This is a genomic window from Kitasatospora sp. NPDC086801, assembly GCF_044745805.1.
Classification (GTDB): Bacteria; Actinomycetota; Actinomycetes; order Streptomycetales; family Streptomycetaceae; genus Kitasatospora.
The window spans coordinates 1-47,794 of record NZ_JBIVAX010000054.1; the positions used below are offsets into that span (position 1 = coordinate 1).

Sequence of the window (47,794 nt, forward strand, 5' to 3'; positions counted from 1 at the left end):
CTGGAGACGTCGTCATCAAGCCCGTTCCCAGGCCAGTCACTACAGACGCCAAGCCGCGACCCAAGCATGATCGTGATCTACAGCTGGAGTACTAATTCGGATCCTGTATGACAGAGTGCCGGTATCATCTACGGCCCGGTCCGCCCGCGGCCGTCCCAGTCCCACGACTTCCTCGGCTCCAGGGTGCTGTTCAGGCCCCAGGAGAGCGGGTGTTCATCTCCCGTCGAGCCCGTTCCGGATCTTGGTCGACAGGAAGCCGGTTCCGTCGTCGTCGCCGTCGAGCGGGTAGACCATCACTCCGGCCATGCCCCTGTCCTTCGCGTACTTCGCCTTGTTGTGGACGACGGGCCCGTCGTCCACCGTCCAGAAGACCTTCTTGTTCTCGCTGTACAGCCAGGCGGAACCGCTCTCCAGGTCCTCGAAGCGCGTATAGGAGGATCCTTCGAGGTACGCGGCCCTGAGGTCCTTGAAGCTGACGATCCCCTTCTCATACATTTTGATATCCGGCTGCGAACCCACCTCGACCGGCCGCTCGGCGCTCTTGAACAGGCCGTCCTTGCTGCCGTTCTCGACCCCTGCCCAGCCCCGGGCGTAGTAGGGGATGCCGAGGTTGAGCTTGTGCAGGTTCCTGCCCTTGTCACCGGCCCAGGCGTCGACGGCGTCCTCCACGCACAGCGGGGGTTGCACGGGGTCGCTCTTGACCGCGTGGAGCGGGGACTGATGCCCTGTGATGTACGGGCTGGCGAAGGGCCCGCGGTAGTCGTACCCCTGGAGGTTGCCGAAGTCCAGGACGTCCATGATCGCCTGGACGTCCCAGCCGGCCTTGATGATCTCCGGGTCGGCCGGGAGGAAGGCGGTCAGCAGGAACCTCCCACCGACCGGCTTGTACTCGTGGACGTCGAGCTCGTCGAGCTGTTTGCGGAACTCCTTCAGCAGCTCCACGAGGTTCGCCCGGTCGTGGTCCTTGTCGTACGTGTTTCCGGTGAGCCCCTTGTCGCAGCCGGGCCACTCCCAGTCGATGTCGATGCCGTCGAAGATCCCGCGGGCCGCGCCGGTTCCGCCGTACTCCTGCTTCAGTCGGATGTCGGAGGCGTCCTGGTAGTTCTGCACCCAGATCTTCTCGGGAAGGTTTCCCTTGATGAACAGGTCGATGCACGAGGACACCAGTGCCTTCCTGCTCTCCGGCGTCTTCGCGGCAACCGAGAAGTTCCGGCTGAAGCTCCAACCGCCGAGCGAGACCAGGACCTTCAGGTCCTTGTGCTTGGCCTTGAGCTTCTTGAGCTGGTTGAAGTTGCCCATGAGCTGCTTCGCACCCCAGCCCGGGTCGTCGTTCCCGATGGGCTTCTGCTCCCCCGCGTTCTGGAACGGGGTGAGGTAGTCGGCGCCGGCGTCCGCGACGTTCACCGCGTCATCCGCTTTCCGCACCTCGTAGTCGGGGGCGTGTCTGACCTCTTCGAAGCAGCTGTAACCCCGATAGCCCTCCGGATAGGTATCCGACTCCTTGACGTCGCCGGAGGTGATGTTCTCGAACGCGTAGTTGAGGATGGTCAGCTTCGCCGCCGTCCCGTTGTCGTCGATGGTCTTCAGAAAGAACTTCTTTCCGTAGATACCCCATTGGGTGAAATAGCCGACGAATTCCACTGGTGACTCCCGGGTGTGTGCTGGGCCATGCCGAACGGGCGGAGGGTGGGTGTGCGTGGGGCAGCCGTCCGGAGGGAATGCCGTCCTGCATGGCTCGCAGATGCGCGTCGGCGCCGAGGCCGCGCGGGCGAAGGTCTCTCACGGGGGCTGGGACCTCCTTCATTGAGGCATCACGGGTAGCAGGCCGCATCCCAGCGCCGTCGGACCCTGCACTACTCGGGTGTATGCCGGCCGGCCGGCACCTCGCGGTGGAGCGGCTGTCACCGGATCCGAGCTATCGGGAGCACGATCAGCCCCGGGGGCACGGGATGCTCCGGGCCGCTGGGCGGACCCGGGTGCCGGGGGCGGGCGTCAGCCGCCGGCGCGCCGCGACGGCGGCCAGGGCGAGGGTTGCTTCGGTAGGGGCGAAGTCGCCCCCGATGCACGTGCGGGCTCCGACGGCGAAGGGCGCCAGGGCACCGCGGGGCGACCGGCGCACCCTGCCCGCCGTCCGCCACCGGTCGGGGCCGGCCCCAGGTCGGCGAGCAGCCAGTCGAGCGCCGACTCCTCGTGCAGGGCCGCGTTCACCGCCGTCATGGCGGCGGCCAGACCGGCATCCCAGCTCGCCTCCACCGGACCACCGGCGAGCGGGACGGGTGGGCTGCCCTGCGACCGGGCGTGGGCGGCGAGTTGTTCGTAGTCATGGGCCGCCATCCGCCACGGAAGGGCCGCGCAGCGCCGGACGACGCGATTGGCGAGGGCGATGCCCGGCCAGTCGAAGTCGCCGTGGTAGAGCAGCGGCAGGCCGGCGGCCGCAAGCCGGTCGAGCAGTTCCAGCACGACGGTGGAGGCGCTGCCGGAGGTGCAGACCAGGGTGGCCGCGCAGCGGGCTTCGGCCGCCGCCTCGACCACCCGGGGGTTCTCGCAGATGTACACCGGGGTGCTCGACGGAAGTTCGAGGTCCAGGGAGCGAAGTTCACGGAGCGTCAGATGCGTCTCCGCGTGGTGGTCGGCCCGTTCCCGGAGCGCCCGCTGGCGCCACCCCTGGCCCACCGGGCGCAGACCGTAGGTGAGCACGGTGCTCGACACCTCGTCAGGGACGACGGCGGCGGCCCGCCACAGGGCGCGGCGACCGGGTGCGTCCTCCGGCGGCTCGCTGCCCATGGCCCGCGCGAGGCCCCGGAGGACCAGTCGGGACAGCGCCGTATCGTCGTCCAGCCCGTGCGCGGTGCCGGTCACCCGGGTCGCCAGCTCCGCCCGCCCGTACGGCCCCGCCTCCTCGTCCCGGTCCGGCCGGAGCAGGTCCGGCCGGAGCAGGCCGAGGACCTGGATCGCCTGGCGGAGCAGGACCGTCGCGTCCTCCGGGGAGAGCCTGCCGACGGCGCCGCCGCGGCGCAGGTCGTCGAGCCAGTCACCCACCCAGTCCTGACCGGCGAGCGGGGAGGCGGCGACGGCCGCTTCGGCCGCCCCCCAGAGCGCGGCGCGCTCCTGCCGTCCGGTGTCCCGGGCCGCGCGCCGGTCGGTCAGCGGCGGCCCCAGCTGTTCGACGGCCGTGATCAACCCGCAGCCCGCCGCCGTGGATCGCAGCCGGGTGTCCAGGTCCGCGAGCCGGATCGTGGCGGCGCCCGTGGTGATCCGGCGGCCGAGCAGCAGCGACAGCGCCTCGCGCTCCGCCGCGCCGAGGCCGTCCAGCCGGAGGCTGCCGGCCAGCTGGAGTCCGTTGCGTTCCAGCCGGGTGCGGACCGCCGTCCACAGTCGGCCCAGCGCCGGCTGTGCCAGGAATCCCCGGGTCTGCGGGGGCAGAGTCACACGCTCACCAGCCGGCGGTTGCGCCCGTTCCAGGTGTAGTGCAGGGTGGCGACGCCGCGGACGTGCGGATCGCGCAGGCACTCGTAGATCTGGAGCGCCGGCACGTCGGGCCAGTTGCCCATCAGGCGCTCGCTGGTGAGGACGAAGTCGAGGTCGAGATCGACGAGGATCCGGCCGAGTCGGGCGTGGGTGGGCTCGTCGACCTTGGCGAAGGCGTCGTCCAGCAGGATCAGCCGGGGCGCGTGCGGGGCGCTCTCGGCCAGCGTGGTGAACTGCGCGGCGGCCGCGGCGAAGAGCGCGAGATAGGACAGGACGCGCTGCTCGCCCTGGCTGAGCCCGGTGCGCCCGGTGAACTTCCGCCGGCGCGTGGCCGAGGAGGCCTCGTCCAGCACCCACGGCTGGAAGGTGAACCAGGTCCGGTAGTCGAGCGCGGTGCGCAGATGGGCGGCGTAGCCGACGGCCGGGTCCGCGCGGCGCGCGTCCTCGATGCGGCGTTGCAGGACCTCCCGCAGTTGCTCCGACTGCTCGCGGGTCCGCAGACCGGACGGACTGCGGAGCAGGTCGACGGCGGCCCGCACATCGGCGTCGACGCTGTCGGCCAGCCGCCAGTCGAGCTCGATGCCGAGGCCGTGCGAGGTGCGCACGGAGTCCAGGGTGGCGTTGAGCGCGTCGACCAGCGCTCCCGCCGCGAGCAGCTGCGAGGCGAGGTGGTCGCCCAGCTCCCCGGTGAGGAAGCGCTGGAAGACCTCCCGCTCGCGTTCGGTCAACCGGGCTCGCGCGTCGGCGGCCCGGTTGGCGATGCGCTCGCCGACCAGCGCCACGTCGTGCGGCCCGGTGTCGTCGACGAGGCGGCAGATCTTGATGCCGTCGGGCTCCTCCAGCGTGGCGTCGTACCCTCCGGCGAGCTGGTCCCGCAGTTCGTTGAACCGGTTGAGCAACGTGGTGTCGGAGACGTCGCGGTGCTCGGGGTCGAGGCTGCGGCGCGCCGCGTCGACCAGGTCCTGGAGAGCTCGCAGCCTGGTCCTGGCGTCCTCGTGGGCCGGGTCCGGGATCGAGAGCTCGTCGACGTGCTCGCCGAGGACGGCTCCGCGCACGATGTCGGGCGTCGCCAGGGCGGTGCGCAGGGAACGCCCGCAGCGGATCACCTCGTCCTGCTGCGCCACGAGTTCGGCGCGCCTGGTCCGCTCGTCCTGTTCGGCGCGCACCACCTCGTCGTGCAGGCGCTCGGCCTGGCGCCGTGCCTTGGGCAGTTCCCCGCCGATCTCGTCGAGGCGCCGCACCACGGCCTGTTCCTCGGCGAGGATCTCCTGCTCGGTGGCTCCGACGGCGCTCTCCAGCTTCCGGATGTCCCGGCGGGCCGCCGTCAACCGGGCCACCCACCGCAGGTACTCCACGTCGGCCTCCTCCCGGGTGGTGCGGGCCCGGTCGTAGCTCCGGCGCTCCTCGCGGTGGGCGGCCAGGGCATCGGCGGCGGAGCCGATGCGTCGCCTGATCCGCCGGATGCCGTCGGCCAGGCCGTCCGACGCGGAGCGCACCACGGACAGCGCGTTCGGATCGGTCGGCAGGGCGTGCGCGGTGGCGGCGGCCTCGGCGTGACGGCGGGCCTCGACGCAGGCGGCCCGGGCGTCCTGGGCGGCGCGGGCCGCGAGCACGGCCGCTCGCTGGAGACCGTCCGCGATCCGTTGGGCTTCCTCCAGGTGCGCCCAGGCCCCGGTGAGAGCCTGACTGCTCGGCGGGCGCCGCAGCAGTTCGTCGATGCCGGTACGACGTCGCGTCAGCTCCGCGACGCGGGCGGCGGCCGCCGCCAGGTCGTGCTCGACCACGGCGATGCGCTCGCCGAGCTCGGCGATGCGCCGCCGGCGGGTCTCGGCCCGCACGGCGGCTCCCACGTACTCGGCCACGGGCTTCGCGTGGGCACCGCTCGCGATGCCGAGCCGCCACCGGCCGTCGGTGCTCACCGCGCCTCCCGGCGCGGCCGGGAGGTCGGCGCCTCCCGGCACGAGCGCGACCGCCGCCAGGATGCGGCCCACCTGATCGTCCGTCACACCGCTGCCGGGCACCGGAACCGGGCGCAGCGCGTCGGCGAGCGACGGGCCGCCGACCGGCCCGGCGGGGGTGAGCACGGTGTCCCGGGTCTGCGGGTCGAGCAGGACGCCGTCCGCGCGGACCCAGGCGTCGAGCAGTCCGGCCGCCTCCAACGCCGCTTCAAGGCCCGCCCGGTGGGCCTCGGGCAGGCCCGGCAGGAAGTCGACCAGCCGGTACAGCGGGGCGCCGCCGTCCGGGAGCCGGGGGGCGTCCCGCAGCGGCGGCCTCGGGGGCACGGGGTCGCTCCGCCGCTCCCAGCCGGCCCGCTCCTCCCGCAGCGCGTCGAGCGTGCGGGCGAGGCCGCCGGCCACCAGGGCCGCCTGTTCGCGCTGGTCCGCCAGCGCCTGCCGATGGGCCTCAAGTGCTTCGTAGGCGGCGGAACCCACCTCGTCCCCGACCGAGGCGGGCAGTGTCCGCTGCGCGAACGCGGCGTCCGTGGACGGGTCGCGGCGCACCGCCTCGCGCACGGCGTCGACCGGGCGACCGGTCCGGGCCTCCAGGAGCCCGGCCCACGCGTCGACCGCGGCCGCGTACGCCTCCCCCTGCGTGACGACCGCCGCCTGCCGGTCCGCCACCAGGGCGGCCGCGTCCTGGGCCTGCTCCGCCAGCCGCTCGTGCTCGGTGTCGGCCTCCCGGGCCGCCGTCCGCGCCTCCCGCACCGCCTCCAGCTGGGTGGCGAGTTCCGCCACCGCGCGGAGCCGGCTCTTGAGCACCGGCTCGGCGGCGGCGAGCTGGGCGTTCCAGGAGCGCAGAGCGGTGGCCAGGGCAGCGGTGTCGAAGGCCTCCACCCGCTCGTCGCGCAGGAGTTCGGTGCCACCGTCCGGATCGGCGCTCTCGTGCTCGGCCGCGGCGGCGAGCACCGAGACGGAGCCCGCCACCGGATCGCCGAGGTGTGCCGGTGCCAGGCCGGAGCGGTCGGCCAGCTCGCGGAGTTCACGGTGCGCGACGCCCAGCTCGCGGAGTTCACCGCCCGTGCGCTGGGCGCCGGCGGTGAGCGCGGCACCGGCCGCCAGCTGCGCGCCGTGCGCCAGCCGGAACGCCGAGTGGCTGGCTCCGGCCGTCGCGTGGACCGCCTCGACCGTGCGCCGCCGCTCGCCGAGTTCGGACAGGCTCCGGTAGCCCGCACTCGTCCGCAGGGTGACGAGATCCGCCTGGGCGCTGCCCTGCTCCTCGGCCAGCTGCTCGTGGCGCTCCCGGGCCTCGCCCTCCTCGCCCCGGAATTCGGCCAGCCGCCGGGTCGCCTCCCCGGCGGCCAGGCGCCGATCGGCGAGCTTGCGGAGTTCCGCGACGACCTCGCCCGAACGTCGGCGCAGGGCTCCGTGGAGGTAGCCGCGGTAGCTCCCCAGGAACCGGTGCAGCGCCTCGTTGGTCCGTTCCAGCCGCCCGAGGTCCGTACGGACGCTGTCGAGGTCGTCGAGGTTGCGCGCGACGTTGTCGATCACGTCGTCGTCCAGTGCGGGGAGGGTCTCGCCGAGCACGGTCACCAGGCCGCCGGATTCGATGCGGTCGCCGGTCGTCGGGCGGCGCAGCCGGTGCAGCAGGTGGATGAGGTTGCGGTAGCGCGGGGCGTCGGTCAGCCCGAACAGCTCACGGGCCACCCTGGTCCGGTGGTCGCGGGCGCTGTCCAGCACGGTGCCCGCACCGACGGCGGCGCGCAGCCGGTCGAGCGGCAACGGCTGGCCGGACTCGACCAGCTGGAGGTCCGCCCCGATCCGCATCGCGGTCGTGAAGAAGAACGGTGTGGCCGAGTTGGTGGACTTCGAGGCGCGCACGGCGGCGCCGACCGTCAGGTACCGCTCGGCCCCCTCCTCGTCGGTGCGGCGGAACTCGACCCACAGATAGCCCAGCCGGTTGGTCTGTTCGAAGCCGTCGAGCATCAGCCAGGCCAGGGTGGTGCGGCCGGTCCCCGTCGCGTCGAGGGCGCGGGCGTCGCCGTCGAGCAGGTAGGGCAGCAGCATCTCCAGCGCCTTGGACTTGCCCGCACCGTTCTTGCCGCGCAGCAGCAGACGGCCTTCGCCGAACGCGAACTCCTGCTGGTCGTACTGCCAGACGTTGAGAATCCCGGCACGGTTGAGCCGGAAGCGGTGCGGGGCCGCGTGCTGCGGGGCCGGGTGGGCCGCGTGCGGTGGGGCCGGGTGGGCCGGACGGCGGTTCACGAAGCGGGCTCTCCCTGTCGGTCGGGCTGCGGTGCCCGTTGAGCGGCGTGCTTGATCGAGACGGTCGTGGCGTAGCGGCCGGCCGCGGCGAGCAGGACCCACTCGCCCGCGACCGCCCTGCGGGCCGCCGCCACGTCGGTGACGGGCCGTCCCTCGGGGGCGGTGGTCTCGTACTGCGCCGGCACGCCGTGGCCGTCGGCGCGCAGCGACCCGGCCGGGGCCACCAGTCGCATGTGACCGAGGAGTTCGAGGGCATCGGCCCTCAGCAGGGCCGGACTGTCCAGGTAGCCGCGCTGCCAGTTGGCACGCCGCCCGTACTGTTCGACCAGTTCGCCGAGGATCTCGCCGACCAGGCCGGGCGGTATCGGCACGCCGATGGTGAGGCGGCCGCCGACCGCCGGATGGCCCGCCTCATCGGGCCGCAGCCGTCGCACCAGCCGGTCGACCAGCAGGAGCGCGGCCTGCGCGACCGTCCCGGTGCCCGGGAGCCGGACGTCGGTCAGCTCGTCGTCCGGGTCGATCATCGCGACGCCCTCGGCCCGGATCTCGGCTTCCAGACCGAGCAGTTCGACGAACGCCTCGGCCTCCCGCCGCTGCCTGGTCCGCAGCCAGTCGCGCTCCGCGTCGGTGAGCTCGTCGAGGTAGACGACCGGGGTCTCGACCAGTCGGCGGCGTACGTAGGTGCGCGGCCCACCGAAACCGGGATCGGCGGACCGCCGCACGAGGTCCGCGCCATCGACGCTCTGCGTCAGCGGCCCGGCGACCATCGAGCGGGCGATCTCCCGGTTGACGGTCAGCAGGGCCTCACCGCCGGCCTCCGCGGCGACCGAGCCGACGCTGCCCTCGGTCTCGGACAGCGCGCCCCAGTCGACGAGTTGGCGTAGCGCGGCCGCCAGGGTCCGCTTCTCCACCGGCCGACCGGAGTCCTCGACGACGAGACCGGCGTCGGCCGCCGCCGCCCGGACATCGGTGACCAGCTGGGAGAGCAGGACCTGCTCGGGTGCGGTCACCAGGACGGAGAGGGCCAGCGCCAGGTAGGCGTAGGTCCGCGGCGAGAACGGCGTACCGGTCGAACGCTCCAGTCGGTGACCGGAACCCGGCCCGAGGCCGGCCTTGAAGAGCCGCGCGAAGGAAGCCTCCACGAGGAGTCGGTACCCGAGCACCTGCTGGAACCGCTGGGCCAGCCAGTCCGCGTGCCGGCGCACCAGCGGGAAGACGTCGGCGTGCGGCCCGTCGGCGGTGACCAGCGGGTGGCGCAGCAGCAGGCGGGCAGCACTGCGCCGCTCGGCGGCGAGCGCGACGTCGTGGGCGGAGGGCAGCGCCACTACGCGCTCACCTCCACGCCGGCCGCCGCCTCGCACACGGTGACCGCGACCTCCACGTCGTCCACCGCCTCGCACACGGTGACCGCGACCTCCACGTCGTCCACCGCCTCGCACACGGTGACCGCGATCTCCACGTCGTCCACCGCCAGGTCACCGTCCACCGAGCGCAGCACGGTCCGCGTGCCCACCGCCCGGCGCAACGTCAGGCGCAGATCGAGTTCGGCGTCGACGGCCTGGGCGTCCTCCAGACCGAACCCGGGCGGCGCCGTCGGGTCCGCCCACCGCAGCCTGGAGTTCCCGAGCGCCGAGGTCAGCAGCTCCAGCAGCAGGCCCATCGCGGCGGCACTCAGCCGCAGCTGCCCGAACCGCCCGGACGCGCTGCGCAGTTCGTCGGCGGCCGCCTGGCGGGCGGCGGCCTGCCCACGGGCCTGTTCGAGCAGCCTGGCCTTCTGCTCGGAGTGGTCCTCGACAGCCGCGGACCGGCCCCGCTGCGCCCGGCTGCCGCGCTCGCGCAGCGCCACCGGGACCTCGACGGCCGGGCCGCTCCACCAACTCACGTACGCGGGCACCGTGCCGTCGGGATCCGGTGCCACGCCCAGGTGCCGCGCGCTGTAGAGCCCGAACGCCGCCACCGCCAGGTCGTGGGCCTCCTCGGGGTCGGCGGCGTCGAACCACGCCGCGAGCCGCAGCAGGTCCCGGCGGCGGGACATCTCCCCCGCCGCCGAGCGCAGCATCCGCTTGGCGTTGGCCAGCAGTGACTGCAGCGCGCGCAGGGTCGCGTCCCGGAGCTGATCCACCTGGCTGCCGCGTCCGTCGGTGTCCACGAACCACCCGCGCAGGCCCTCCCAGTCCGCCAGCTCGCGCCCGCGGCTGCGCTGCACCCGGGTCTCCGGCAGGCCACCGGTCGGCGCACCCAGCCCCGGGGCATGAGCACCGATCAGTTCCAGGAGCCCCGGCAGGTCGGGCCAGAGCTGGGCCAGGCCGGCCGCGATCCTCGGCGAGCGGAACGCCACCTCCTCGGTGATCGCCTCCACGTAGTCGAGCAGCAGTTCCTTGAAGCCCTGGTACTCGGCACCGTCCAGGTCGTACCGGGCGAGCACCTGGCCGAGGTAGGCGTAGAAGTCCCGCACCGACTCGGCGAACTCGGCGAACTGCACGAACAGCGTGCTGACCTTCTCCAACGCCTCCTGCGGATCGGCCCCGCCCGGCGTTCGGACGGCCGCCACGATGTCCCGCAGCCCACGGTCCACCAGCGTCAGCAGTTCGCTGCTGACCTCGCGCGCCGCGTCGGCACTCGCCAGCACCTCCTCGGCGTCGCGCTGCACCTGCTCGCCGGGCTTGGAGAGCTGGTACCGGGCCCGGGTGCGCTGGTACTCGGCGATGCTGGCGGCCCTCACCGTGTGACTGCTGCGCAGCAGGTTCCCCCACTTCACCAACTGCTCCAGCCGCGCCGTGAGGACCTCGGCGTCGAGCCGCCCCTGCCGCTCCCCGTCCCGCGCGAGCCTGGCCAGCACGTCCGGCACGGCGAGGTCCGCGAGCAGCGTCGAGCAGAACACCCGCATCACGGCCACGTATTCGAGGCGCTCGGGAGCAGTCAGGTAGGAGTACACGGCAAGGCGCTGCCAGGCGTCGCCCTCGGGCGGCTGCGGGTCGGCGGGGTCGTACGCGTGGTCAGGGACGGCGTGCTCCATGACACCGAGCGTACGAGACACCGCGGACGCCCCTGCCCGGATCCCCCGAATCTCCCGCGGTCCGACCGGCGTGAGCTCCGCGGCGCCCCAGACGGAGGGCGCGTCAGCCGAGCGGGTGGAGCACCCACTCGGCTGTCCCCGCCAGGCAGTCCACTCGGCCCCGGCTCCCGCCACGAGGCGCCGAACCTGCTGGCGGCCGTCACCGGCGGTGACTCGGGCGGTGACTCGGACGGCGACTCGGACGGCGACTCGGGTGAAAGCCGCAAGCGTTACATTGAGGATGAAAGGGACCGCAGATCCCGAACGGGGTGGCTGATGCACTCGATCACCGACTGGCTGGACGGTCTGTCCGGCCCGATCGTGTGCGCGGTCGTCGCCGCGCTCGTCTTCGCCGAGGACGCCCTCTTCTTCAGCTTCGTCATCCCCGGCGAGAGCGCCGCCGTCCTCGGCGGTTTCCTCGCGCACCAGGGCAGGGTGTCCATCGGCTGGCTGGTCCTCGCCGTGGTCGGCGCGGCCGTCCTGGGGGACTCCGTCGCCTACGAGATCGGCCGCCGCATCGGCCCGGCGGTCCTCGGCACCCGCCCGCTGCGACGCCACGAGGCGCAGGTCGGCAGAGCACGTGACCTGATCCGCCGACGGGGGCCGGCCGCCGTCTTCTTCGGCCGCTTCGTCGCCTTCTTCCGCCCCGTCGTGCCCACCCTGGCCGGCGCCTCCCACCTGCCGTACCGCCGTTTCCTCCTCTTCAACGCCCTCGGCGGCCTCGTCTGGGGCATCGGGTTCCCCCTCCTCGGCTACTTCGCCGGGGCCGCCTACACCAAGGTCGAGGGCACCGTCGGCCGCACCGTCGCCGCCCTGCTCGCCGTGGTGGTCGTCATCGCCCTCATCGTCCGGTGCGTGCGCCGACGCAGGTCCGCGGCCCGTACGCCGTCCCCCGGGGGCCGGGACGAGGAGCACTGACACCGGGACGGGCCCTGCGGAGAGCACGGCGCGCTGCCGGAGGAGCAACCGAATCCGTTCCGCTGCGGGCCGGAGGGTTTGCCCGGCCCGCGGAGCGGTACACGCGACTGATGGGTGTGGCCGGAGAAGCGACGGCTCCGCCACTCCCGGACGGCTCCGGCATCGACCGTCGAACGGCCGGGCCGCCCCTCCTGACAACCGTCCCCGTCACCACCCGGGAGGACCTCGTGATCGTCCTCGGCGTCATCCTGCTCATCATCGGTTTCGTCACCGGGATCTCGATCCTGTGGACCATCGGCATCATCCTCGCCATCATCGGCCTCGTCCTGTGGATCGCGGGCTCCGTCGGGCACGCCGTCGGCGGGCGTCGCCACTACTTCTGATCCACCCGTCCCACTTCCGATCCACCCGCTCCCGCCCACTGCTCCACCCGTCCACCGGCTCGTGCGGCTGTCGGCGCCGACACCACGCAGGTGCCGACGCTGACAGCCGCACGGTGCCGTCCTCCTCCCTCAGCGGCGGTGGCGGCCGCCGCGGCGACCGGAGGCCGCGGCCACGCCCGGGGCGGGGAGGAACAGGCGGGCGACCTCGCGGCCCAGGTTCACGCCGATGGCCACGGCCATCGCCGTGGCCGTGGCGCGCCCGACGCCGCCGAGCCCGATCTCGGGCTCGCCCCGGACGAAGGCGAGCAGCCCGAAGTACAGCAGCGAGCCGGGCAGCAGCGGCCCCAGGGCCGCGGTGACGTACGGCAGTGAGGAGCTTCCCCGGTACCGGGCCATGAGCTGGCCGGACAGGCCCACCAGCCCGGCGGCGAGGCCGGTGGCCATGATGGGCCCGCCACCGGCGTTGACCAGCACGCCGTACGTCGTCCAGCCGACCCCGCTGTTGAGCAGGACGGCCGGGAGCGTGCCCGGCTCGGTGTTGAGCAGCACCGCGAAGGCCAGGGTGAGCAGGAGCGCCGCCACCAGTTGGAGCGGCGGGTTCGACGCCGCGACGGGGACGGGCTGGGCCGCCAGGTCGGCGCCGTTGTTGACGCCGATGTAGAGCACGGTCATCACCCCGACCACCACGCCGGCCATCAGGTACAGCGTCTCCAGCAGGCGGGCGGCGGCGGTGAGGTAGAAGCCCGCGAGGCCGTCCTGCGCCGCCGCCACCATGGGCCATCCGGGCAGGAGCGTGTACAGCCCTCCGGTGATCACCACCGATCCGCGCAGGTGCAGCCCGTTGAAGGACAGCAGGATGCCGATCACCGCCGCCGGGGTCGCGGCCGTCGCGATCCGGTAGAACTCCGGGAGGTCGTGGCGTCCGACCAGCGCCGAGAGCCGGTCGCCCGCCAGCGCCGCGGCGACGGCGCTGACGAACACCAGCCAGGCCCGGGCGTCGGCCCGGCCGCCGACCAGCAGCGTCGCGGCGCCGGCCAGCAGGCCGGAGGACAGGACCAGGAGCCAGGAGGGGTAACGGCGGCAGTGCCGGCGCACGGCCCTCACCCGGCGGTGGGCGTCGTCGACGACGAGTCCGCCGATCGTGATCTCGGTGACCAGCCGGAAGAGCACGGCCAGCCGCGCGTAGTCCCCGGCCGGGTGGCGCACGGACCGCTCGACCGTCACCGGCGGCTCCGAAGGGCCCTGCTGGTACGAGATCGCCACCCGGGTGAAGGTGACCTGGGGATCGCAGGGCTGGGCCCGGTAGGCCTGCGCGACGGCGAGCATGGCGGCCTCGACGTCCTCCGCGGCCTCGCCACAGGCCAGCATCAACTCGCCCACCAGCAGCGCGAGGTCCAGGACCGCGGCCACCTCGGCCGGCCCCAGGTCGTCCGCGCCGGGTTCGCCGGTCACCAGCGGGCGGTCGGTCGTCGGGGTGCGCAGCAGCGGCAGCATCAGGTCCGGCCAGGCCACCGCGGCGTCGACATCGGTGGATCCGCTCTCCGCCCCGGCCGGCGCCGCCCGGCCGGGCGGTCTGCCTTCCTCGGGGGCGGGGTCGACCCCTGGGGCCTCCTCCGCACTCGCCTGCGGCGGGACCCTTCCGGTCCGGCTCGCCGGCCCGTCGGCCTCAGCCCGCACGCCGAACTGTTCGTGTTCCGGCATCGTCGCTCCTTGCAACACCCCCCCCATTTCGATGACCTTTCGCACTCAATCGACTACCCGCAGCCATCATTTCGTGAACGTCCCGCTCGGAGCGCGGAGGGCCGTGCACGCCCGGCGGCCGTGAGCCCGCCGAACGCCGGGATGCCGGGATGCCGGGGTGCCGGGATGCCGGGGTGCCGGGATGCCGGGATGCCGGGGTGCTGGGGTGCTGGGGTGCTCAGGCGAAGCCCGGGCAACCGCCGGGTGTCGGCTGTCGGCCGTCGGGTGCCGACCACCACCGTGCTATCCCGCGCTGCGCGGCGACAGCCGTCGTGTGATCCGGTCGAACAGCTCCGTCAGCGGCTCGCCGAGGTCCCGACCGAACTCGGTCAGCCCGTAGGTGACCTGGGGCGGCGTCGTCGGCTCGACCTTCCGCCAGACCAGGCCGTCCTGGACCAGCGCGCGCAGGGTCTGGGCGAGCATCTTCTCGCTGATGCCCCGGATGCTCTCGCGCAGCTCGTAGAACCGGAGGTCGTTGCTCCGCAAGGAGATCAACACCCAGACACCCCACCTGCTCGTCACGTGGTCGACCACATCGCGCGCGGGGCAGTCGGTGTGAAACACCTCATACCGCTCCCCCGCCTCGGCCCCCGTGTGCTGCACGCTTCCCGTCACGTGATGAGCTTACCTCCAGGTATGTCCTTACCAAACGTTAGCCCGGCTCCTACCGTGAAGGCCACAGAGCGCATCGAACGAGGAGCTGATCATGATCGTGGTGACCGGGGCTACCGGGAATGTGGGCCGGCCGTTGACGCTGGCGTTGGCCGAGGCGGGCCAGCAGGTGACGGCGGTGTCGCGGCACGCGGCGGCGGTGCCGGACGGCGTCCGCCACCTGGCGGCCGACCTGGCCGAGCCGGCCGGCCTTGAGCCCGCGCTGACCGGGGCGAAGGCGCTGTTCCTGCTGCTGTCCGGCGACCTGCACGCCGCCGGAGCCAGCCCGGCCGACATCATCGGCCTGGCCGCGGCCAGCGGGGTCCGCCGGGTCGTCCTGCTCTCCACCCAGGGCGTGGCGACCAGGCCCTTCGGCGCAACGCGGATCGCGATGCGAGCGCTGGAGGACGCGCTGCGGGGGTCCGGCCTGGAGTGGGCCGTCCTGCGGCCGGGCGGTTTCGCCTCCAACGCCCTGTGGTGGGCCGAGTCCGTCCGCACGCAGCGGGTCGTCGCCGCGCCCTTCGGCGACGTCGGGGTGCCAATCATCGACCCGGCGGACATCGCCGAGGTCGCGGCGGCCTGTCTGCTGGACGACCGGCACACCGGCGGCGTGTACGAGCTGACCGGCCCGGAGGTGATCACACCGCGCCAGCAGGCGCAGGCCATCGCCGCCGCGCTGGGCTCGCCGGTACGGTTCCACGACCTCACCCGCGACGAGGCCAAGGCCGCCATGGCCCAGGGCATGCCGGCGGAACTCGCCGAGGACACCCTGGACATCCTCGGCGCCCCGAGCCCGGCCGAGCTGCGCGTCAGCCCGGACGTCCAACGGGTCCTCGGCCGCGCCCCGCGCCCCTTCGCCGACTGGGCCGCGCGCAACATCGCCGCGTTCCGCTGAGTCCGCTCGGCGCCGCTCCAGCCCGCGGCGTCCTGACGGAGCTGCCCGGTGTCCACGGAACCGCCCCAGGCCGACCCGGCCGACACCGCACCCGCAGCGACCACACCCGTTGACTCCGCACCGACTGACCGGCGACGGCCACGACTGACGGCTGACGGCTGACGGCTGACTCCGGACGTTCCGGGTGTGGAACCGCCGTTCCCGGGCAGACGCCGTCCGGGGCGGACCGAGCCCCCACTTACCGAGAGGAGTGATCCGATGGGTACCAAGGACAAGCTGCGCAACGCGGCCGAGAAGGTCCACGGCAAGGCCAAGGAGGCCGCCGGACGGGCCACCGGCGACCGTGTCGTCGAGGCCGAGGGCCGGGGCAAGCAGGTCAAGAGCGACCTGAAGCAGGCCGGCGAGAAGATCAAGGACGTCGGAAAGGACTGAGCCGGCGCACGCCGGCCGCGTCCACGCGGCCGCCGACCCGCCCCGGTCACCCTGCCCGCCTCCGTGCCCACAGCCCACGACCCGCGGCCCCGTCGTCGAACGGCGGGGCCGCGGCGTTTCGCGTCATCCTCCTCGGCAGCCCGAACCACGTCGCGGACCGATCCCCCGACCGAACCGCCGACCGAACGCCCGACCGGGCCCTGAGCGCAGGCCGGTCCGGGCGGCCTCCTACGATCGTGTCGCAGTTCTTCGACGGACGCCGCTGCCCGCTCGGCCGTGCGCCCGCCGTCCGACACCCGGCACGACACACGACGACTCCACCGCACGGCGAGGGAGTCGTGCACCGAGGAGGAACGTCCATGCGAGCCCGGAAGATCGGCGCGGCCGCCGCGACAGCGGTGGCGCTCCTGGCTGCCCGCGACCTCGTCCAGAAGAGGCACGCACTGCTCCGGAACTTCCCGGTGGTCGGGCACGCCCGGTACCTGCTGGAGACGATCGGGCCGGAGCTGCGGCAGTACATCGTGACCTCCAACGAGGAGGAGCGCCCGTTCAGCCGTGACCAGCGCACGTGGATCTACGCGTCGGCGAAGGAGGAGAACAACTACTCCGGGTTCGGCACCGAAGTCGACGTCGAGCACGTCCAGGGGCACGCCTACCTGAAGCAGCGCACGTTCGCCGGCCCGCTGCCCGACCTGCACGACCCGCAGGCCCCGCTGCCCTCGGCCAAGGTGTTGGGCGGGCCGCGCGGACGCGCCAAGGCGTTCCGGCCGGCGAGCGTGGTGAACGTCTCGGCGATGAGCTTCGGATCGCTCTCCGGCGCTGCCATCACGGCGCTCAACAAGGGGGCGGCGCTGGCGGGCGCGATGCACAACACGGGCGAGGGCGGCCTCTCGCCGCACCACCGCAACGGCGGTGACCTCGTCCTCCAACTCGGGACGGCGTACTTCGGCTGCCGCAACGAGGACGGCAGCTTCAACCTCGACAAGCTGAAGGACGTCGTCGCCGGCGCCCCGGTCAAGGCGATAGAGATCAAGCTCTCCCAGGGCGCCAAGCCCGGGCTGGGCGGGATGCTGCCGGGCGCGAAGGTGACCCCGGAGATCGCCGGCATCCGTGGCATCCCGGTCGGCGAGGACTGCGCCTCCCCGTCGCGGCACAGCGCGTTCGTCGACGTCGACTCGATGCTGGACTTCGTCGAACTGCTCGCCACCGAGACCGGCGTGCCGGTCGGGATCAAGAGCGCGGTGGGGGACCTGGGCTTCTGGCAGGAGCTGGCCGCCCTGATGGCGCGCGGCGACCGCGGGGTCGACTTCGTGACGGTCGACGGCGGCGAGGGCGGCACCGGGGCGGCGCCGCGGATGTTCGCCGACTCGGTGTCACTGCCGTTCCGGATGGGCTTCTCCCGGGTCTACGGCACCTTCGCCGAACTGGGACTGACCGACGACCTGACGTTCATCGGCTCCGGCAAGCTCGGCCTGCCCGAGAACGCCGCAGTCGCCTTCGCCCTGGGCGCCGACATGATCAACGTCGCCCGTGAGGCGATGCTGTCGATCGGCTGCATCCAGGCGCAGAAGTGCCACACCGACAAGTGCCCCACCGGCATCGCCACCCAGAACCCGTGGCTGGCCCGCGGCGTCGACCCGGCCTCCAAGGCCGACCGGGCCGCCTCCTACCTGCGGACCCTGCGCAAGGAGCTGCTGAAGGTCTCGGCGGCCGTCGGCGTGGCCCACCCGGGACTCATCACCGCCGACGACGTCGAGATCCTCAACGGCGACTACGAGGCCCGCACCCTGGCCGGCGTCTACGGCTACAAGGACGGCTGGGGCGAGCTCGGCCCGCACCTCGCCGACGGGATCACGGCACTGCTCGCCACCGGCCCGACACCCCTCCCGGAGCCGACGGTCTGACGCGCCGAGGCGGACGGGGGACCCGCGCCGGAGCGGCGGCCGGTCGAGCCCCGGGGCCGGCCGCCGCCCGGCACGACGGATTCCCGCCAGGCTGCGGAGTGCCCGGTGCTGGACGGTAGCGGTCCGTGGATATGACATGTACGCTGCGTGTCGCTGGTAGAACACAGGCGGGCCTGGCCGCCACTCCGTGGGGGGAGTCACGTCCAGGCCCGGTCGCCGGCCAAGGGCCCGGTTGCGCTTCGTGGGGGAGCTTCAGCCGGGCCCGTCGGTGGGCTATCGAAGGTATGCCCGGTCGGTCGGTGTTTCAGTCATGACAAACGGTCAGTGCTTGCCCCGGCGGAGTCCGAAGCCGTCGAAGTCCCCGGGCACGGCGGGCGGGGCGGGCCGGCGGCACACGCGGATCCGGAGGCCGTCCCGCTCCCGGCGCGGGCGGGGGCCTCACAGCTCGCGGATCTCACGCCTGGTCAGTGCGTACCCGAACGCCACGATCAGGCACAGCCCGGTCGTGGCGAACACCCCCCGGCTCCCGAAGGCGTCCACCGCTGCGCCGGCCGCGATCACCGAGAGCGGGAAGACGGCCAGCGCACAGAAGGTGATGGCCGCCATGACCCGGGCCAGCAGTGCGGGCGGGGTGCTCTTCTGCACGCCGGTGACGATCAGGACGTTGGTCACCGTGCTGGCGCCGCCGGCCACGAAGAGCAGCAGCACGGCGCCGACGAGGCCGGTGAACGGCACCAGACCGATCGCCGCGCCCATCACCAGGCCGCAGCGCATCGCCGTGCGGCCCCGCGAGCGCAGCTCGGTGAGGCCGGACGCGAACAGGCCGCCGACCAGCGCACCGCCGGTGAACGCGGCCAGCAGCACGCCCAGTCCGACGGCGCCGGCGGCGAAGCCGTGGGTGGCCAGGGTCGGCAGGGCGACCCTGGTGGCGCCGCCCACCGTCAGGTTCGCGATCACCGTCACCGTCAGCACCGCGCGCAGCAAGGGCGACTCCCGCAGCAGGCCACGGAAGTTCCTCGGCACGGAGGCACGTTCGGAGATCGGGCCCGCCGGTGCGACGGCGCTGCCGCGACCGATCAGCAGCAGCGTCACCGCCGACACGGCGAAGGTCGCCGCGTCCAGGCCCAGTGCGGCGGCCGGGTTCAGCCAGGCGACCAGCGGGCCGGCCAGCGCTGGGCCGAGCAGGCCGGCGCCGAAGTTGACCGTACTGTTCAGTGCGTTGCCCGCGTGCAGGTCCTCGGCGGGCAGCAGGGTCGGGGTGATCGCCCAGGCGGCCGGCAGGAACACCCCTGCTCCGAGGCCGACCAGCAGCGCGAGCCCGCCGATCAGCCAGAAGTCCGCCGTCCCGCCGGCGGCGACCGCGCACAGCCCGGCGGTGGCGAGCAGTCGGCCGAGGTCGGCGGTCATCATCACCCGCCAGGCGCCGAACCGGTCGGCGAGCATCCCGCCGAGCGGGGTGGCGGCCAGCCGTCCCGCGCCGTAGGCGGCGACCACCAGGCTCAGCTGGCGGGCGCCTCCGGCGAGGGAGTAGACCAGCAGCGGCAGGGCGACCACCTGGAACGCGTTGCCGAACTCCGAGGTGGCCTGCCCGATCACCAGCAGCCGGTAGCCGCGCGAGCGCAGGGGCGCGACGCCGATCCGGGGGCGGAACCGCGCCGGCCTCGCGGTGCCGTCCGTTCCCGCGCGGCTAGCCATCGAGCGACACCGGCAGCGACTCCAGGCCGCGCAGCATGATGGTGTTGCGCCAGGGCAGGGCCTCCTCCGCTGCGGCCAGTTCGATCCGCGCGAAGCGCTCCAGCAGGCCGGTCAGTGCGACCTCGCTCTCCAGCTTGCCGAGGAAGGAGCCGAGGCACCGGTGCAGGCCCTGTCCGAAGGCGAGGTGGCCCGGATCGCCCCGGTCCAGGATCAGCCGGTCGGGATCGGTGAAGCGGGCCGGGTCGCGGTTGGCCGCGCCGAGCGAGAGCAGCACCAGCTCGTCCGCCGGGAGCTCCACGTCGTCGACCATCACGTCGGCGTTCGTGAACCGCAGCGTCGCCATGCTCACCGGGGACTCGTAGCGCAGGAACTCGTCGATCGCGACCGGCATCGCCGCCGGGTTGGCGCGCAACCAGGCGAGCTGGTCGGGGTGGTGGAGCAGCGCCAGGGTGGCGGTGCCGAGCAGGTTGACGGTGGTCTCGTGGCCGCCGATCAGCAGCAGGAAGACCATCGAGAACACTTCCTGCTCGGTGAGTTCACCGGCGTCGCAGGCCTGCACCAGGTCGGTCAGGATGTCCGTGCTCGGCGCCGCCCGCCGGGCCGTCATCAACTCCCCCAGGTAGTCGTTCAGTTCGGCGGTGGCCTGATCGAAGGTCATGTCGCCGCCCTGGGTGAGGATCGCCGTCGACCACGTGCGGAAGGCCTGCATGTCCTCCGGGGGGAAGCCCAGCAGCTCACAGATGACCATGATCGGCAGCGGGAAGGCGAAGTCCGTCACCAGGTCGGCGGTCTCCCGCCCGCGCAGCCCGTCCAGCAGGCCGCCGGCGATGCGCTCGACCAGCGGTCGCATCAGATCGACCCGTTTGCGCGTGAAGACGCCCTGGATCAGGCGGCGCAGCCGGGTGTGGTCCGGCGGGTCGCTGTTGAGCATGTGGACGACCTCCGAACCGAGCGTCAGGCCGCTGCCCCGCCCGTCCGCGATGGCCTGGCTGCGGCGGACGTCCTGCCCGAAGCGCGGGTCCATCAGCGCGGCCCGGACGTCCTGGTAGCGCGTCACCAGGTAGACCGGCAGGCCCTCGCCGAACTCCACGACGGAGACCGCGCCGGCCTCGCGGATCCGGGCGAGCGTGGGGTGGGGATCGCGGATGAAGGCGGACATCCGCGCGGCGGCGTCGTCGACCGCGGTGGTCATGGCTCTCTCCTCGGGCTCGAAACTCTCGCGGTTGCGCGGCTACACCGTCAGCGACGGGAAGGGCCAGCGACGTACCCGCATGGGCAGGAACCATGCGCGGCCGGCCTGCTCGGCGATCAGACCGGCCGCGGCGAAGTCCCGGCGGACGGCGTCCGGCAGCAGGCCGACCTCGACGCCCTCGGCCAGCGCTTCCACCTGTGCCAGGTGGCCCGGCTCGTCGATGGTGAACAGCTCCAGCGTCCCGAACCGGCGGTCGCGCACCTCGACGAAGCCGGGGCCGCGCCGGAAGACGCACTTGCTCGGGTAGTACGTGGCGCGCCAGTCGGCGACGACGTCCGGTGGGCCGCCGGTCAACTGCTCGGGCGGGTACAGGTGGTGGAACCGGCGCTGCGCTGCGCAGCCGTCCGTGCAGACCGCCTGCCAGCGCACGGCCAGCCCCTGCCCGGTCGCCTCGCGCAGCAGCATCAGTGCCCGCGCGGAGGCGGCCGGCGCGTCCGCGCAGAGCCGCACCGGCTCGGTCAGCCGCAGGCAGCGGACCCCGGCGCGGTGCAGTTCGGTGATCTCCGCCTGCGCCGGGCCGGGCAGGGTGCGGCGACCGAGCGCGAAGCCCGGCAGCTCCCTGGCGGCGGGGTCGTAGTCGAGCCAGAGCTCGACCTCCGGGCCGGCCGCGCGCCAGGCGGCGGCGGCGGTCCGTTCAGCCGATCGGGACGGCATCGAGCACCTCCCCGGTGCGAGGACGGACGGCGGCCGGGCCGTGCCGGTGCCGCATCCGCATCAGCACCTGGTTGTCGGACTCGACGGCGACCTGGAGGAAGCTGTCCCCGTCGTGGAACAGCAGGCCCAGCGAGGTGAAACGCTCCAGCACCGGCTCGACCGCCGCCGCGCCGCCGGGGACCTTGGCGGCCAGCGCGGCGGTCGAGCGGGGCTGGGCCAGCAGCCGGAAGACGGCGAGCTCCACCGGATCGGCCAGCTCGACCGCCCGCCAGTCGTACCCGGGACGGGTGTTGACGAGCACGATCCGCCCGCCCGCGTCGTGGTAGCTGAGCCGGCTGTCGGGGAACTGTGCGAGCCAGGTGTCCACCGCCGCGCTCAGCCGCTCCGCGAGTGCGTCGCCGATCCCGCGCGGCGGCGCGGCGAACACGTAGGCCAGTTCGGCCAGTTCGCTCTCCGGAAGGCGGTAGGTCGCGCGGTACTGGAAGGCCGGCCGGGTGATCGCGAAGCCCAGCTCGGGGCGGTCGAAGTACGGGCTGAACCGCTCGATCGCGATCCGTCCCGCGCCGGTCGGCGGGTCCAGGTGGTGCAGCACGGGCAGTTGGCGGATCACCGACTCGTAGTCGGCCGGCTGCTCCCCCGGGAAGCCGTAGAGGTAGTTCCACGTCACCGAGACCCCGGCGCTCTGCGCGTCCCGCAGCGCACGGACGTTCTGGCAGCCCGTCACCCCCTTGTCCATGATCCGCAGGACCCGGGTGCTCAGGCTCTCGATACCGGGCTGCACCTGGGCCGCGCCCGAGTCGCCGAGGAGCTGGAACTGGTGGCGGCGCAGGTTGGCCTTGATCTCGAAGTGCAGCCGCAGATCGACCGGGAGCTCGGCCAGCGACTTCAGGACGGTGTCGAAGTAGCCCATGTCCAGGATGTTGTCGACCACGTAGACGTCCAACAGCTGGTGGCGTTCGGCGAGCGCGAGCAGCTCGGCGAGGAAGTCCGCCGGCGGCTTGGAACGGAACTCCATCGAGGACCCGTTGAGCCCGCAGAAGGTGCAGTGGTGCTTCTCGCCCCACCAGCAGCCCCGGGAACCTTCGAGGACCAGCTTGGGATCGACCCAGCCGGCCGCGACGGAGGCGTCGAGCCGCTCGAAGAAGCCGTCGTAGCGGGGCGCCAGGATCGCGGCGGGCGGCAGCGGACGTCTCGTCATCTCGTTGGCCGTCGACTTCCCCGAGTCGTCCCGCCAGCACAGCCCGGGGACCGCGGAGAGGTCGCCGCCCTCCAGGAGTGCCGGGAAGGCGGCATCGCCCTCGCCGCGCACCACGTAGTCCAGGAACGGGAAGTTGCGGTGCAGCGCGGCACCCTGCGGACCGTCGCAGTTCGCACCGCCGAACACCGTGCGCACCTGCGGGCACCGCTGCTTGAGCAGCCGCGCGGCGGCGAGGCTCGCCGTGTTCTGCTGGAAGGTGGTGGTGAAGCCGACCAGGTCCGGTGGGTCGGCGGCGAGTTCCTCGACCAGTCGGGCGATGAACGCGGGGGCGAGCGCGCGGGTGGCCCGGGTCAGTGCGATCTCCTGCTCGCTCGCGCCGCTGGTGGCCAGGTACTCGAAGTAGCTCGCGAACTCGCCGTCGCCGTCGACGCCGTCGACGCCGTCCTCGATGCCGTCCTCGATGCCGGGGGCCGGGCCGTCGTCACCGTACAGCGCACCGGCGAACGCCCAGTCGCCCGCGCCCTGGAAGTAGGACTTCTCGGAGAAGTACTGGTAGTCGTCCGCGCCGAAACCCGCGATCCCGGCAGCCCAGTCCACGAAGTCCAGGTTGGCGTACCGCACGTCGACCTGGTGGCCGGCCCGTGCGGCGGCGGAGTGCAGGATCCCGAGCGCCAGCGACGGCACGTCGATCGCGCCCCAGGGCATGTGCAGCAGGACGATACGCATAGTGGCCACTTCTGTTGTTCGCAGGCGGTCGGTGAGGTGTCGCTCCGGGGCACCGCGGGCGCCCCGGAGCGACGAGGGATCACTTGCCCTTGGTCTCCAGCTTCGGCTTCGGCTGCCCCTTGAGGGCGGGCGCGACCGCTGTGGCCTTGGTCAGGTCGAGCGCGAAGGCCTGGACGATCACGGCGCCCCGGTCACGCTCCGGGGTGCTGATCGGGTCGTTCTGAATGCTGCGTCGCTTCATGGCTGTTCACCTCCTTCCATCGGATCGGCGGGTACCTCGGGGCGGTTGCCCCCAGGTGGCAGGGGGAACGGTGGCGGCCAGGCGTGCTCGGCGAACCGGACCATCGCGGCCAGCACCGATCGGTGGTCGGCGGTCCGGCGGCTGTAGTGGCCGCCGTCCACCCAGAGCAGCTCGTGCGGCACCGCCAGTCGGCGCAGGTCCGCGGCGTATCCGGCGACCTGGCCGGGCGGGCACCGCTCGTCGGTCCGCGAGGCGACCAGCAGGACGGGCGAGCGAACTCGGTGCACGTACGATCGCGGGTCGGCCGCGCGGTAGCGCTCGGGGACCTCGTCCGGGGTCCCGCCGAAGAGCTGCCGGTCGACCTCGCGCAGGGCGGGGGTGGTGGTGCGGTAGGTGGCGGGGTAGTCCGCGATCGGCTGAGCGGCCATGCCGAGCGACCACAGGTCCGGCTGCGCGCCCATCGCCAGCAGGGTCAGGTAGCCGCCCCACGAGAATCCGCACAGGCCGGTGCGCTCCGCGAGCGCCGTACCGTCGGCGACCAGCTCCGCGCGGACGGCGGCCAGGTCCTCGACCTGCGCCAGCCCGACCCGGTGGCCGTAGTCGTGCTGCCAGCGGGCGCCGTAGCCGGTGGAGCCGCGGTAGTTGGTGCGCACCACCGCGTAGCCGTGGCCCACCAGGGCGTTCACCCGCGGGTCGTAGGAGTCCCGGTCGTGGGTGGCGGGGCCGCCGTGGACCAGGAAGAGGGTCGGCCACGGGCCCTGGCCGGCCGGCGTGCTGACGAAGCTGTGGATCCGCCCGTACGGCCGGGGCGTCCAGCGCCGGCTGCGGGAGGTGTCGCCCCGGTCCGGATCGAGATGGTGCGCCGGCTCCGTGCCGGGGCGCAGGACCAGCGGGCGGGGCGGTGTCGACTCCCGGCTCCAGACGCAGTGCAGGGTGCCGTCCGGGGCGCAGGACAGGTCGTGGATCGTGCCGCCGGGTGTGCTGAGCTCGCGGGTAGGCGGAGCTTGTCCTGCCGGGCCCTGTCCTGCCGGGTCCTGTCCTGCCGGGTCCTGTTCTGCCGGGTCCTGTTCTGCCGGGCCTCGGCTCACCGGTCCTTGCTGCGTCACCCCCTGCTGCGCCGCCCGCTGTTGCGCCGCCCCCGGTCCCGTCGGCGGACCCAGGTCCGCGAGGAGGAGCCGGCTCCGCCCGGCCCGCTCGTGCTGGATCAGCACCCCGCGCGGCCCCTGGTACCAGCCGGCCGATATCTGCGAGTCGAACGACAGCCTGTGGTGTCTTCGCAGACCCGCGCTCGCCCGCCAGGTCGCGACGGTGTACCGCTCGTCCTCCTCGACCACCAGGAGCAGCTCCGGTTCGAGTCCCGCGAGCGGGTTGAACTCGATCGGCCAGAGCCGCCGTCGGCGGTCCCCGGCGAGCCGCAGCGGGCCGTCCGCCTGGACGTCCGTCGGCCACAGGACCACTGAGTCGTCCCCGTCGGGGCACCCGCCGAGGGCGAGCAGTCGACCGTCCGGCGACAGGTCGGCCAGGCTCAGGTACCCCGGCGCCGAACCGATCAGCCGCGCCCGGCCCGCGGGCGGTCCGACGTAGCAGTGCGAGGCGCCGTCGACGCCGACGGCCACCGCCGCGAGCGCTCCCGTCCGGTCGAAGGCAACGCCGTAGGCACGCCCGCGCGGCACGCCGTGCAGCGCCGCGCTGCCCGCTCCGCCCACGAACGGCTCGCGCCACCAGCGCCCCTCCTCGGCGCCGTCGGCGTCGAACCACCAGATGGCGTCGCCGTCCGGCTCGATCTCGCTCAGGTGGACGCCTCCCGGCCGGTCGGTGACCACCCGGCGCCGCCCGGTCTCCAGGTCCCAGGCCACCGCCTGCCAGCGCTCATCGACGAGCCGCGTCTCGACCGCGCGGTCGGCCGCCAGTGCGGCGAAACCGGGGGACTGGAACGTCTGCGTCACGGACCGGGCCCTTCCGGCTCGATGGTGGGAACAGGCTGCGCTGAACGTCCCGAGGCCGGCGAACCGATGTGAAGGTCCGGTGAACTGGCGTGAAGAAACGCTCACTTGTGGAGGATCGCGGCCACTCTAGGGGGGCCCCGCGGCCGCGAACAGACCTTTCGCACAGTTGGCCGAAAGACAGCTGAAATGAATACCGCCCGGCAGCGGCGTGGATGCGCCGAGAACGCGCGGCGGGAAGGCACAGAGGCGGCCGTCGGTCCCCGGTCGCACCGCGCGGGTGAAGCCGGTTCCCCACGCTGGACGCCGGCCCCCGGGTGATCGCCCACGACCGCCGCGGCTTCGGCCGGTCCTCCCCGCCGACCAGCAGCCGACCAGCAGGCGACCAGCAGCTGATCACGGCCCCGCCGGCCGACGGGGAGTCATCCTGCCGTGGCCGGTGACAGCGTGTGGCGTTCGAGGGTGCCGTAGACCGCCCGAGGACTCTCGGCCGGTTGTCAGTGCGCGGTTCTCCGCCCGGTGTCGGCGGCCCGGCCTGATCGAGGCGGCCGCTCCCTACGGTTGCGCCGAGGCCGTTTCGAGCCAGCGGGCGAACCGGTCGGCCTGGCCCGGCGGGTTGAGGCGGCGGATCCACTCCGTTTGGCGCGCGTGGTCCTCGTCGTCGGGGTCGGAGACGGCGAAGACCACGACGTGATCGGTGCCCGGGCCGAAGGTGCCGGCGGCGACGAGCGATTCGAGCGCCCCCACACACGCGTCGTACACGGTGTCCCGGAACCTCGTGAACTCCGCGCCGTCGTCGTCCGGCCCCGCCGCGTACAGTCGCCGGCAGATCGACGCGAACCGCTCGGCGGCGACGCCCTCCATCGCCCACTCCGCCGGAGTCCACTCGTAGTACGCCGCCTCGGCCGGGTCCTCCGCTCGCAGTCGAGCCAGGTGCGAGACGGTGTTGGCCGCGCAGCACACCGTCATCGCGCCGGCGTCGGAATACAACGCGAACCCGCAGTAGTCCGCAGCCGGACGGGCATCGAGCAGCCCGGCGAAGGCTGCCCGCGCCGCCCGCTCCACCTCTGCCCGAAGCCAGCCCTCACCGTCGGGCACGACGGCACCGGTCACCACAGTGCGATCCCATGGCCCCAGTATTCCCGGATCCACCCGGCCCAGGACACCCACGGAACCCGTACGCGGCCCGGCACGAGGCCCCGTTCACACATCGGCCCCGCCGTCGACGAGTTCACTGTGGTCACTTCTGGGGCGCATCCTGGTCCCGCAGGTCGGCGAGGCGCGGATCCTGAAGGATCTGCCGCATCTCCACGCGAGGGAGTTTCAGATGAACCGCCGCATGGATCTCGTCCTCGGCCCAGCAGAATGCCGCGCGGATCTCCGCCTCCCAGGCCACCGGATCCTGCTCCCGCTGCGCGGCGAGCTCCGCCACACGGGCGTCCTGGGCGGCGAGCGCTTCGTCGACGAGTTGCTCGCGCAGGCTCGGGCGCTCCCGCACGGTCTTCGCGGACCACCAGTAGGGCCGGTCCGCCTCGGGTCGCGCGTCCTCGTACACGGCAGCCAGCCCCAGCAGCTCGATCGGATTGTCCGCCCAGAAGGTGAACCCGTCCTTCTCGGCGAGCCAGGCGTCCGGTGCTTCCTCGTCCTCCTCGTCGGAGAGCTCCACCTTCAGGTGGTAGCCCTGACGGTGCAGGAGCTGAAGGCATGTCTCCCACACGTTGGCGTGACTTCCCAGTGAGGCCATGCGGTCACCCTAGTGCTCTGACCGCACACGCGTTCACCGGGCGAGGGCCGGTCGGAAGAGGCTGTCGCGCACCCGCAGCGGCCGATAGCCGGTGGGGCCGAAAGCCGGTGGGGCCGAGCCGAGCGAGCCCGCCTTCGATGTCGACCTCGATCACGCCGATCCAGGGAACCGGGGGGCTCTACCGGCGGACCGCCGAGATCAGTCCGCCGGGCCCCTCCTCGGGCTGCGGCGGGGTGCCGATCGGGCGGCCGTAGGCGGCGGCGCGCTCGCGCAGGGTGTGGCTTTCGGCCTCCCAGCCGTGCGCGGCCAGCCACCCCACCGGGTCGTCGGGCATCTCCGAGACCCACATGGACGCCGCCGATCCCGGCGCGGCGTCCGCGCCGAAGCGCTCGATCACGCCGCGCGAGCCCAAGGTCAGCCCCATCCGACTGCCTGCCGCCGACTGCCCGCCGATCCGGGCCAGCAGGAGCTCCACCGCGTCCTCGGGCAGATAGATCAGCAGTCCTTCGGCGATCCACGCGGTCGGCACGGCCGGGTCGTGCCCTGCGGCGGCCAGCGCGCCCGGCCAGTCCTCCCGCAGATCCACCGCGACGGTGGTCCGCTCGCAGCGTGCGACGGCCCGCTCCTGGCGCAGCACCGAAGCCTTGAAGTCCAGTGGCGCGGCGGTGTCGACCTCGAACAGCCGGGTGCCCTCGGGCCAGTCCATCCGGAAGGCCCGGCTGTCCATGCCGGCGCCGAGCAGCACGACCTGCCGGACCCCGGACGCGGAGGCCTGCTGCAACAGGTCGTCGAGGAACTTCGTCCGGATGACGATGGAGAACGACACGGCCAGCCGGCGGCGTCGCGCGGCCTCGTCATCGGGCAGCGGCGGCGAGGAGGGCCACAGGCCGCCGGCGGTGGCGAAGGCCTGTGCCAGTGGGTCGCGGAACAACGCGTTCTCCCGCTCGGTCTCCAGCGCCCGCACCCTGGCCACCCCCACCGCCGTGGCCCACACTCCCGACGGCTGCACCCGCTCCTGCTCATCAGTCATCGCGCCAGCCTAGACGGTCGATATCCCACGGCCTGATGAGGGGAGCCGGCTTCCACGGCCACTGCCCGAACCCATGGCGCACCGCCCTGGTGCACGGCCGGAGCGGAGGCGGTGCACCGTCGGCCAATTCCGTTGCCGGCGGCGGGCCTGACGTCCTGTCAGGTGTTCGAGCGGGCCGGACGCGCACCCCAGGCCCCGCCCGGTCACTCCCGGTCGCCGCCCGCACCAGGGCCGCGGCCAGCAGCTCCGTCTCCCGCCGCCGCCCGACCAGGGCCGGGCCCCGCCCGCCTTCCGCCACTCTCGCCCCGCCCCCCCCCCGGATCGGTCGACCGGCCTGCTCGCTCGCCCGGCTGCGCAAGGTTATCGCCCGTCGGATGAGCCCGGCACGGGCCCGGGCGAGGCCTCGGGGAGACGGGTTTCTCGCCCGGCGCTGGGTGACTGGGCGACTGGGCGACTGGGCGACAAATGTTGATTATTCAACTACAGTGGGCTTCGCAGCGCCCCACCGCCGATCACCCCGGCGCGGGACGACCACACCCGCAGGAGGAACCATGGACCAGTTCGTCAGCGACAACGCCGAGAAGTCGCGCTTCGAGATCCAGGACGGCGGAGAACTCGCCGGCTTCGCCGAGTACCACCGCTCCGGCGACGAGATCGCCTTCATCCACACCGAGATCGACCCGCGCTTCGAGGGCCGCGGCCTGGCCGGCCGGCTGGCACGCGCGGCACTGGACACGGCCCGCGAGCAGGCACTCTCCGTGCTGCCCTACTGCCCCTTCATCCGCGGCTGGATCACCAAGCACCCCGAGTACGCCGACCTGGTCCCCGCCTCCCACCGCGCCCGCTTCGGCCTCTGAGCCGCTGGTCCGGCGGGGCTCCTCCGCACCGTCCCGCCTCCGCCCCTGCCCCTGCCTCGGCCACGGCCCGGCCCGCGCTCGTCCGCGCGCACGACGGCAGGTGCCACAGCGAGGAAGCGGAGACGCCCCGGCCCCGGATCGCCGACGTCCCCGCCGATGTCCCCGCTGACCTCCCAGCCGAGGACGCGGCTTGCCGGACGTAGTGATGCCTCGCACACTCGTTGTTATGTCTACAACCAACTCAGGCAGTCGCTCCGAACCGCCGTCCCTGGGCAGGAGCGTGCTCCTGATCGGCGCGTCCCGGGGTCTGGGCCTCGCGCTGGCCCGGGAGTGGGCACGAGCCGGCTGGCAGGTCGTGGCCACCGTACGCGGCTCGGGCCGGACCGGTCTGCACGAGCTCGCCGACACCTACGCCGGACAGGTCGAGATCGAGACCGTCGACATCACCGAGCCCGAGCAGATCGCGGCGCTGAACGGCCGCCTGGCCCACCGGATGTTCGACCTGCTCTTCGTGAACGCCGGCGTCGCGGACCAGCCCGATGACACGGTGGCGCAGACCCCCACCGAGGAGTTCGTCCGGGTCATGGTCACCAACGCGCTGAGCCCGCTGCGCGTCATCGAGGCCCTCCAGGACCTCGTCGAACCCGCAGGCACGATCGCGGTGATGTCCTCGGGCCAGGGCAGCGTGGCCAACAACGAGAGCGGCGGCCACGAGGTGTACCGCGGCAGCAAGGCCGCGCTCAACACGTTCATGCGCAGTTACGCGGCGCGGCACAGCGGCGAACCCCGGCCCCTGGTCCTCATGGCCCCCGGCTGGGTGCGCACCGACCTGGGCGGCCCGGACGCCCTGCTCGGCATCGACGAGAGCATCCCGAACGTGGTCAGGACGCTCGACGCCCTCCGGAGCAGCCCGGGCCTGCACTACGTCGACTACCTCGGCCGAACGGTGCCGTGGTGAGCGCGGCACTCCGGAACACCGCGGCGCTCCGGAACTCCGCGGCGCTGACGGACCGCGAGCTCGACCCGACCGGCGAGCCCACGCCTGCCGCCCGCACCTGCCGCCCACGGCTGGCGACGGCCATGACCACGAGCCGGCCGGGCACGCACCGGACCTCCGCTCAGGAGGGTCAGGAGGGCAGGGACGCGAGCCAGTCGGTCAGGAGCCGGTTGACCTCGGCGGGGCGTTCCTGCTGGATCCAGTGTCCGCCGCCGTCGAGGACGTGGCAGGAGAGCAGGCCGGGCAGGGTGGCGGGGTAGGCCGCGATCGCGTCGGCCAGCCAGGTGGTGGAGGCGTCCAGGCTTCCGCCGATGAACAGGGAGGGCTGGGTGACGGGGGCACCGTCGAAGTCGGCGAGGTCCTCCCAGTCCCGGTCCATGTTCCGATAGCGGCCCAGCGCTCCGCTCATGCCGGTTCGCTCGAACTCTCCGGCGTAGACGTCGAGTTCCTCCGCGCCGAGCCAGGCGGGCCGCCGTCCGGTGGGGAACCGATCGCGAAGTGTCCCGCCGCGGCTGACGAAGTGCGGGTCGGGTGCGCCGGCTGCCGGCATGGTGTCGGCGGACAGCGCGGCGTAGAAGCCCGCGAGCCAGCCGCGCACGTCCGGTTCGATCTCGGTCTCGGCCCGGCCCGGTTCCTGGAAGTAGGAGACGTAGAACTCCTCGTCGCCGCCCAGCTGCGCAAAGGCCTCACCGGGCCTCGGCCCGCCCCGTGGGAGGTAGGGAACGCTCAGCAGCCCCACCGCGCGGAAGACGTCCGGCCGGATCAGGGCGGAGTTGGCGGCGATGGTCGAACCCCAGTCGTGGCCGACGATCACCGCGCACCGTTCACCCAGGGCGTGCACCACCGCGACGTTGTCCTCGACCAGGTCGAGCATCCGGTACGCGGTCACGTCCTCCGGCCTGGAGGAGCGCCCGTACCCGCGGACGTCGATGGCGACCGCGCGGTATCCGGCAGCGGCCAGGACCGGCAGCTGGTGACGCCAGGAGTACCAGGACTCCGGGAACCCGTGCAGCAGCAGGACCAGCGGCCCGGTGCCCTGCTCCACCAGGTGGATCCGGCCGGCGGGCGAGGGGACCAACCGGTGCATGGGGCCCGTGGTCCGCGACGGTGACATGTGGTCCTCCTGGGATCTCGATCCGGCGTACAAGTTCGGTTCGGCAAGCTGCTGTTCGGCGGCGCTATGCCGATGCGGTGCCGATTCAGGTGCCGACGCAGTGCCGATCATGCTGCGCGCGCACCGAGGAGGGCGAGGCCTGTTGCCATTTCAGCAAAGCGGCCCGCGCCCCGCCCGTGGCGATGCTCCGATCGGTCACCCCGATGGCCCGCACGGCTACGCCCTCGCGAGCAACGCGCTCAGCTGTCCGATCCAGGTGTTCCGTAGGCAATCCGCCCAGTGCCGGCCGGCTCAAGAGGCATGCCCTCCTGGGGACTTCCCGGCACCTCGGGGTCTACAGTCCGCCGCCACAGCCTCCCCCGCACCCGGCTCCACACCCGCCGCCCCCACACGCACCGCCCAGGCCGACACCGTCGTGGCCGCTCCCGGAGGCAGCGGTGGCGTGGCGGGCACGGGCGGCGGCGATCAGCACCTCGCGCACGGCCCGCACGCGTGCCTGTGACCCGGCGAGCGCCAGCCGAAGGTCGTGCTCCTGCGGGAGGACGTTCAGCCCGCCGAGCGCGACGCTTCCCCCTCTGTGCCGCCAGCGGGCCTGGGCACCGGCCTGCGCCAGCACCCGGTTGCCGAGCACCGTGGTGTGGCGGCGGGCGGGCCTGTTCCGACGGACGGGCAGCAGAGCGGCGCAGCACAGAGCCTCGAAGGCCAACGCCGTCGGCAGGCCGTTCCCGCCGGCCGCGACCAGCCAGCACACGGCGGCCACGCCAGCCGTCATCGCCAGACCCAGCGCCACCCGCAGCCGGGTGCGAGCCTTCACGGCGCGCCGGTACAGTCCCTCGTCCTGCAGCAGACCTCGGCCGGCGATCCGCTGCCGCAGGGCGGCGGCCGCCGAGCCCGTTTCCACCTCCGCCAGCACGTGCAGCAGATCACGGGTCTGGCCCCGCCCGACGGAGGCCACCACGGCGGCCTCGAAGTCGTTCTTCCGGCCCCGGCGAGTGGCGGTCACCTCACCCGAGCGGGAGGCGACGAGGTCGCCGCGTTCGTACATCAGCAGGAGCGCGGTCTCGCCCACGTGCCGGGCGAGGCAGGCCAGTTCGTACAGCCGCTCAACGTTCTCCGCTCCTTCCGCCTCCCGCTCCGCACGGTGCAGTTCCCGCAACGCCGCGCGGTAGCCGGGTCCGGCGGCCACGAGAAGGGCCACGCCGGGGCGCCGGGAGCGCCCTGCCCTCCCTCAACGGCCCCGAGCCGAGGGGTGCCGTTCCGCTCACTGGCCGGCAGGTCGGGGCAGCGTGTCGAGCCAGGAGCCGATCAGGCCCTGGACGGTCTCGGCGCACTCGACCTGCGGGTTGTGGCCGACGCCGTCGAGCACCGTCGCCGCCATCCGGGGGTAGTGGTCGAGCAGGGCGAGTTGGTCGCGCCAGCCCACCAGGGCGTCCTGCCGGGTGGTGACCAGCAGGTGCCGGCCCTGGTGCTCCGGCGCGCGGTGTTCGGGCCAGTGCGGCAGCAGGAAGTCGGCTTCGAGTTCGGCGGCGGCCGCCGGGTCGTGCGCGCGCCATCCCGGCCGGACGTACTGTTCGAAGAGCTTCCAGTTGCGCGTGGTGTGGCGGGCCATGACGAGGCCGAAGAGTTCGCGGTCGGCGGGCGGGAGCCGGTCGAGGAGCTCGTCGTCGCGCTCGGCCACGGTCACGGCGGGCAGGGTCCGGTCGGGGCCCCAGTGCACGACCGGTACGAGCAGCGCCGAGCCCAGGACCTGCGTCCCGAACCTCGCCGTCACCGACCGGGCCAGCTGTCCGCCGAACGACTGCCCGACCACGGCGAAGGGCTGCTCACCCAGTTCGGCGTGGATCCAGTCGAAGACGGCGTCGGCCAGGGTGGCCGCCGAGGTCGTCCCCGGCAGCCGGGGGCTGGTGCCGTGGCCGGGGAGGTCGAGGTAGAACCGCCGCCACCCGGGGCGGTCGGCGAAGGCGGGTTCGAGGGGGAGCAGGACCCGGTGGTCGACGGTGTAGCCGTGGATCATGACGAGCGGTGTGCCGTCGCCGAATTCGAGGTGCCGGATGGCGGAGTCGGTCATGACGGAAGGGTCCAACCATCACACCAATGGCAAGGTCAAGCCGAGAAGCCGCCCGCAGCGCATCTCGACGCCGACGCACACCTCAGGCACGGCTCTTGACCTCGGCGAGGTACTCCCGGATGGCATCGCGGTTGCGGGTCAGGCACTGGATCCGACGGGTCATCCGCTCCGTCTCGGACTCCAGGGTGCCGATCATCTCCGGTGTGGCGTCGGCGAAGTGGATCGTCCGCGGGCTGTCCAGGCAGGGCAGGATCTGCTTGATGATCCGCGTGGGCAGTCCGGCGTCCAGGAGCCCGCGGATCTGCAGGACCCGGTCGACGAGGTAGTCGTCGTAGGCGCGGTAGCCGTTCGCCTCCCGGTATGCGGTGATCAGGCCCTGCTGCTCGTAGTAGCGCAGCAGACGCGGAGGAGTGTCCGTCAGCTGGGCTAGTTCGCCGATACGCATGTGACCACCCTCACGCCCGGCCGGTGCCGTTCCGGACTGGACCTTGACATGGATGTCAAGGATAGACGATCTGGCCCATGCCCGAACTCCACTCCCCCAGCCCCACGAACCCGCCCGCCACCCGGCTGCCCCGGCCCTCGGACCCACCCGCCGCCCGGCTTCCCTGGCCCAGCCTGCTGGCCCTGAGCACCGCCGGATTCGTCACCATCATGACCGAGGCCCTGCCCGCCGGCGTGCTGCCCGCCATGAGTACGGACCTCGGCGTCAGCCAGTCCGGCGCCGGGCAGTCCGTCACGCTCTACGCGGCCGGTTCCATCGCGGCCGCCATACCGCTGACCGCCGCAACCGCCGACTGGCCGCGCAAGCGCCTGCTGCTGACAGCCGTCGGCGGCTTCGCCGCGGCCAACGCCGTCACCGCGATCTCGACGAACTACCCCCTCACCATGGCGGCGCGCTTCGCCGCGGGCCTGGTCGCAGGCCTGCTCTGGGCCCTGCTGGCCGGGTACGCCCGCAGCATCGTCGCGCCGGAGCAGCGCGGCAGGGCGATGGCCGTCGCCATGGGCGGCTCGACGGTCGCCCTGTCGGTGGGCGTGCCCGCCGGCACCCTGGTCGCCGCGCTGGTGGGCTGGCGCACCACCTTCGGACTGATGAGCGCCGTCGCCGTGGCACTCACCGCCTGGATGCTCGCCGCTCTCCCGGCCGTCCCGGGGCGGCCCGGCCACGCCCGCACCCCCGTCCGGCGGGTGCTGCGGATCCCGGGGGTGGCGGCCGTCCTCACCGTCACGGCGGCGTTCGTCCTCGCCCACAACCTGCTCTACACGTACATCGCCGCGCTGCTCGCACCCCTGGCGCTCGGCGGCCGAACCGACACCGTCCTGCTCGTCCTCGGTCTGTCCTCCCTGGTGAGCATCCTCGGCACCGGGGCGCTGATCGACCGCCACCTGCGCACCCTGACGATCGCCGCCTGCGCCCTCCTCTCCGCCGCGGCCCTGTCCGTCGCCGCTGCCCTGCTCACCGGCGTCTCCTGGCCCGTCTACGGCAGCGCCGCGGTCTGGGGCCTCGCCTTCGGTGGCGCCGCCACCCTCCTCCAGACGGCGGTGGCCGACGCGGCCGGCCCGACCGGGGACATCGCCCAGTCCCTGCTCGTCACCTGCTGGAACCTCGGCATCGCCGGCGCCGCGCTGGCCGGCGGCCTCCTCCTCGACCGCGGCGGCCCGAACACGTTGCCCTGGTCCGCCCTGGCCCTGCTCGCCGCCGCCCTGAGCGTCACCGCCGCCTCCCACCGCCACGGATTCCCCCGCCCCACCGACCGCTCCACCGACCGCCCCACCGACCGCCCCACCGGCTGGGCGCGTTGACACCTACGTCCGTTTCCACCACGTCCGGCGACTCCTGGTGCCGATCGGACCCCGTGCGGCGTTATACGTTCAACCTCTTCATCTGGCCCACCGCTGAGGAGTACGTCATGGCCGACCACACCCGCACCCACCTGCTCGCGGCCATCGAGCTCGCGGCCCGCGCCCGGGAACACGGCAACCATCCTTTCGGCGCGCTGCTGACCGATCCCGCCCACAACGTCCTGCTCACGGCCGAGAACACCGTGCTGACGGACCGCGACGTCACCGCCCACGCGGAGACCAATCTGATCCGCCAGGCCTCGCGCACGCTGTCCCCGGCCCAGCTCACCGAGGCCGTCCTGTACACGAGCACCGAACCGTGCGCGATGTGCGCCGGCGCGATCTACTGGAGCGGGATCCGACGGGTCGTCTACGCGCTCGCCGCGACCGAGCTGAACGTCCTTGCGGAGGCGGATCCGGAGGAACCCGTGCTCGACCTGCCGTGCCGCCAGGTCTTCGCGGCCGGAGGCAACACCGTGGAGGTCTCGGGACCGCACCTCTTCGAGGAGGCCTCCGCGGTGCACGCGGGGTACTGGGGATAGCCGGTTGGTCGGGAGCCGGCGGTCGGCGGTCGGCGCTTGGAGGTCGGCGGCCGGCGGTCGGCGGCCGCCGGCCGGACGTGCCATGGCGCGGCGGCCGGGGGATCCTGGAGACGGCGGGCCGGCCGGCGACCGCCGCTCCCCGGGCTCGGGCCGCCCCGCCGAGGCCGCCCGCCCGCTCACTCACCGCCCCCGCTCACTCACCGCCCCCGCTCACTCACCGCCCCCGCCCGCTCACCGGCCGCACACCGTCGGAGGTCACCATGAGCAACGCTTCCACTCCCGGTCCCGCCGGCCCTGTGGTGGTCGGCACCGACGGCTCGGAAGCCGCCCGCCGGGCCGTGCTCTTCGCTCTCCGCGAGGCACAGCTGCGCGGCGTCACCGTGCGGGCCGTCTGTGCCTTCGGCCCCGGCTCCGGCCACACCGGGCAGTCGGACCTGGGTACGCCTGCCTGGCCCAGGATCGGCGGGCTGACGACGCACCTGCACGACATCGTCGCGCGTGAGGTGACGGACTCCGTCGACGAGTTGCGGCAGCAGGTCGGCGAACCTCTGGTCGAGGTCGAGGTCCGCTGCGATCGAGGCCGGCCCGCGCAGGTCCTGCTGGAGGAGAGCCGGGACGCGAGCCTCCTCGTCGTGGGGACCCGCGGTGCCGGCGTCTGGGGCCGGCTCGCGCTCGGCTCGACCAGCACCGAGGTCATCCACCACGCCCACGTTCCCGTCGTCGTCGTACCGCCCGGCCCCGAGGCCCAGGCCACGTGAACCGGCAGCACGCCACCCGTGGACCGGCCCCGAGGAGAGCAGGCCTCGATGCAGCCGGGCGAGGCCGGGGCGACGGACGCCGGAGCGGTGAGGTCCTTCGTGCGTTCGCCGACCACCTGAGCGGCCCCCGCACGACCACCGCGCCCGGCCCGGGTGACACTGGGGCGGACACCGGGTGACACTGGGGAGGACAACAGACCTCCGTCCGACACGGGCAGCCGCCCTCGTGCCCGCTGAGCGCGACCCGTCCCGGGAGGACTTCTTGCGTCTCACCGATAGCCGTACCGGCCGAAGCTGCGACATCCACCCGGCCCACCGCGGCCTGCTGCGCGTCACCGTCCACGCCGGACACCCGGCGCGCCCGTTCGACCTCTCGGACCTGCGCGCCCTGCTCGTCGCCGACGTGCTGCGGCGCGTCGGCGAGTTCGGCGGAGACCTCCAGGTCAGCCTCACGTGGGTGCTCCCCGACCTGCCCGCTCCCCTGCCCGCTCCCCTGGCCGAGGCACCCGCCCGCGAGGCCTACCGGCTGGGCGTCCGCCCGCCCGACAGCACCGAGGACGACGGCTCCGCCGACCTGCGCATCCTGGCATCCGGCACGGACACCGACCGGTCCGCCGGGACCGTGCTCACCGTCGCCCCCGCCCGACCGCCGGTCCCCGGGACCGCCGAGACGCCGCTGGGCTTCCTCGACGCCCTCACCGCGGAACCGCTCGCCGTCCGGCTCGCACTACTGCGCCACCCCTATCGGGCGTCGGTGGACCTCGCCGACCCCCTGCTCACCGACGCCCAGCGGGCGCTCGACCGCTGGCGGCAACTGGTCGCCCAGTGGTCCGAGGAACCCTCCCTCCCCTCACTCACCGACCCCGTGCGCCGCGCCCGTGCCGCCTTCGGCGACGACCTGGACACCAGCACCGCTCTGGACGTGCTGGAGCACACTGCCGCCGGCACCGAGCCGGCCGGCGCCAGGTTCGAGACCTTCGTGCGCGTGGACCGCGTCCTCGGCCTCGAACTCTCCCGGGACGTCGGCCGGGCAGCAGCCTGACACCCGCACCCCTCACCGAGGCGACCACCGCCATCGGGCGAGAGCCCGCCGCCGCCGTCCACGAGTCCACGCGCCTACCCGCCCACGTGCCGCTGGATGCCGCCGCCCGAAGCGTTCCGCGAGCGGCCTGGCGAGCCTGGCCGCGAGACCGGTTCCATCTGAGGAGCCGATGACCAGCGCGAGGAAGCACCGATTGCGGGGGGGGGGGGGGGGGGGGCGCCCCCCCCAAACACCCCATTAAAACCCAAAAGGGGGCCGGGTAACCCCCCCCCCCCGGGGCCCCGTTACACACCCACCCCAAAAACCCCCCCCCCCCCCCCGCCCCCCCCCCCCCCCCCCCCCCCCCCCCCCCCCCCCCCCCCCCCCCCCCCCCCCCCCCCCCCCCCCCCCGCGCCCCCCCCCCCCCCCCCCCCCCAGCGCTCTCTCCCGATGACAACCCTTCAGTCGGCCGGGATACCCCCCTGCCCGGCGTCGCCGTTCAGCACCCACCCGATCAACCCGCCACCGCCACCGGACCGAACGAGTCAATGGCATGTCAATAGACCTAAAAGCCCTGGTAAAGTTCGTGGCCGCACCGCGGCGGGGAGACCGCGGCCGTCACCAGGGGGCACCACCGCCATCCTCGTTCCGCAGGACTGCCACGACGGCGGGTACCGCTCTTCTCACCCCCGGCCGCCCGGCGGCATCCGCCCGTGCCGGCGGAGGGGTAACGGCGCTCCACCGGAAAGCAGGAGACAGTTCATGGCTGACGAGATGGTTCGTCTGGCTCAGAAGTTCATCAACACGACCTACGGCAACGGGGCCACACTCGGCATATCCAGGCTGGAGGAGGACGGCCGGACCGGCTGGCCGACGATGTACGCGCTGACCCGCGCGCTCCAGTACGAGATGGGCATCACCGCACTCTCGAACTCCTTCGGCCCGACCACCCTCTCGACCCTCCAGGCCAAGCACCCGAAGATTGACGACTCGACCGTCCCGTCCGCGAACTTCTGCCGGATCATCCAGTCCGCCCTGTACTGCAAGGGCTACGACGGCGGCGAGATCGACGGGCAGTACAACGCCCGGGTCAAGGCCGCAGTCACCAGGCTCAAGTCCCACATGGGCCTGGACTCGGTGTTCCCGGGCAGTTCCCTCGAACCGAAGGTGGTCAAGGGCCTGCTCACCATGGACGCGTACGTCACCGTCAGCGGCGGTGCGGACGGCATCCGGGCCATCCAGCGATGGCTGAACGGCCGGTACGTCAACCGCAGGGACTTCTTCGTCATCCCCTGCGACGGGTACCACTCCCGGGACGTCGCGAAGTCCATGCTGCTCGCGATCCAGTACGAGCTGGGCATGGCCGACGGCACCGCGAACGGCGCCTTCGGCCCCGGCACCCAGGCGGGGCTGAGGACCCACACGGTCTCGCCCGGCGCCACGGGCACCTGGCCGACGCTGTTCACGGCGGCGATGATCCTCAACAGGCGGGACGTCCCCCTCGGCGACTTCACCGCCACGGTGAAGAGCGGTGTCGAGGCGTTCCAGTCCTTCATGAAGCTGCCGGTCACCGGTGCGGGCGACTTCCAGACCTGGGCCTCGCTGCTGGTCTCCTACGGCGACCAGACCCGCCGGGGCACGGCCTGCGACGGCGTCACGAAGATCACTCCGGCCCGCGCGCAGGCGCTCAAGGACGCCGGCTACCAGTACATCGGCCGGTACCTCTCCAACCCCTCGACCACCAGCCTGCCGGAGAAGCAGATCCAACCAGGCGAGCTGGCCACCATCAAGCAGTACGGGCTGCGCTGCTTCCCGATCTTCCAGACCTGGAGCCGGTCGGCGGACTACTTCAGCTACCCCCAAGGCAACAACGACGCCTTCCGCGCGATCGAGTGGGCGCGTTTCCACGGATTCAAGCCCGGCACGACCATCTACTTCGCCGTCGACTACGACGCCATGGACGGCGAGGTCACCGGCTTCGTCATCCCGCACTTCCGGGGCATCCACCACACGATCAGCGAGAACTCCCCCTACCGGGTGGGCATCTACGGGCCGCGCAACGTCTGCCAGCGGGTCGCGGACGCGGGCTTCGCGGAGACGAGCTTCGTCTCCGACATGTCGAGCGGCTTCTCCGGCAACCTCGGCTACCCGATGCCGAGCAACTGGGCGTTCGACCAGATCGCCACCCTCACCGTCGGCTCGGGCGCGGGCGCCATCGAGATCGACACCAACATCGCCTCCGGCCGGGACACCGGCCAGGGCGACTTCGACCCGGGCGTCGGCACCGTCGCCGGGCTCGACGTCGACCTGGACAAGACCGCCTACCGCGACTCCATGCTCCGCGACGTGCAGGGCCACCTCACCTCGATCGGTGTCCCGGAGACCGGTGGCGACGGCTGGACCGACAAGGACTGGGCCACCCTGGGCGGCGTCTCCACCACCAAGGCCTTCGACCTGGTGCTCGGTGCGGACTGGCTGTTCACCGCGCTGGCCCGCGAGTTGAAGCTGCGCAAGGCCCTGATCCAGGCCCCCGTCCTGTGGGAACTGCGCAAGCTGAACCCGCTCGACCCGCTCGCCGACGCCGCCGTCCGCAACGGCGTCATGGAGGACTGCAGCACCGGCTGGGGCCAGATCTTCGCCCGGGTCGCCATCGCCGCCCGCAATCACTGCGTCAAGGAGGGCCTGATCAACGGGTCCCTGCTGGCCGAACCCAACCTGCGGGAGGTCTGGGACAAGCTCCAGGACCCCGCCTACAACATCCGGTCGGTCGCTTATCTGACGGTCTACAACTCCCACCAGCTCAAGATCGCGCGACCGAACCTGACCACCGGCCAGGCCGACACCCAGGCCCTGCTGGCCCGGTACAACGGCCTCGGCGAGGACGCGCAGCAGTACGGCCGCGAGCTGATCGGCCTGTACAACGTGCTGGAGAGCTACAACCTGCTGTCCCGCACCAAATGAGCACCCGTACGGACGTGGAGACTCCGCGCACCCGGAGCTACTCACCCACCGCCGTCCTCGTGAACCTCCTGCTGGGGGTGCCCGGCGTCGTACCGGTGTGGCTGTTCTACCACTTCGCCACCAACTGGCCGCTCGCCGCGCTCGGCTGGACCAGTCGCGAGCCGACGGAGAACGACGGCATGCTGCCGTGGCTGATGCTGCCCGGACCGCTGGTAGCTGGCTCCACGATCCTGTGGTGCCTCGCCAACAGGGCCGTCCGGCGCCGCACGGCCCCGGCCGGTGTCCGCGCGGTGTACTGGCTGACGAGCGTCCTGCTGACCCTGGTGCCCACGTTCGTGCTCATCATCGTTCTGTAGGAGGAAAAGGGATGGAAGACGTGCAGATCGGCATCACGCGGCGGACCGCGGTCAAGGGCGCCGCCGCCATCGGTACGGCCGCAGCGACGGCCGCACTGCTCCCGGGGGCCGCCTCGGCCACTCCGACCACCTCGGCCGCTCCGGCCACCTCGCCGAACGCGACCGGGATCCCGGAGAGGAAGCTCCCGACCAGCGCCAACGGCTGGACGATCGAGAAGGAGGCGAACCACGTCTCCACCGTCTGGACCCGCCAGGTGGCCGGTACCGGGCTCTCGGTGGACATCCGGATCGGCGACGTGGAGGAGGTCCTCGTCCACCTGATCCGGCGCTTCCACTACGAGGTGGAGGAACTCCCGAGCGGTGACCTGCTCGGCTGGCAGGAGATCGGCAGCCTCCGCGGGGCGCTGCCGGAGTCGAACCTCGCCTCCGGCACGGCGGTGCGCATCCGCCCCGGCGCCTCGGCGAAGGGCGGGCTCTTCGCCTACCAGGAAGTGGTGCTGCGGGACATCCTCGCCGAGTGCCAGGGAGTCGTGCGCTGGGGCGGAGACGACGACGAGGTGGACGAGTCGCTGTTCTACGTCGCGCTCGGCCCGGAGGACCGCCGGGTCAACCGGCTCGCCAACCGGCTACGCAGTTGGGGCGCCCGCCCCGGTGAGTGGCTGGTTCGTATCCCGGTTTCTGAGTAGCCTGGAGCCCTAATCTGACCTGGTGTCGAAGGGCATCGGGCAGGCCGGAGAGCGGGAGTGCAGGGGCTGCGGGGGCCGGTTGAGGCCGGACGCGCGGCCCGATGCCGTCTACTGCTCCACGGTGCGTCGTGCCAGGCAGTGGCGGGTGGACCGCCGGCTGCGAAAGCGAGTGGCGGCCGAACTCAGCGGTGCCGGCCGGGTGGAGTGCCCGGAGTGCGGCGAGCGGTGGGTGGCCGGGGTGGACCGGCGTTCGAACGCGGTCTACTGCTCGCGGAGGTGCGTGATGAGGGCCTGGAGGGTCCGGACCAAATCGTTCGGCGAACGGTCACAGTGACCGCAACGCGAACGGCTTCGCCGGTCGGAATCGGTCAATTCCGATCACCTGAAGGCTGATTGTTGTGATCAGCTCACCGGTGGGTTGACTCTGCTGCGCGGAAAGCGGGCCGCGTCCCGTCGTGGTCAAGTGCCGCACCCGGCCCGTGAGTTGGCGGTGTGAGCCATGCCCGAGGAGATCGAGAAGGACGACAAGGTCGGCAGTGTCAGCTTCGAGCGGTACGCGGAGATCGTCGCGGAGCTGCGGAAGCTGATCGAGACGACCAGCCGCGCGCAGTTCACGATCGGCGACTACGCGCTGGAGGTCGAACCGATGCGTGAGTACGGCGGCCAGGAGAAGGCCGACGAGCTGTTCACGGTGAAGGACTCGCTTTTCCGCCTGGCCGAAGACATCGGCCTGACCTACTCGTCGGTGAGGAACGCGCGCTGGACGTCGTCGAAGTGGCCGAAGGAGCGGCGGGTGGCCGGGGTGTCCCACACCGTCCACCGGGTCCTGGCGGCCATACCCGATGACGAGGAACGGTTCGCCGCGATCCTCACGCCGCCGCCGGGCAAGGCGCGGTGGACCCCGGACGAGGCGAACCGGCGGGTAGGCCGGCAGGTCCAGAAGCCGGTCACCCCGCAGGAGAAGGTCAGCGCGGTCCACACGCTCGTCCAGGACGAGCGTGTCGCGGCGACGGTGACTGGTGACCTGCTGCGGCGTCCTGCGGTGGTCGCGCAGGTCAAGCCTGAGGACAAGGTCCGGGTGGTGGAGGAGCTGACCCGCGACGACGAGGTCGCGGCGGCGGTCGCCCCGGACTTCCTGCGGCGCCCGGCGGTCGTTGCCCGGGTCGCCCCAGCGGAGAAGGTGAAAGTGGTCGAGGAGCTGACCCGCGACGACCACGTCGCCGCCGAGGTGACCACCGGGCTGCTGCGGCGCCCGGACGTCGCGGCCCGGGCGATGGCCGACGACACCGCCCGCCACCAAGTCAACCACGCCCAGGTCGAGCGCGGCCGCCAGGCCCGCGAGCACTTCGAGGAGAACAGCCCCGTCGCGCCGACGATCCGCAGGCTCGACCGGACGGCGGAGTTCCTGGACCTGGTCACCGCCTGCCACGCGTTCGTCGCCGCCGCGGGCCGGATGGTCCCGAGCCTGCGCGATCGCGAGCTCGGCGAGGACGAGCGGATCATCGTCCACGAGAACGTTGCCCGGGTGCGGGCGACGCTTGACTGGATCGAGACGGCGGTCGACACCGGGAAGGTCGACGTTGACGGCGAGCTGGCCCGCCTCCTGCAAGGTGAGTAGGCCGTGCCCCGCGCTTCCCAGCGCAGGTCTCCCGCCGCCGAGCGGCACGCCGACACCGTCCGCTTCGTCCTCTTCGAGGCGAGGCCGGCCGGGCTGACCTTCGACCAACTGGTCAGGTCCAGCGAGCTGAGCGGGAGCCAAGTGAGGGCTGGCCTGGCCTGCCTGCGGGACATCATCGCCGAACGCGAGTGGCCGCCCCTGATCTGGAGCCGGGCAGACGGCTACAAGTTCTGCTCCGACCCCGCCGAGCTCCAGGCGTACGAGGTCGCGGTGATCCGCGAGAAGCTCACCGAGATCCGCCGGTTCATCACCGGCGTCGTCGCCCCGCACGCCGCCCTGCAGCCCAAGGGCCGGTGGATCAGGCACCTGAACACCCAGCTCAGCTCCGTCGAGTCCACGCTCGACGTCATCGCCGACTACATCGACGCCTGACCGCTGCGGGTCCGGCTGCTCCGGCGGCTGGACCCGCAGCACTGCCCGGAGGGAGGAGAACGTGGCCCGGCGCCGCTGCTATCCGTCCGACACTTGGGACGACGAATGGGCGCTGATCGAGCCGCTGCTGCCGCCCCCGGCCTGCGAGACCACGGTCGGCGGCCAGCCGGAGAAGCACCCGCGCCGGGAGATCGTGGACGCGATCCGCTACGTCGTTGACACGGGATGCAAGTGGCGCGCGCTGCCGAAGGACTTCCCGCCCTGGCGCACGGTCTGGGGGTTCATGGCGCGCTGGGCGGCAGCCGGCGTGGTCGGCCAGATCCGTGACCAACTCCGCAAGCGCGTCCGGTGCGACACGGGACGCTCGCCCGGGGCGGTGGCCACCGTCATCGACTCCCAGTCCGTGAAGGCCGCCGACACGGTCGGCAAGGCCAGCCGCGGCTACGACGGCGCGAAGAAGATCAATGGCAGGAAGAGACACCTGGTCGTGGACACCAAGGGCCTGCCGCTGTTCGTCATGGTCACCCCGGCCGACATGACGGACCGTGACGCGGCGAAGGAAGTGCTGTTCCGGCTGCGGCTGATGCACCCGGAGATCACCATCGTCTGGGCCGACTCCGGCTATGCCGGAAAGCTCGTGACCTGGGCGAAGAAGTACCTGAACCTCACGGTCAAGACCGTCAGCCGCCCCAAGGACGCGAAGGGCTTCGTCATCCTGCCCCGCCGCTGGGTGGTCGAGAGGTCGATAGCGTGGATCATGAACGCCCGCCGACACGCCCGCGACTACGAACGCCTCGTCCAGCACTCCGAGTCGCTGATCACCTGGGCCGCGATCACCATCATGACCAGGCGCATCACCCGCCGGACCTCCCGCCGGTCGGGACAGCCGGCATCCCGCGAAGCCCAGCGGGACTGACTGAACCGGAGGTCACCGCGGGGACCTCCATCGAGACCGGTCCGAACCGCCGTCCCGGACCCACCTTCCCACGTCCGCCACCGGCCAGTCAGCGGATTGGGGATTGAGGGACATCCGTACTGACGGGGCATCGACGGCCGGACGTGTCTGAGCGAGGCCGGAGCCAGCCTGCCGATGCTGATGGCCAGGTCACGGCACAAGAAGCCCGAGAACGTACGGCGCTACTTCCCCCCCTCGGCGGAGGCGATCGCCGAGGCCACCAGCCTGCTTGCCCCTGGAGACAGTCGGCGCTGACCTCGTCAGCGGCAGTCAAGTCGAGCTGGGCTGGCTGCCTCCAGCCTCCTGCGCACGGAGCCGGGCTGCTCGGCCATCCAACTCTGAAGCGACTATTGCGAAGTCTTCGCTTCATACCTACGGTGAGTGCATGCGACCGAAGCACGAGCCTGAGCAGATCACCGACCTGTCACGGTTGAGGGCGTTCATGAACCCGCTGCGGATGCAGCTGTACCGGCTGCTGTACGCCGCGGGCACCGCGACCGCCTCTCAGCTCGCCGAGCATGTCGACGAAGCGCCCTCGCTGGTCAGCTACCACTTGCGCAAGCTGGCCGAGCACGGCTTCGTGACCCAGGCGAGCGACCAGAGCACCGACGGCCGCGAGCGGTGGTGGAAGGTCCCATCCGAAGAGGGCTGGGGCTTCCGCGACTCGGACTTCGCGGACACGCCCGAGGGCGCCGCCGCAGTCGGCGCAGTGACCCGAGGGATGTTCGACACCCGCGTCGCCCAGTACCGCACGTATCTCGACCAGAAGTCCGCCTGGGGGAAGGCGTGGAGCGACGCGTCCTTCACCTCCGAGTGGCTGCTCGACCTCACCCCGGCCGAGCTCGCCGAGATGAGCGACGAGCTTGAGGCGCTCGCCCGACGCTGGCGGGAGCGCGGCAAGGCGGCCAAGGCGGCCGGCGACACCGAGGACCGCGAGCACGTGTCCGTGCACGTCTACGGCTTTCCCTTCCGGCCCTGACTCAGCCGAATCCCGACTTACTGGAGCCCCGCCATGGCCGCCCCGCACACAGTCCTGCCCGAACGCGCCACCACACCGGCGCACCGCGACGCCAACGTGCTGCGCTGGCTCACCGCCTACACGGTCTCCCTCGTCGGCGACAGCGTGTACTTCGTCGCCCTGGGCTGGTCCGCCCAGAAGGTGGCCGGTCCCGCCGAAGTCGGCCTCGTCATGGCCGCCGGAGCGCTACCGCGAGCGTTACTCATGCTCGGCGGGGGCGTGGTGGCCGACCGGTTCGACCCCCGCCGGGTGATCCTCGGCAGTGACATACTGCGCTGCATCCTCATCCTGGCGGTGGCCGCCGGCATCGCACTGACAGCGCCGGCCCTGTGGATCCTGGTCACGGTGGCGCTCGTCTTCGGCGCCGTGGACGCGCTGTTCGTACCCGCTGTCGGCGCCCTCCCATCCCGGATCACCACCCCTGACCAGCTGGCCCGGGTCACCGGTATGCGCTCGCTGTCGACCCGCCTCGGCCAGATCGCGGGCCCGCCGATCGGCGGCCTGGCCATGGGACTCGGCGGACCCGCAGCCGCCTTCACCGTCGCCGGACTGCTCATCGCGCTGTCCCTGCCGCTCCTGCTGACGATACGGATACGGCCCCTCGGAGCGAGCGACGCCGAGCGACCGGAGCCCAGCACCGCGCGGCAGGACCTGCTCGACGGCCTGCGCTACATCCGCCGCCACCGCCTCATCGGCCCGCTCGTCGTCGCCGGCGCCGTCTGCGAACTCGGGCTCATCGGCACCCTCAACGTCGGCATGGTGCTCCTCAACGCCGAACGCGGCTGGGGCCCTTCCGGCTACGGCTGGATCGCCAGCAGCTTCAGTGCGGGAGCTGCGGCCAGCGCCTCACTGCTTGCCATCGCAGGATGGCTGCCCCGTGCCGGCCTGATGATGACCGGGACACTGCTCGTGGGCTGCGCGGGCGCGGCCACCATCGCGCTGGTGCCCACCCTGTGGCTCGCCGCAGTGCTGGCTGCGGTCATCGGACTGTGTGCGGGCGTCTTCGGCAGCCTGAACAACGCCCTCATACAGACCGCGGCGGACCCGGCCTATCTCGGCCGGGTCACCTCCGTCGTCATGCTCACCATGGTCGGTATAGCCCCCCTCAGCTACCCGCTGGTCGGTGCCGCCATCGGGACCTGGGGCGCCGCCCCGGTATTCGTCGGCTGCGGCATCTTCGCCAGCCTGGGCGCGGTCATCGCCCTAGCCTCCGACGCGGTGCGCCACGCCGAACTGCCCCGGCAGCGGGCCAGGCGTGACCACCTGAGCAACCCGACCGCAGCCCAGTGAGCCTTGTTCGATTCCTGACCTGGCCAAACGCTGCCCGGAAGCTTGCAAACAGGCACTGACCTTGTCGTTTAACATCCGGCCTCGAACGAGCGGGCCCGGTGATCACTCGTTCGGGTGTCTCCGGGACGTGGGTACGGCCTTCGCGTGATCCTGAACTCGACTAAGGGTTACAGGACTTGATGCGAAGGCCGTGCTGGTGATTGTGGTGGAACAGAGTGTTCAGGGCGAGCCGTTCGCGGAACTGTCACGCTTCCGGGGGGTCTTCTACGACTGCCTGACCGGGCGGCGAGACGCGCTGTTCGAGCTGACCGACGCGGTGCTGTGCACCGACGGGCCGGTGAAGACCCTGGTGGACCTGGCGCTCGCGCCTGAGCACCGGCGCGGCCACGGCGCCCTCTACGGCGCGCTGAACAAGGGCCGCATGGACGTCGACCGGCTACGGTCGGAGCTGGCCGGCCTGCCGCTGCCGCGCGCCGCGGGCGGCCGCCTGGTGCTGGCGGTGGACGTCTCGCCGTTCGTCTTCGGCGACCCCGCCACCTGGGGCACCGAGCAGGCGGTCACCACCACCGCGACCCGCCGCTACGGCACCGCCACCGCCCGGGCCTGGGACCGGCTCCACCCACGTCTCACGAAACGGGCGGCCTGGCTGGAGCACGACGGGCCGCTGCCGGTCATCGAGGGCACGGTGATCCGGCTGGCCGTCGAGAAGCTGCCCAGCGGCGGGGTGAACCGGCCGGTCTGGCTCTGGTGGTCGAGCACCGGCGCCGACCCGGCCGACGTGGACCGCTGCTGGCAGGCGTTCCTCCGCCGCTTCGACCTGGAGCACACGTTCCGCCTGCTCAAGCAGACCCTCGGCTGGACCCGGCCCCGCCTACGCGACTCCGCGGCGGCCGACCGGTGGACCTGGCTGGTCATCGTCGCCCACACCCAGCTCCGCCTCGCCCGCCCGCTCGTCGCCGACCTCCGCCACCCCTGGGAGCGGCCGGCGGAACCGAACAAGCTCACCCCCGCCCGCGTCCGGCGCGGGTTCCGGAACCTGCATACGAAGGCCCCGAGGCTGTCGCACGACTTCGCCCGTCCGGGAGTCAAGAGCGCGATTTTGCGGTGCCGGCGAGGATTTTGCTGAGGTTGTGGACGGTGCCGAGGAG

39 protein-coding genes and 2 pseudogenes are annotated in these 47,794 nt (G+C 72.6%); 20 read left to right on the top strand and 21 right to left on the bottom strand.

Annotated features, from left to right (window positions below; all coding sequences use genetic code 11):
• Nucleotides 1-213: 213 nt before the first annotated feature.
• From ACIPLC_RS34345 to ACIPLC_RS34370, 6 genes and pseudogenes are all read right to left on the bottom strand, one after another.
• Complete coding sequence (locus ACIPLC_RS34345; protein WP_400476964.1) at nucleotides 214-1,641, bottom strand: glycoside hydrolase family 18 protein; 1,428 nt, start codon at nucleotides 1,639-1,641, stop codon at nucleotides 214-216.
• 289 nt (nucleotides 1,642-1,930) lie between these two features.
• Nucleotides 1,931-2,119, bottom strand: a complete 189-nt coding sequence (locus ACIPLC_RS34350; RefSeq protein WP_400476965.1) for a cytochrome P450 — start codon at nucleotides 2,117-2,119, stop codon at nucleotides 1,931-1,933.
• 47 nt (nucleotides 2,120-2,166) lie between these two features.
• A pseudogene (locus ACIPLC_RS34355) lies at nucleotides 2,167-3,510 on the bottom strand (TIGR02679 family protein); the annotation flags it as partial.
• Nucleotides 3,426-7,670: a TIGR02680 family protein gene (locus tag ACIPLC_RS34360; RefSeq protein ID WP_400476966.1), complete on the bottom strand. Its 4,245-nt coding sequence runs from the start codon at nucleotides 7,668-7,670 to the stop codon at nucleotides 3,426-3,428. The pseudogene ACIPLC_RS34355 and the gene ACIPLC_RS34360, both read right to left, overlap by 85 nt.
• A complete protein-coding gene (locus ACIPLC_RS34365; protein ID WP_400476967.1) occupies nucleotides 7,667-8,995 on the bottom strand; it encodes a TIGR02678 family protein in 1,329 nt (442 codons plus the stop codon). Before ACIPLC_RS34365 ends, ACIPLC_RS34360 begins: the two co-directional genes overlap by 4 nt.
• The gene (locus tag ACIPLC_RS34370) at nucleotides 8,995-10,686 is read right to left on the bottom strand and encodes a TIGR02677 family protein (protein ID WP_400476968.1); all 1,692 of its coding nucleotides are present in this window, start codon (nucleotides 10,684-10,686) and stop codon (nucleotides 8,995-8,997) included. Before ACIPLC_RS34370 ends, ACIPLC_RS34365 begins: the two co-directional genes overlap by 1 nt.
• A gap of 315 nt (nucleotides 10,687-11,001) precedes the next feature.
• On the opposite strand from ACIPLC_RS34370, the gene ACIPLC_RS34375 reads away from it, so the two are divergent.
• Nucleotides 11,002-11,643: a DedA family protein gene (locus tag ACIPLC_RS34375; RefSeq protein ID WP_400476969.1), complete on the top strand. Its 642-nt coding sequence runs from the start codon at nucleotides 11,002-11,004 to the stop codon at nucleotides 11,641-11,643.
• Between the two features lie 227 nt (nucleotides 11,644-11,870).
• Entirely contained in the window at nucleotides 11,871-12,026 is a 156-nt protein-coding gene (locus ACIPLC_RS34380) for a DUF6131 family protein (RefSeq protein WP_400477002.1), read from the top strand.
• Nucleotides 12,027-12,155: 129 nt separating this feature from the next.
• Here the strand turns inward: ACIPLC_RS34380 and ACIPLC_RS34385 are convergent, their stop codons facing one another.
• Entirely contained in the window at nucleotides 12,156-13,727 is a 1,572-nt protein-coding gene (locus tag ACIPLC_RS34385; protein WP_400476970.1) for a threonine/serine exporter family protein, read from the bottom strand.
• Between the two features lie 282 nt (nucleotides 13,728-14,009).
• A complete protein-coding gene (locus tag ACIPLC_RS34390) occupies nucleotides 14,010-14,381 on the bottom strand; it encodes a winged helix-turn-helix transcriptional regulator (protein WP_400476971.1) in 372 nt (123 codons plus the stop codon).
• A 91-nt stretch (nucleotides 14,382-14,472) separates the two neighbouring features.
• On the opposite strand from ACIPLC_RS34390, the gene ACIPLC_RS34395 reads away from it, so the two are divergent.
• From ACIPLC_RS34395 to ACIPLC_RS34405, 3 genes are all read left to right on the top strand, one after another.
• The gene (locus ACIPLC_RS34395) at nucleotides 14,473-15,312 is read left to right on the top strand and encodes an SDR family oxidoreductase (RefSeq protein WP_400476972.1); all 840 of its coding nucleotides are present in this window, start codon (nucleotides 14,473-14,475) and stop codon (nucleotides 15,310-15,312) included.
• A gap of 258 nt (nucleotides 15,313-15,570) precedes the next feature.
• A complete protein-coding gene (locus ACIPLC_RS34400; RefSeq protein ID WP_400476973.1) occupies nucleotides 15,571-15,744 on the top strand; it encodes a CsbD family protein in 174 nt (57 codons plus the stop codon).
• 359 nt (nucleotides 15,745-16,103) lie between these two features.
• Nucleotides 16,104-17,648 (top strand): FMN-binding glutamate synthase family protein, encoded by a 1,545-nt coding sequence (locus ACIPLC_RS34405; RefSeq protein WP_400476974.1) that lies wholly within the window; start codon nucleotides 16,104-16,106, stop codon nucleotides 17,646-17,648.
• A gap of 438 nt (nucleotides 17,649-18,086) precedes the next feature.
• Here ACIPLC_RS34405 and ACIPLC_RS34410 read toward each other — a convergent pair whose 3' ends face one another.
• The 9 genes from ACIPLC_RS34410 to ACIPLC_RS34450 all read right to left on the bottom strand — a co-directional run bounded on the left by ACIPLC_RS34410 (nucleotide 18,087) and on the right by ACIPLC_RS34450 (nucleotide 28,131).
• On the bottom strand, nucleotides 18,087-19,343 hold the full coding sequence (locus ACIPLC_RS34410; protein WP_400476975.1) for an MFS transporter: 1,257 nt from the start codon (nucleotides 19,341-19,343) through the stop codon (nucleotides 18,087-18,089).
• Nucleotides 19,336-20,535 carry a cytochrome P450 gene (locus tag ACIPLC_RS34415; protein WP_400476976.1) on the bottom strand — a complete coding sequence of 400 codons (1,200 nt, stop codon included), beginning with the start codon at nucleotides 20,533-20,535 and terminating at the stop codon, nucleotides 19,336-19,338. Before ACIPLC_RS34415 ends, ACIPLC_RS34410 begins: the two co-directional genes overlap by 8 nt.
• A gap of 39 nt (nucleotides 20,536-20,574) precedes the next feature.
• Nucleotides 20,575-21,249 (bottom strand): DUF5825 family protein, encoded by a 675-nt coding sequence (locus ACIPLC_RS34420; RefSeq protein ID WP_400476977.1) that lies wholly within the window; start codon nucleotides 21,247-21,249, stop codon nucleotides 20,575-20,577.
• Nucleotides 21,230-23,173, bottom strand: a complete 1,944-nt coding sequence (locus ACIPLC_RS34425) for a RiPP maturation radical SAM C-methyltransferase (protein WP_400476978.1) — start codon at nucleotides 23,171-23,173, stop codon at nucleotides 21,230-21,232. Before ACIPLC_RS34425 ends, ACIPLC_RS34420 begins: the two co-directional genes overlap by 20 nt.
• Nucleotides 23,174-23,252: 79 nt before the next feature.
• Entirely contained in the window at nucleotides 23,253-23,414 is a 162-nt protein-coding gene (locus ACIPLC_RS34430) for a hypothetical protein (protein ID WP_400476979.1), read from the bottom strand.
• On the bottom strand, nucleotides 23,411-25,360 hold the full coding sequence (locus ACIPLC_RS34435) for a prolyl oligopeptidase family serine peptidase (RefSeq protein ID WP_400476980.1): 1,950 nt from the start codon (nucleotides 25,358-25,360) through the stop codon (nucleotides 23,411-23,413). The genes ACIPLC_RS34430 and ACIPLC_RS34435 overlap by 4 nt, the downstream gene beginning before the upstream one ends.
• A 552-nt stretch (nucleotides 25,361-25,912) precedes the next feature.
• Entirely contained in the window at nucleotides 25,913-26,470 is a 558-nt protein-coding gene (locus tag ACIPLC_RS34440; protein WP_400476981.1) for a DUF4303 domain-containing protein, read from the bottom strand.
• Between the two features lie 127 nt (nucleotides 26,471-26,597).
• Complete coding sequence (locus ACIPLC_RS34445; RefSeq protein WP_400476982.1) at nucleotides 26,598-27,023, bottom strand: hypothetical protein; 426 nt, start codon at nucleotides 27,021-27,023, stop codon at nucleotides 26,598-26,600.
• A gap of 256 nt (nucleotides 27,024-27,279) precedes the next feature.
• Nucleotides 27,280-28,131 carry a class I SAM-dependent methyltransferase gene (locus tag ACIPLC_RS34450; RefSeq protein WP_400476983.1) on the bottom strand — a complete coding sequence of 284 codons (852 nt, stop codon included), beginning with the start codon at nucleotides 28,129-28,131 and terminating at the stop codon, nucleotides 27,280-27,282.
• A gap of 551 nt (nucleotides 28,132-28,682) precedes the next feature.
• On the opposite strand from ACIPLC_RS34450, the gene ACIPLC_RS34455 reads away from it, so the two are divergent.
• Together ACIPLC_RS34455 and ACIPLC_RS34460 are read left to right on the top strand one after the other, a co-directional pair.
• Nucleotides 28,683-28,988 carry a GNAT family N-acetyltransferase gene (locus tag ACIPLC_RS34455; protein WP_400476984.1) on the top strand — a complete coding sequence of 102 codons (306 nt, stop codon included), beginning with the start codon at nucleotides 28,683-28,685 and terminating at the stop codon, nucleotides 28,986-28,988.
• 226 nt (nucleotides 28,989-29,214) lie between these two features.
• Nucleotides 29,215-29,946: an SDR family NAD(P)-dependent oxidoreductase gene (locus ACIPLC_RS34460; protein WP_400476985.1), complete on the top strand. Its 732-nt coding sequence runs from the start codon at nucleotides 29,215-29,217 to the stop codon at nucleotides 29,944-29,946.
• 169 nt (nucleotides 29,947-30,115) lie between these two features.
• On the opposite strand, the gene ACIPLC_RS34465 is transcribed toward ACIPLC_RS34460, so the two are convergent.
• The 4 genes from ACIPLC_RS34465 to ACIPLC_RS34480 all read right to left on the bottom strand — a co-directional run bounded on the left by ACIPLC_RS34465 (nucleotide 30,116) and on the right by ACIPLC_RS34480 (nucleotide 33,612).
• Complete coding sequence (locus ACIPLC_RS34465; protein ID WP_400476986.1) at nucleotides 30,116-31,072, bottom strand: alpha/beta fold hydrolase; 957 nt, start codon at nucleotides 31,070-31,072, stop codon at nucleotides 30,116-30,118.
• A 361-nt stretch (nucleotides 31,073-31,433) separates the two neighbouring features.
• On the bottom strand, nucleotides 31,434-32,297 hold the full coding sequence (locus ACIPLC_RS34470) for a TIGR04222 domain-containing membrane protein (RefSeq protein WP_400476987.1): 864 nt from the start codon (nucleotides 32,295-32,297) through the stop codon (nucleotides 31,434-31,436).
• A 63-nt stretch (nucleotides 32,298-32,360) separates the two neighbouring features.
• Nucleotides 32,361-33,167 (bottom strand): alpha/beta fold hydrolase, encoded by an 807-nt coding sequence (locus tag ACIPLC_RS34475; RefSeq protein ID WP_400476988.1) that lies wholly within the window; start codon nucleotides 33,165-33,167, stop codon nucleotides 32,361-32,363.
• 82 nt (nucleotides 33,168-33,249) lie between these two features.
• The gene (locus ACIPLC_RS34480) at nucleotides 33,250-33,612 is read right to left on the bottom strand and encodes a MerR family transcriptional regulator (protein ID WP_400476989.1); all 363 of its coding nucleotides are present in this window, start codon (nucleotides 33,610-33,612) and stop codon (nucleotides 33,250-33,252) included.
• A 77-nt stretch (nucleotides 33,613-33,689) separates the two neighbouring features.
• Here ACIPLC_RS34480 and ACIPLC_RS34485 point away from each other — a divergent pair, with 77 nt between their 5' ends.
• The 13 genes and pseudogenes from ACIPLC_RS34485 to ACIPLC_RS34545 form a co-directional block, all read left to right on the top strand.
• Entirely contained in the window at nucleotides 33,690-34,970 is a 1,281-nt protein-coding gene (locus tag ACIPLC_RS34485) for an MFS transporter (protein WP_400476990.1), read from the top strand.
• A gap of 107 nt (nucleotides 34,971-35,077) precedes the next feature.
• Nucleotides 35,078-35,551: a nucleoside deaminase gene (locus tag ACIPLC_RS34490; RefSeq protein ID WP_400476991.1), complete on the top strand. Its 474-nt coding sequence runs from the start codon at nucleotides 35,078-35,080 to the stop codon at nucleotides 35,549-35,551.
• Nucleotides 35,552-35,811: 260 nt separating this feature from the next.
• Nucleotides 35,812-36,309 (top strand): universal stress protein, encoded by a 498-nt coding sequence (locus ACIPLC_RS34495; RefSeq protein ID WP_400476992.1) that lies wholly within the window; start codon nucleotides 35,812-35,814, stop codon nucleotides 36,307-36,309.
• Between the two features lie 262 nt (nucleotides 36,310-36,571).
• Nucleotides 36,572-37,351 (top strand): hypothetical protein, encoded by a 780-nt coding sequence (locus ACIPLC_RS34500; protein WP_400476993.1) that lies wholly within the window; start codon nucleotides 36,572-36,574, stop codon nucleotides 37,349-37,351.
• A gap of 741 nt (nucleotides 37,352-38,092) precedes the next feature.
• Nucleotides 38,093-40,291, top strand: a complete 2,199-nt coding sequence (locus ACIPLC_RS34505) for a glycoside hydrolase domain-containing protein (protein WP_400476994.1) — start codon at nucleotides 38,093-38,095, stop codon at nucleotides 40,289-40,291.
• Nucleotides 40,288-40,647, top strand: a complete 360-nt coding sequence (locus ACIPLC_RS34510) for a hypothetical protein (protein ID WP_400476995.1) — start codon at nucleotides 40,288-40,290, stop codon at nucleotides 40,645-40,647. Before ACIPLC_RS34505 ends, ACIPLC_RS34510 begins: the two co-directional genes overlap by 4 nt.
• A gap of 11 nt (nucleotides 40,648-40,658) precedes the next feature.
• Nucleotides 40,659-41,333 carry a hypothetical protein gene (locus ACIPLC_RS34515; RefSeq protein WP_400476996.1) on the top strand — a complete coding sequence of 225 codons (675 nt, stop codon included), beginning with the start codon at nucleotides 40,659-40,661 and terminating at the stop codon, nucleotides 41,331-41,333.
• 499 nt (nucleotides 41,334-41,832) lie between these two features.
• On the top strand, nucleotides 41,833-42,951 hold the full coding sequence (locus ACIPLC_RS34520; RefSeq protein ID WP_400476997.1) for a DUF6192 family protein: 1,119 nt from the start codon (nucleotides 41,833-41,835) through the stop codon (nucleotides 42,949-42,951).
• 3 nt (nucleotides 42,952-42,954) lie between these two features.
• On the top strand, nucleotides 42,955-43,383 hold the full coding sequence (locus ACIPLC_RS34525; protein WP_400476998.1) for a RacP protein: 429 nt from the start codon (nucleotides 42,955-42,957) through the stop codon (nucleotides 43,381-43,383).
• A 61-nt stretch (nucleotides 43,384-43,444) separates the two neighbouring features.
• Nucleotides 43,445-44,299 carry an IS5 family transposase gene (locus ACIPLC_RS34530; protein WP_400476999.1) on the top strand — a complete coding sequence of 285 codons (855 nt, stop codon included), beginning with the start codon at nucleotides 43,445-43,447 and terminating at the stop codon, nucleotides 44,297-44,299.
• A 424-nt stretch (nucleotides 44,300-44,723) separates the two neighbouring features.
• Nucleotides 44,724-45,317 (top strand): ArsR/SmtB family transcription factor, encoded by a 594-nt coding sequence (locus ACIPLC_RS34535; RefSeq protein ID WP_400477000.1) that lies wholly within the window; start codon nucleotides 44,724-44,726, stop codon nucleotides 45,315-45,317.
• Nucleotides 45,318-45,350: 33 nt separating this feature from the next.
• Nucleotides 45,351-46,646 carry an MFS transporter gene (locus ACIPLC_RS34540; protein WP_400477001.1) on the top strand — a complete coding sequence of 432 codons (1,296 nt, stop codon included), beginning with the start codon at nucleotides 45,351-45,353 and terminating at the stop codon, nucleotides 46,644-46,646.
• A 196-nt stretch (nucleotides 46,647-46,842) separates the two neighbouring features.
• Nucleotides 46,843-47,730: pseudogene (locus ACIPLC_RS34545) on the top strand (transposase); the annotation flags it as partial.
• Nucleotides 47,731-47,794 lie beyond the last annotated feature (64 nt).

Bases quoted from the DNA above. Each gene is read 5' to 3' on its own strand.
- ACIPLC_RS34485 (WP_400476990.1), top strand. From the start codon at position 33,690: ATGCCCGAACTCCACTCCCCCAGCCCCACGAACCCGCCCGCCACCCGG.
- ACIPLC_RS34405 (WP_400476974.1), top strand. From the start codon at position 16,104: ATGCGAGCCCGGAAGATCGGCGCGGCCGCCGCGACAGCGGTGGCGCTC.
- ACIPLC_RS34395 (WP_400476972.1), top strand. From the start codon at position 14,473: ATGATCGTGGTGACCGGGGCTACCGGGAATGTGGGCCGGCCGTTGACG.
- ACIPLC_RS34420 (WP_400476977.1), bottom strand. From the start codon at position 21,249: ATGCCGTCCCGATCGGCTGAACGGACCGCCGCCGCCGCCTGGCGCGCG.
- ACIPLC_RS34480 (WP_400476989.1), bottom strand. From the start codon at position 33,612: ATGCGTATCGGCGAACTAGCCCAGCTGACGGACACTCCTCCGCGTCTG.
- ACIPLC_RS34450 (WP_400476983.1), bottom strand. From the start codon at position 28,131: ATGACTGATGAGCAGGAGCGGGTGCAGCCGTCGGGAGTGTGGGCCACG.
- ACIPLC_RS34370 (WP_400476968.1), bottom strand. From the start codon at position 10,686: ATGGAGCACGCCGTCCCTGACCACGCGTACGACCCCGCCGACCCGCAG.
- ACIPLC_RS34475 (WP_400476988.1), bottom strand. From the start codon at position 33,167: ATGACCGACTCCGCCATCCGGCACCTCGAATTCGGCGACGGCACACCG.
- ACIPLC_RS34515 (WP_400476996.1), top strand. From the start codon at position 40,659: ATGGAAGACGTGCAGATCGGCATCACGCGGCGGACCGCGGTCAAGGGC.
- ACIPLC_RS34375 (WP_400476969.1), top strand. From the start codon at position 11,002: ATGCACTCGATCACCGACTGGCTGGACGGTCTGTCCGGCCCGATCGTG.
- ACIPLC_RS34415 (WP_400476976.1), bottom strand. From the start codon at position 20,535: ATGACCACCGCGGTCGACGACGCCGCCGCGCGGATGTCCGCCTTCATC.
- ACIPLC_RS34430 (WP_400476979.1), bottom strand. From the start codon at position 23,414: ATGAAGCGACGCAGCATTCAGAACGACCCGATCAGCACCCCGGAGCGT.
- ACIPLC_RS34520 (WP_400476997.1), top strand. From the start codon at position 41,833: ATGCCCGAGGAGATCGAGAAGGACGACAAGGTCGGCAGTGTCAGCTTC.
- ACIPLC_RS34535 (WP_400477000.1), top strand. From the start codon at position 44,724: ATGCGACCGAAGCACGAGCCTGAGCAGATCACCGACCTGTCACGGTTG.
- ACIPLC_RS34400 (WP_400476973.1), top strand. From the start codon at position 15,571: ATGGGTACCAAGGACAAGCTGCGCAACGCGGCCGAGAAGGTCCACGGC.
- ACIPLC_RS34490 (WP_400476991.1), top strand. From the start codon at position 35,078: ATGGCCGACCACACCCGCACCCACCTGCTCGCGGCCATCGAGCTCGCG.
- ACIPLC_RS34460 (WP_400476985.1), top strand. From the start codon at position 29,215: ATGTCTACAACCAACTCAGGCAGTCGCTCCGAACCGCCGTCCCTGGGC.
- ACIPLC_RS34410 (WP_400476975.1), bottom strand. From the start codon at position 19,343: ATGGCTAGCCGCGCGGGAACGGACGGCACCGCGAGGCCGGCGCGGTTC.
- ACIPLC_RS34385 (WP_400476970.1), bottom strand. From the start codon at position 13,727: ATGCCGGAACACGAACAGTTCGGCGTGCGGGCTGAGGCCGACGGGCCG.
- ACIPLC_RS34455 (WP_400476984.1), top strand. From the start codon at position 28,683: ATGGACCAGTTCGTCAGCGACAACGCCGAGAAGTCGCGCTTCGAGATC.
- ACIPLC_RS34465 (WP_400476986.1), bottom strand. From the start codon at position 31,072: ATGCACCGGTTGGTCCCCTCGCCCGCCGGCCGGATCCACCTGGTGGAG.
- ACIPLC_RS34495 (WP_400476992.1), top strand. From the start codon at position 35,812: ATGAGCAACGCTTCCACTCCCGGTCCCGCCGGCCCTGTGGTGGTCGGC.
- ACIPLC_RS34540 (WP_400477001.1), top strand. From the start codon at position 45,351: ATGGCCGCCCCGCACACAGTCCTGCCCGAACGCGCCACCACACCGGCG.
- ACIPLC_RS34510 (WP_400476995.1), top strand. From the start codon at position 40,288: ATGAGCACCCGTACGGACGTGGAGACTCCGCGCACCCGGAGCTACTCA.
- ACIPLC_RS34425 (WP_400476978.1), bottom strand. From the start codon at position 23,173: ATGCGTATCGTCCTGCTGCACATGCCCTGGGGCGCGATCGACGTGCCG.
- ACIPLC_RS34505 (WP_400476994.1), top strand. From the start codon at position 38,093: ATGGCTGACGAGATGGTTCGTCTGGCTCAGAAGTTCATCAACACGACC.